Source organism: Photobacterium sp. GB-210 (genome assembly GCF_003026075.1).
In the GTDB taxonomy this organism is placed as follows: Bacteria; Pseudomonadota; Gammaproteobacteria; order Enterobacterales; family Vibrionaceae; genus Photobacterium.
This window is the reverse complement of record NZ_PYNU01000002.1, coordinates 692,058-749,728: the sequence shown is the minus strand read 5'-3', so window position 1 is coordinate 749,728 and position 57,671 is coordinate 692,058. Positions and strand designations below refer to the sequence as shown.

The following is a 57,671-nucleotide window of genomic DNA, read 5'->3' as shown; positions in this document are numbered from 1 at the left end:
TTAGAAATAATTGTCACCCCTTGCGGGTTATTAACATCATCAATATCATAAACATTTATAGGTTTGTTTGATTCTTTATCTAAAACTATCAGTTGCTTACCTGAGTTGTTTAATAAAATAATTGCGTTATCTGTAACTTCCATACCGGTTATTATAGGAACCGCTTTCGTTTTCATTGATATGATCTGTTCAGCGTTTAACATCATATCTTTACGGCTAAATCTTGATAACACAATAAAATCATTGACTTTATTAGGCAAAGACAAGGTTAGATATTCATTATCTAATAAAGATAATGCACTGCTACCTATATAGCTTTTATTAGCTCGAACTGTCTTTAAGTTCCCTCTACCCATTTCTTTCATGCGATATGAATCATCAACGGATAGCTTTACATAACTTTTATAAACAGACGTTACAATAACTTCTCCGTTTTTATCAAAAAAGATGCCAGAGATATTACTTACATCTTTATCAAATTTTGGGTCTACTTTATATTGGCTTAATATTTTTGATGCCGTCTTATCAAGTAAATAAATCCAGTTTTTATTTGTCGCAATAGCAATTACACTTCTTTTCTCATCGTAACTTATCGCTGTTACTCTACCAGTTATATCGGCTGGAAGATTAATGTTTTTAATCTTCTGTAATTGGTTAGCATGTTCAAATTTAGTGCTTTCATTAACTGGTAATGTATTAAAATCAGGTTGTTCAATGTAATTATTAGCTCTAAATGAAAAATGACTCCACGTAGGCCAATGTTTTGTCGTCCAAACCGTTTTACTTAAGTCGTAACTAAAATTTTTCGGGCTTGCTTGCCCAATATATGGCGGTGGACCGACTTGAGTGAATGCCTGAATTACGTTTAAAAATATAACAATAATAAAACTATATCCTGAGACTTTATGGAACGTCCCCCAGCGAATCCGTGTTGTATTTCTTAATGATTCTTCATTTGAAAACCTTATCAATAAAGACATAATTAGTAAGTTAGCTATAAATAAGAACACTCCCCATGTATATGCATGAGCACCCATTATTAAGCCACCAAACCCCTGCCCAATATCCTGTCCGAGATGTACAGAGCTATGCAATATACTTAACCATAACCCGTAAATACATATAATATAATAGGTACTAATATATTTTAATCTCAAGCCATATCGAGACATATATAAAGCACAAAGAGAAAGAAGTATAATTGCAATTCTTTCCTGCCAACATAATATACAAGGATTATCACCCAGAATATAACCAAGTATCACAGTTGCAATACCAATAGGGATCAGGGTTAATCCCAAAGATAAAGCCGATAACAGCAAGGATGTTTGAGAACTATTTAAACGTTTCAATTAGTAGTTCCCCATAGGTAGTACCATATTCCAACAAACGACAAGTGATAATAAAACACTAAGAATGACAGAAAAAAACAAAGAAACATCACTCAAATTTTTTCTTTTTGGATAAAAGACAACTAATAATGAAGATATTAAAATTATAACTAATATTAAAAATTCCAATTTCGCACCTTACTTATTTAATTAATAGATATCATCTATACCTGATGATTTAGAAACTATTTCTACCGACTAATTTTATGACCGATTTATTTATATATTCGAAAACTAATGTGATGATCAGTAGGCTTACTGAAACACATGGCTTTTGGTGTGAATAAAATGACGTATTAAGTCTCACCAATAAATTAGCTTTATTATGAGCACTCTTATATATAAATGTAGCCACTTACCAAGTGATCATTAGACGCTAAGAGCTAACTCTTCGTGTTGATACGTCTGTCTATTTAGAGAGTTCTTGTTTGTGTGCAACATGAGCGATAATCGCAATATTACGAATACTTTGAGTATCTAACATTTTTTATCCTCATATTGATGTGACGAATTGATCATACAGACTGTACAAAAATACCAATAACAACATTCAGACGATAAACATCACTAATAGGACAATTGAATAACGGCTAACGTAAAATATTCCATAGAACGCCCAAATTATTGAAGCATCCTTACAATTCACATTTCTGCATTGCAAGCTTTTGATGAAAGTTTTAGCTTGATAAAAAACGGTATTTCCATACTCCCCTGATGCGAATGCATATCTTATTTGCTCAACACTGAGCCACATCATCGGTCGCTATAGAAAGTTTAACCATCAAAACATACAGCGCTTTGCTTTTGTTTCGATAATTACATGTAGGCCACATTATGAATACAGACGATCACGCCAATAATGCTCCTTTTGGTACTTTGCTAGGTTATGCCCCAGGTGGTATTGCAATCTACTCTTCCGATTACAGTACTATTGATGAAAATGAATACACCGATGATTCCGCCATGCGTAGCTACGTTCATGGTGAATATATGGGTATGAAATGGCAATGTGTCGAGTTTGCACGACGTTTTCTTTATATCAATTACGGGTTGGTGTTTACCGATGTCGGTATGGCATATGAGATTTTTTCATTGCGTTTCTTACGCCAAGTCGTTAACGATAAAATCTTACCACTTTACGCGTTTGCCAATGGATCACGCCAAGCCCCTGTCGCTGGTTCATTGTTGATATGGCAAAAAGGTGGGGAGTTTCAAGAAACAGGTCACGTGGCTATTATTACTCAAATTATTGATAACAAAGTCATGATTGCAGAGCAGAATGTCACGTTTGCGCCACTGCCATTAGGTCAACAATGGACACGTGAATTAACCTTACACGTTAAAGATGGCTGCTACACCATTGAAGATACGTTTGAAGACTCTGAAATTTTAGGTTGGATGGCCTATAACATCGAAGCGCATGATTGTTTACCTCAACCCTCTCCTTCGCCTGAACTGTTGAATATTCAATGTGCCTATCGTGATAACCAAGCGCAATTCTCAACCCCTTGGTTAGATGAAACAGATCCGCTTGAATTAACCTATCAACAAGTCAATGGTAAACAGTTACTTAACGATGATATTTATCGTTATTTCACTATATCTGAAAGCGCAGAGCATGAATTAGCCAAAGCCACTAACGAATTACACTTAATGTACTTACACGCTACAGATAAAGTACTGCAAGACGACAGTTTGCTTGAACTGTTCGATATTCCGAAAATTTTATGGCCTCGTCTACGGTTATCATGGCAGAAACACCGCCATAGCATGCTAACTGGTCGCCTTGATTTCTGTATGACTGAAGATGGCTTAAAAGTGTATGAGTACAATGCCGACTCCGCTTCTTGCCACACGGAAGCATGTTTGGTCATTCAGAAATGGGCAGAGAAAGGTGGCGATATTACTGAAAATAGCCCTGCTGAAGATCTACTCAACGAGCTTGCCAGTGTATGGAAGTACAGCCAAGAATATGATTTTGTTCATATCATGCAAGATGATGATGCAGAGGAAGATTATCACGCATTATTCATGCAAAAAGCGTTAACCTTAGCCGGTATTGAAAGCAAAATACTCAAAGGGTTGGACGGCATATATTGGAACAGTATTGGACAATTAGTCGATGACGAGCAACGCTTGATTCAATGTGTATGGAAAACATGGGCATGGGAAACCGCAATGGATCAAGTCCGCGAAGTTAGCAGCACCGAATATGCCGCTGTACCTATTCACACTGGCTATCCTGATACAAAAGTGCGCTTAATCGACGTGTTACTTCGTCCTGAAGTTAAAGTATTTGAGCCACTGTGGACGGTAATACCAAGTAACAAAGCGATATTGCCTGTGCTTTGGTCTTTATTCCCCCATCATCATTATTTATTAGATACTGACTTCACCGTAACCGATGAACTGCGTCAAACTGGTTATGCCGTTAAGCCTATTGCAGGACGCTGTGGCAGCAATATTGATTTGATTAACCACAACGATTCAGTATTAGATACAACCGATGGGAAATTTAATAATCAGAAAAACATCTACCAGCAGTTATGGTGTTTACCTAAAGTCGCCAATAAATATATTCAGGTTTGTACTTTTACTGTCGATGGGAACTACGGCGGTGTATGTTTGCGTTCAGATGATTCATTGGTAATTAAAAAAGACAGTGATATCGAGCCTTTGATTGTATTGGAAGACAGTGCGTTCTTAAAATAGTAGCCTGCTTCTATATAATAAAAAAACGCACAGCTTACTTTACGTAAAACTGTGCGTTTTTATTTATATAAGTATTAAAGGATTAAAACTTATATTCAGCTGAAATTTTGTATGAACGACCTGGCTCATAAACTTGCGTCCATGGTGTACGGTAGTTTTCATCAAACGCATTGGCAACAGTAAAATCAACCGTTAGACCTTCCATGTTTGACGTTGGCTCCCATGAGGCATAGAAATCAACAAGTTCGTAAGACTTATAAGGGCCTTCGTTATCGTCTTTTGGACGTCGATCTTGAGTGCTGGCAAAGATAGCTCGTGTACCTACTTTGGTGTCAATTTCCCAAATACCGTAGTCAACTTGCGCCACCCATTTATCGGCAGGGATATTACTTAACCACTCACCTGTTTTTTCATCTTTACCACGTGTTTGGCCATACGATAGCAATGTATTTAATCTGTCATAACGGTACTGGGCAACAACTTCAAAACCTTTTAACTTAGCATTGTCGATGTTATCTGAAGTACTTGTACCACCACAACCAACACCAGAGCCACGGTTTGCCATCATACACGCTATCATTTCGCTACGGCTTGGTACTGTTACATCTAGATTGATAAAGTCTTTAACTTTATTTTGGAAAACGCTAGCTGTGATCAGTAATTCATCATCACCAATAAGGTTATCAAAATTAAATGTACCTTTTAACTCGATATTATGTGCCTGTTCTGGCTTCAAATTCGGGTTAGGTACAAATACATTGGTAATAGGCCCCATTGCAAAGTGAGTGCCGTCCATAAATAATTCAGACGTACTTGCCGCTCTGAATGCTTCGTCATATCTTAATGACCATGCCATCCAATCTGTCGCCTGCCAGTTAGCACCTACAGATGGAGACCAAGCATCTTGCTTATTATTTTCGAACCCTTCTGCTTTTGACTCAAACGTGTCGTAACGTAAGCCAGCATCTAGTTCAAGTGACTCTAATAAGGCGTAATTAACATGAGCAAAGCCACCTAAGGTTGTTGCTTTAGCACCATCAGGAGGTGTTGGACGACCTGAGGTTGTTACTGGACGTTTAGTATCTAACTTATCTTCATAGCCATCAGCACCAATAAAGACTTGAAAACGATCTAAATCAGATTTATTGGTAACAGAAAAACCTGTTGTGGTGATAGAGCTGATATCTTTTTCAGTATTTCCATTACCCAACTCTTTAATATCTGTGTCGTTACGATAAACTCTAAATGCACTATCAATGAAGTTACTTTCAGGGTTATAAGCGTACTTTAATGTAATGTTTTGATCCGTGGACGTACGATCAATCAGTTTATCTTCTGTACTTAATGGCTCAGTCGAGCCGACAACTGGTGGGTGCCCGTCATAATCAGAAATGCGGTAATCTAAACCAATGCTTTGGCTATCGGTAAAGTGCCAATTAAATTTCGCTAACCCCGTCTTATTAATCGCTTCAGTACCATAGAGCTTATAGCCATTGCCTTGCTCCATCACACCACTGTCTTGGTAACTACCGGCTAGTAACCAATCAACATTATCTTGTTTGTTAGCAATCGCACCAACGGTGGTAACAACATTTCCGTTACTCTGATAGCCCGTCTTAACTTTGCCACCAAAGCCTGTATCTTCGACTAAATCATCTGCTGTGATTGTATTTTGAATAACCACACCACCAATTGCACCTGAGCCATATAAAGAACTCACAGGGCCTTTTACTACCTCAATGTCACTGATCAAAGTTGGGTCTAAGAAAAAGGATGGTCGGTGATCAAATTGGGCATTTTGGCGGTTACCATCAATAACCTGTAGGACTTTATTCCCTTCTAAGCCACGAATATTAATAGATTGATTACTCGCAACATTACCACCAGCAACAGACACGTTTGGTATGAATTTTACCGCTTCAGCGACTGAATTAACCTGCATTTCATCAAGTTCTTCGCTGCTAACTTTTGCAACCGTCCTTGTTTTATCTTGGTTAGTTTCATCAACTCTCGAAGCCGAAACAACAATCTCATCAAATTGAGAAACATCGTTGCTGGCATAAACGGATGGAGAAAGGACCGCGACTAAAGAGCTGGCGATCAGAGTTAATTGCTTGTTCATATATCCCTACTTCACAATTTTTTATTTGTAACAAAATTCGCAAACATTATTACAAACAAAAACGATAATTACTATCATTTAGATTAAGAAATGATATTTATTTAATTATCATTACCATAAGGAATATTCATTGCGATATAGGCTACGTATTATTGATTACCTAAAATAAGAAAAAGTGGTCACGGTATAATTAACGTGTATTTTTCACACAAAAAGATAGCAATTCGCTCATCTATTTATTTGTTATTTAATAAGTATTATTTTTCACTTTAATACGCTTGCTTAACAGCAATATGATTGTTAGTATGCGCGCTCGTTTTACGACGCTAAGTAAGGTCGCATTACTTAGTGAATCATTTATATCAAAGAGTATTGATTATGAAATTTAATGCAGTAGTACGTACTGACCTAGGTAAAGGTGCGAGCCGCCGCCTACGTCTTCAAGAGCAATTCCCAGGTATCATTTACGGTGGTGAAGCAGCACCAGTTGCTATCGCTCTTAAGCACAGCGATGTTATCAACCAAATGGACAAGCCTGAGTTCTACGAAGGTTTCGTACTAGTAATCGACGGTCAAGAAGTTAAAGTTAAACCTCAAGACATTCAACGTCACCCGTTCAAGCCTAAAGTTGAACACATGGACTTCAAACGCATCTAATTGCGAGTTCATAAACGTTTTATTAAGCACTCTTCGGAGTGCTTTTTTTATATCTAAATAACTGTATCGATATATTTACTAAAACAACGACTGTTGCGGATCATCCTCTTGCTCAATATTCTTATCTAACTCTTGCTGCAATTTAGCTCGGTGACGCCTTAGTACTTGCTGTTTGCGGCGACGACATATATCAAGTACTAGATGTTTTTCATCATCGGTCATTTTAAGCCAATACAAACGCTCTTCCCTACTACGGAAGCATCCTTTGCAATACCCCTTATTATTCACTTCACATATGCGCTTACAGGGACTTGGAATATCAAAAAAGTCTTTCTGTTCCATGCCTATTAAATTTCATCATCATACCTTTAATGAGAATAATAGATTTTTATAACTCGTGCTGTTATTAAGTGAAAAACACTAACAAAATTTTGCTAATTCGTTAATTCTGTATTGATTTTATGAAAAAATAGTCAGTTATGTTAGTTGCTTTCATCACCTCAACTCTGATAAGGTTATTCGAGTTGTCATGGCTGATAACTAATTTTTACATTATATATCTAGTCATGTCCCCGAATAGATATATCAAAGGAGGGAACCATGGATTTTTTTGTACCATCGGCTAAAGACCTTGAACAAGCGGAATCTGTTTATTCCTCGATTGCTGCACATGTCTCAGCACCTATTCCGAGCGACAGTAAACGCGTAAGTAAGTTAGTTTGGTCACATGAAGGAACGGTATGTATTGGCGAAGTAGGTAAACTTCCGCCAGAAATATTCCGTGCACCTGAAGAAATTTTAGCTATTTTTGAATGTGGTGATGTGTACAAGATCTGTACTCAAAACCGTGGTGTGATCAATTTCGATCCTATTCTTGCCAATACTAAAGACGTATCTAAAGTTGAATTCTTTAAATAGTTTTTATTTATTAGCAACAAAAAAACGCGCTTATATAGCGCGTTTTTTTATATCATTTCCAAATATTAGTCGTTTTCTTCAACGCGATCATCCGATTCTTCAGCTAAGTTTAAAAACTTCAATCCTAGGCTAAGTAATAAAATAGAAACCGGTAAAATAAGTATCTTCCAATCAAGATTATTGAAATTGACCAATACCGCTTCTAAGAACTTAACAAAAAGAATGATCACAATGACTTCTGCTAATACATTTTTTAAATGCCCAATATTAGGTGTTTTTATCCAACCTAAAACATTTGTTTTATCTGCGTCTGGCGATTTTTTATTTGATATAAATAGTGTGAATACACCGTGTGCAAAAATAAACAATACAAAAGCGATTAAAAAAATATCGAGTGACTTGATTAAATAATACGTCGCTATATCTGCAGTATCTAAATGCACTAGGCTGTTATGCGGTACTGCATTAAAAAACACCACAGTAAACGCGGTATACGTTTTCATTGAGCCAACAATAAACAGCAACAATGAACCAAGAGTAGAGCAAATGATAGCTAACCAGCCTACATATCGAAAAGCATTAAATGTTTTTTTCATAATGGGATAATCTAAAAGTTTTTCACATTATAAAGAATAAACCATAAACTACCAGTAACAGTGAATGTGAAAAAAGAATAAACAACCATTATGATAATCGTTAAAACAACCCTAACTGCGGCGCAGTAATCTCATCAAAGTATTTACCTATAAACGGCAAGATACCATCAGCAACTGGCTTTAATTGCTTATCAATATAATGGTTATAGTCGATAGGGCTTTGACGATACTCGCTTGGCTCAGCACCTGATACTGTAAATACATATTCAATCGTCCCTTTATTTTGATATTGACGAGGACGACCTAATTTTAGGTTCATTTCATCAGCTAAACGGGCTGCACGCACCTGCGGTGGTATATTTTTCTGATAATCCGCTAAATTTCGTCTTAATCGCTTACGGTAAATAAGCAAATCATCAAACTCCCCTGCTAACGTTCGCTGCGTATAATCACGAACATAATCATCAACATCCTGATCATGGAAAACCATTTGATACAGTGACTGCTGAAAATGTTGAGCGAGTGGTGTCCAGTCAGTTCGAACCGTCTCTAACCCTTTAAATACGATCTCTTCTTTATCCCCTCGCCACACTAATCCGGCATACCGTTTTTTACTGCCTGTTTCTTGTCCCCGAATAGTGGGCATTAAAAACTTGTGGTAATGGGTTTCATATTCAATTTCAAGAGCCGATGTTAAGCCATATTTATCACGTAGATGTTCTGTCCACCACTGATTGATATAAGAGACTAAGTCATGACCAATCGCATTTGCATCATCTTGTGAATGGGCTTTTTTAAGTGATACAAAAGTTGAGTCGGTATCACCATAAATCACTTCATAGCCTTTAGCTTCAATTAACTCTCGAGTCAATTTCATGATTTCATGGCCACGCATGGTAATCGATGAAGCTAAACGGTGATCAAAGAAACGACAGCCTGACGATCCTAATACACCATAAAATGAGTTCATGATGATTTTAATTGCTTGGGAAAACGCTTTTTCGCCATCACGTTTGGCTTGATCACGTGCAGCCCATAAATCTTCAATCATCTTCGGCAAGAAATGCTTGGTCCGATGAAAGCGTCCGCCACGAAACCCATTAATAGCTTGGTGTTCCGCTTTACCTTCTTCTTGGTTTAACCCTTCGACTAGCCCCATAGGATCAATCCGAAAAGATCGGATAATCGAAGGATATAGTGATTTAAAATCGAGGACTAATACAGAATCATATAATCCGGGTTTAGAGTCCATAACATAACCACCCGGGCTTGCGATCCAATTATCACTGACAAGGTTTGGTGCGATATAGCCTGCTCTGTGTAATTGCGGCATATAAAGATTGGTAAAGGCGGCAACTGAGCCCCCTACACGATCCAATTCCACGCCCGTTAAACGGCACCGTTCAATAGCAAAATCGAGTAAATGAGTATGCTCAAAAATGCGAGTCACCAACTCACAATCTTGTAAGTTATATTTAGCAAGAGAGAGCTTATCATGGCGAAACATATGATTAATTTCCGCCATCCGATCGTGTACGTTATGAATCGCTTTACCTTCACCCAATAATTCTTGTGAAACCGACTCTAGCGACCATGAACGGAAGTTATAAGTCGCGGTTTTAAGCGTATCAATACCATCCATGACGACTCGTCCGGGAACAGTAATAAACCCTTGATTAGGATTTTGCGAAGATGGTCGATAATGCGGCGTTTGTCGTCCACGACCAATACGTAAATTAACTTTATTCCACTCAGCACGATGCAATAATAAACGAAAATCAAAGTCGATCACGTTCCATCCGATGATCACATCAGGATCAAAAGCCATAAACCACGACTCTAACGATTGCAATAACGCCTTTTCATTTTCAACCCACTCGATCAACAAGTCACTAGACTCGCTATAACCGTCAGGTGCTTGCCCTACCATGATCACTCGGCTATCAGCATCGCTGTGTAAACCAATAGAATACAATACGCCTTTTTCAGAACACTCAATATCTAACGACACGACACTCAGCGTTGGTACATAATCAATAGGTTTTACTTTAGTTTTTGTGACTTCAATGTAGCCAGAACGCTGACGTTGATCACCGGTAAAAACCAAGCCGCCACGAACAAAACGTTCCATTAAATAGCGATCTGCTAAACGAATATCCGATTCAAAAACATCAATTAGCTCCGCAGAAAGTGCTTTTACCGCAGAGAAGCCATCGCGAATAGTGTGGCAATAACAGGCAGAAACAACATGATGCTGAAACGTTTTAAGTGGCAGATCTTTCCACTCTGTTGTGATATTCGCACTCGTTAATACCTGTTGGGCTTGCACTTTTTGCTCTGTACGAACAAAGAAAACAGGCTTATCGCCTATAATAGACAAACGATATGGACCATTTTCTGTTTTAACCCAGAGAATGATTTCTGTTTGTCCATTAATGTCACGACTTTGGCGAGTTAAAACAAAACCCGTTGCTAACGACTGCAAATAAAACCTCTGCTGTTGATATGATCACCCGATCTTTTTTTCTATTTTTTCAAACTCCGCCACAATCCAATTCCCGACATGTTCAACTAAAAACAAAGCGGCACGTTTGGGTACTTGCGGACCATTGATAAGAATTTGAATACGTTCAATATCGACTGTTTTGTCAGGATAAAAATGAAGAAAGAAGTCAGCACATTGCTGCTCACTATAAGCTAAACTCGATGTGCGATGTGCCACCAGCATAAAACAGCTTCGTAGCATCTTCTTACCCACCTTTCGGCACAATGCGTTATATTCTGTCACACTTTTCGTTGCCATAATTTTACTACGACAATCCGCAAGTACCGTTTTTATATCACTATTAAACGCTTTTGCTATCTCCCAACTCGGTTCAAACAAACCAAATTGTGTTGCCAAACTATCGCCATAGAGGCATACGCTACAGTGCTTAAACCAAAAACCCCATTTAAAGATCGATGCCAGTGTCATCACTTCATCTCGCGTAACCACCGTCAGATCAACCTGAGTGATAACGTTATAACGATAGGCTATTTGTTGACATAGTGAATCTAATACGCGGTGTTCTGATGCCGATAATGATCTATTAACAACCAGTGTTATATTAAGATCTGAACGTTCTGTTATCGCGCAACGAGCGGCAACACTGCCATTAAGGTATATGCTGTGTATTTGCTCTGAAAACTCAGCCTGTAATTGTTTTACCAAAGCTAATAACACTGGCATATAAGGTGCTTGAAATGGGGTTAATTCATCAAGAACAGGTAGTGTTTTCATTACAAATACAACTCATAGACAGCTTCAATCCGTAAAAAACAGCAATAACAAATCGTAATAAAAATGTAGATTTATATGCTTTATTCTCTCTATATACTACCAAATTCAACCTATCGAAAGTAAATACTCAAAATCGTTGTTTTTCTGCTTAAATTTTCATTCAAACCATTATAGGCATCGCTTCTTAGCGAGGTTTTAGTATAATCACCACTCTTACACACAAAGAGACAGATCTTAATCTATGGAAACTCAAAACCTGATTTCTTACGATGACGTTATCGATGCGGCATACGATATTTTCTTAGAAATGGCACAAGATAACTTAGAGCCAGCAGACGTATTACTCTTCACTGCACAATTTGAAGATCGTGGTGCAGCTGAAATCGTTGAAACACGTGATGACTGGGCAGAGCACGCTGGTTTTGATGTGGATAAAGAGCTTTTTGCTGAGGTTATCATTGGTCTTGTTAATGAAGAAAACGATGAACTCGATGACGTATTTGCGCGTATGCTAATTAGCCGTGATCCTGAAAACAAAGGCTGCCATATTTTATGGAAACGCGATTAATCATCGTATTCCTAATAGAAAAAAGGCGATATCAACATCTTTTTAATGGATGTGATGTCGCCTTTTTTACTTTCACACACAATAATCGAGCTTAATTAACTTGCCAGTATTGTGATGTCATGTTTCTCACTGCGTCGGATCCACACCAAACTCAACACGACAAGAATTGCCATTACTGCAAGTACTGCACCTAAATTAAATTGGCTTTGTGCACTCATTGCTGATGCTGCTAATGTAGCTAAACCTGCGCCTAAATTCTGAAGACCACCAAGTACGGCTCCAGCTGTACCTGCATGTTGCGGAAACGGCTGAATTGCTAATGTGGTAGCAGCAGGAAATAAAACCCCAGCACCCATAAAATAAATAAACGCACCACCAATTAAACTCGTCACCGTTACCAGCCCCTCCATGCCTGGAATAATAATCGTAATAGCACCTGCAAGTAAGGCAAACATACCCAAGAATAAAACGCGGTTGGTACCCAATCGCTTCATCAATTTATTTGAGCCCCAAGAACCCAATAAATAACCCGGCAAAGGCAGAATGAATAACCAACTTACGGTACTTGGATCCAGTTTTAACACACTACCCAGTAATACCCCTGCTGATGCTTCAAACGTAGCGACACCTGCAAATGTGGCAATTAAACACACCACATAACCTTGGAAACGACGATTAGATAACACATAACGGTAACTTACCCATACTCGCTCCGCTCGGCGATTTTCAACGGGTAATGTTTCACCAAAAGAACGCATTAGGGCAAGTGTTACAAGTGAACCAAAACCTAAAAGGTAAATATAAATAGATTCCCAGCCTAGATGCTCTGATAAATAGCCACCTAATACAGGTGCGATCAATGGAGAAAATATCACCCCCATACTGACTAAACTATTTACTTTATGTAAGTCATCACCGTCATAACAATCGCGTGTAACTGTTCGGCTCATTGCACCACTGGTACCAGTACCCATACCTTGGATAAAACTAGCAAGGAGTAGTACTTCAAAACTTGGGGCTACTAACGCAATAACAGTACCGATCAAGAAAATGACCATACCGCTGATCATTACGGGACGTCGGCCAATACGATCAGATAACGGCCCATAAACAAACTGCGATAAACCATAAGGAATTAAATACGCGGCCATCACTGCTTGTAAAGAAGCAGCTCTAACACCAAAGAACGTCGCCATTTCTGGAATTGCTGGCACGTACATTGTTTGGGTCATTTGCCCTACAGCAATAAATATAATAAGCAAGAATAGGAACTTGCCCATATTCGAAGACGATTGCTTAACCACAACCATTACCCTCAGACAGAATAATATTTCGCAAAGAACCCGATAAAATAAAAACGAGCCCTTCAAACAGGATAAAACTCTAACCTAACAATAAATATTGAATTCAACATTCAATAAATATTCTTATATTAGAACCTATGACTAAATTTAAGACGAGATGTTAATCTTGATGCTGGATTATGACAAGAAGATATTGCTTGATTTAGCACGAATAAATTTTGAATTTGGATTACATTTTCTAATGTGTAAGTGTGGGGAATCTTGTTCAGAAAAATTGCACAGAAACAAAAAAGCCCTGCGAGCAATACAGGGCTTCTTTTTACAGATAATACAACTTAACTTTCGAAATATAAGCGATGATGACCATGACTTGCTTTGGTTTTAAGATAACTTTCATTACCATCTTTTACATGCGCTTTAGTACCAACAACTTCAACAATATTGATACCATTTTCGCTTAATTCACGAATCTTTTTAGGGTTATTAGTAACAAGTCGAATCTCAGTTAAACCCAGTGCTTTCAACATATATGCCGCTTCACTGAAATCACGTAAATCGTCACCAAAACCTAGATGATTGTTTGCTTCATATGTGTTCATACCTTCACTTTGAAGCTTATAAGCATCAATTTTATTGTACAAACCTATACCACGCCCTTCTTGACGAAGATAAAGAATAATACCGCCTAACTCCCCCATCTTTTCAATAGTTTCATCTAACTGTTCACCACAGTCACATCGAGATGAGTGGAAAACATCACCAGTTAAACATTCAGAATGCATACGCACCAAAGGTGCTGTCGTTTTATCTGCATCTTTAAAAATAACGGCAACGTGTTCTTTACCAGACTCAAGCCCGTTGAACGAAAGCAAATCTGCAGGAATATTGCTTTTTAAACCAACTTTAAAAGGCACTCTCGCCCTAACATTTACCATATTCTTCCTAAGCATTTTCTAATACTCGATCATAAGGAATGCTATTGCTTATGATGACTATCGACTTAATTTCAACTTGTGAATAATAGCGAAAATTACCACATGACAACAGTACTGCGCTTTAAACAAAGATAATACGTGATTAATCGTTTAAAAAGATCACCAACAGGTTAAATTTATCGTACTGTGCAGCAGGAACTCACGTGTACCATATATCAATATGTTATATTATAACACAAATAATACCTAAGCAATTTGCTCAACTATTTTATAGGTTATCGGCTAACGTCATTAATTTAGATAAAATAACTTCTCCAGCAACACCTAACCCATTATGTTCATATTCATTTGTTACCCACACTTTAGCCTGATTTAACCCTGCTAGTGTTTGGCAACTTAAATCATAATCAACATACATATCATCAACATAGACAGCAGCAGCAACGGGAACGGTATTGTTCGCTAATTGCTGAGCATCATATAAGCAAGACCAATCATCTTTCACTGCAAGTAATTCTGCCGCAATCTTTAGTGGTTGTAAGCAATGCAGTTGATCGAACATCCACGGATAGACCATCTCCCCTGTGAAGAAGAAATCCCCTCCCTTTGCGTAATTAAATTGCGGGTATTCACTCCGTACACGTTGCGCTGACCAGCTCGACGCTTCATGTTGGCAATATATAGATTCATGCAAAATAGCGTAGATAGGATTTGTCTGATAGCTTTGCTCTAATAACATTTGGTTTAAAAAGCTGTAGCTCAACTCAGGCTGACCACCAACCTCAACAAAAGCTTCATCAAGCATGTAGTACATCGCTAAATCACCACCACCTCGACCTAAATTAATCCCCCACAGTTGGAATTGTTCAACAGTAAATCGTTGACCATTAGGTAACCGAACATCATTGTCCAATAAGAAATTAGCAATATCGACACATTGCTGTTGTGCATTAGGAAAGCGAGAAAAGAAACCATTATTTTTACCGAGTACACGTTTATAAGTTGCACGGTAAACGTTATCAGCATGCCCTGTTATCGGTGGAATACCCCCCGTTAAATAAGCACGTGTTAATGACTCAGGGTAATAAGATAAATAATGCAATGCACAGAACCCACCAAAGCTTTGCCCCAAAATAGCCCATTGTTTAATATTTAATGCTTCACGAATAAATTCAGCATCTTTAACAATATTATTAGCGCGAAAATAACTTAAATAGTTTGTTTGCTGCTCTGGTGTTTTATCAGACAAAGTTTGATGAGAAACCGGAGTACTTTTCCCTGTACCTCGTTGATCAAGCAGTAATACGCGGTATTTTGTTAATGCCTGCTTAAGCCAACCTGAATTGCCCGTCGGGCGTGGCGATGGAAATCCAGGTCCTCCTTGTAAATAAACTAACCACGGTAAATCATCATTTTCGTGGCCTTGCTTCACCACTTCTCGAGCATAAACAGTAATTTTTTCTTGATGTGAATCTCTATAATTCAGCGGAACAGTAAACCAATGTGATTTAAATAGTAAACCATCACTTTTATATATTTTTTGCATTTACTGCAACTCCATTATTAGGTCAATTAATAATACAATATTTAACATAAGGTTATATAACCGTTAAAATATATAACCACAAGTGCTAATTTTCTAGTCATTTATTCAATAATTGTATTTATATTTGAAACAAACAGCTAAAGAATAATAGAATATACCTAGTTAGAATCTATGCTAATTTAAATATCATGAATAACAATTTATTACTTCGTTGGAAGCAACCTTTTATAATTCTTATTATAGGTTTAGGCTCTATCTTTTTAATGCAGTATTTTATAAAAGTTAGTTTATTCCAATATGGACTGTATAATCGTGTCAATTTAAAAAATAAAGCCAATGAGCCGGATACCATGGTATTTGACTCAGGCATAGACGCGTTAGTGCCTACATTGTACCTTTCTGATAATGAGGGGGTTGCTCTATCTACAGGTATAGAAAAGTTAATACCAAAGCTAACTTTTACATGTTCAAAACATGATATTAAAGAAATGCGATTAGCAAATGATTTGTCGAGTAACATTCATTATCTTGGACTGTTCACTCCTCACAGTAGTTGTTCAAATTACGGGATAAATTAACCTATAAGTGATAACTACAATAAAGAAAATGCAATCACGCTTGAAGACTATGTGGTTACTTCATATTTAGGCAGTCGCTTGAAAATAATTCGTAATTTGCCTAATGATACCCATTTAATCACAATTACCGACCCATTAAATCGTCAACTTTATTTTAATAACACAAATGATAATAATGTTGTTATTAATATTATTTATAAGGATAAAAAAATTCAAATCCAGTCGAAGATTAAAAAAAATATCTTTTATCATGAATTTAAAAAAAAGCTGACAAAAAACATTTATCTTGAAGTTTTTGTAACTAAAAAAGGATTAACGGATATTGTTCATTCAGAGCTTTTAATGGTTAATGTTTTTTTATGCATTCTACTTGTTATTACATGTATATTTTTAGGCCTTCGCCCTCAACAACGAACAGTTAAAATGGCTATTGAACGGGGTATTAAACGCAAAGAGTTTATCCCTTTTTACCAGCCTATTATTAATTCAATGACAGGCTCAATTATCGGTTGTGAGAGCTTAATTAGATGGTGTAAAGCAAATGGTGAAATTATTTCTCCTGCTAACTTTATTGATATTGCCGAACAGAATAAACAAATTTACGAGATAACAGATCTTTTAATATCACAAGTAGCCGAGGATCTTTCAAAACTAACTAACATCCATGACAACTTTTATATCAGTATTAATGTCATACCGCGTCAACTTCAAAATCAAACGTTTGCAACAAAATTACTCAACACATTATCTTCAGCGCAAGTGTCTAATCACCGTGTTGCGATAGAAGTAACCGAGAGAACTCAGTTCACAAACGTAACCTCAGCCAAAGAAGTGATGCAGCGATTAATTGACCATGGTATTTCCATTAAGCTCGATGATGCAGGAACGGGGTTCGGTGGCTTTAGCTACTTTCAAGAGTTACCCATCAGCACCTTAAAAATTGACAAAATGTTTATTGATACAATCGGTACTTGTGACGTTAAAGCCAATATATTAAACGCTATCATCAGCTTTGGAAAAGAAGCAAAATTGACCATGATTGCGGAAGGTGTGGAAACACAAGAACAAGTCAATTATTTAAGAGACCAAGGCGTATTTTTAATTCAAGGTTATTATTACGCAAAACCAATGCCCTTTTCTGATTTAGAGAAATATATTAATAACAATTTAAAAAAAGATAATCATTAGAGACTAATGAGAATATAATGATATTTATTCTCATTCAGTTTTTTCATATTTGAAATCTTTATTCTTTTTTTTAAATTACACGGCATTAGAATAAAAGCGTATATTTATCTTATCAGAGAAAGAGATATTTATATCTCTATATCGTATGCCATAAATAATAGGTTTTATGGCGGGAGATGATGTTCCTCCTTTAACCGCCTTTCAATAAAGGATAATGACGTCTAACAACATTCGACTTTAAATCGTCGAGGACCGTGTATTTGTTTAAATGGATATTTATAATTTTAATTAATTATATTAATTTTTGCATTCGTCGCGTTGTTATTTCATTTTTGTCCTCTTCTATTTTCTGCTCGATAAAGAATTATCAATTCAACACGGCTGAGCGTTATACAACTCTTTCCTACTCTGAGTTTTATAATTAGTAACGCGGTGTCTAGTGAGGCAGAGCAATGCAATACTCAACTGAAGTACAAAATATGTGTCCTATCTCTCGTGGTCCACATCACGAGTCTGCACCCATTCCTGTTGAAGGTCGCTGGGTACAACCTAAAGATGTTATTGCAATTTCTGGTGTTAGCCACGGTTGTGGTACTTGTGCACCACAACAAGGTGCTGCAAAACTAACTTTAAACGTGAAAAACGGTATCATTGAAGAAGCATTAATCGAAACTATCGGTTGCTCAGGTATGACTCACTCTGCAGCAATGGCTTCAGAAATCATCACTGGTAAAACTATCCTTGAAGCACTAAATACTGACCTAGTATGTGATGCTATCAACGTTGCAATGCGTGAAATCTTCCTTCAATACGTTTACGGGCGTACACAAACGGCTTTCTCTTTAGACGGTCTACCAATTGGTGCTGGTCTTGAAGACCTTGGTAAAGGTTTACGTAGCCAAGTAGGTACGCATTACGGTACTCGTGAAAAAGGCCCTCGTTACATGGAGATGGCTGAAGGTTACGTTACTAAAATCGCACTTGATGACAACGACGAAATCATCGGCTACCGCTTCGTTAATATCGGTAAGATGATGGAATCTATCGGTAAAGGTGTTCCAGCAGATCAAGCAATGGAACAAGCAACAGGTCAATATGGTCGTTTTGACGAAGCGGTTCGCACAATCGATCCTCGTCACGAATAATCAGCCAAGCTGTTATCCATATATTCAATTACACCTAATTTGCTAAATTTATTGAGGATTTTATCATGGCTGCATTATTTGAAAGCTTTGATCGTCGTATTAACCAAATCACACCCGTTCTAGAACAATATGGTTTTTCTTCACTTGAAGAAGCGCGTCAATACATCGAAGATAAAGGTGTTAACGCTTACGATATCGTAAAAGAAACCCAACCAATTGCGTTTGAAAACGCATCATGGGCATATGTTCTAGGCGCTGCAATCGCACTAAAAGAAGGCGCAAAAACAGCGGCTGAAGCGGCTGAGTTTTTAGGCCAAGGTCTACAAGCATTCTGTATCCCAGGCTCTGTTGCTGACCAACGTAAAGTGGGTTTAGGTCATGGTCGTCTAGGTGCGCGTCTTCTAAGCAATGAAACTCAGTGTTTTGCATTCCTAGCAGGTCACGAATCCTATGCTGCAGCTGAAGGTGCAATCAAAATCGCACTAAACGCAAACAAGGTACGTACTAACCCACTACGCGTTATTCTTAACGGTTTGGGTAAAGATGCAGCTTACCTTATTGCACGTATTAACGGCTTTAACTATGTACAAACTCAGTTCAACTACACAACTGGTGAACTTGAAATCGTTAATGAACGTCGCTTCTCTCAAACACAACGTGGCGAAATTAACTGTTACGGTGCTGATGATGTGCGTGAAGGTGTAGCGATTATGCACCGCGAGAATGTTGATATCTCTATTACAGGTAACTCGACTAACCCTACTCGCTTCCAACACCCAGTGGCTGGTACATACAAAAAAGAACGTCTAGAAGCAGGCCAAGATTACTTCTCAGTTGCATCAGGCGGCGGTACTGGTCGTACTCTTCACCCAGATAACGTAGCGGCAGGTCCTGCATCTTACGGCCTGACTGACACCATGGGTCGTATGCACTCTGACGCTCAATTTGCTGGTTCTTCATCTGTACCTGCTCACGTAGAAATGATGGGCTTAATTGGTATGGGTAATAATCCAATGGTTGGTGCAACAGTGGCTGTTGCAGTAGCAATTGAGCAAGCGCAAACCGCGTAAGCAGAAATTTAAAATCTTTATCTTCAAATAACGATAAAAGGCATGGTTTTAATTAACCATGCCTTTATTTTTTCAGCTAGTTGTTAATTTTGTTGAATATAAGAAAAAAATCTCTAAAATCCTCGGTACTCAATAAACTTGATAACACTTATACCTATAAAAAAGCAGGCTTATAGGTATAATCGGCTGTAATTAAGTTAAATCGTATTACGTCATTCAGTTAAATATTATTGCATGACTTAGTTAAGGAAACATCATGATCCAAGTAGTAGGTCACAAAAACCCTGATAGTGATAGCATTTGCTCAGCACTAGTTTGTACAGCGTTTCTTAAAGCACGTGGTCTTGAAGCGACAGCAATTCGTCAAGGCGAAATGAACCGTGAAACTCAACACATCCTTGAACTTGCTGGCGTTGCAGCTCCTGAGCTACGTACAAGTGTTGCTGGCGAGAAAGTATGGTTAGTTGACTACTCTGATCTTGCTCAAGCACCTGACGACCTAGCAGACGCTGAAGTTGTAGGTATTGTTGACCACCACCGTCTAGGTGATGTAATGACAATCAATCCAATGGAAGCATGGATCTGGCCTGTAGGTTGTACTTGTACTGTTCTATTTAACCTATTTAAGATTGAAGGCCACGAAATCACACGTGAACTTGCTGTTCTTATGATGTCTGCAATCCTATCTGACACTGTTGGCTTCGCATCGCCAACATGTACACAAAAAGATAAAGACGCAGTGCACGAGCTTGCTCAAATTGCTGATGTTCAAGATCTTGAAGCATTCATTAAAGCACTACTAATTGCAAAGACTGACATTGAAGGTCTTACTGCTGCGCAATTAGTTGATAAAGATCTTAAAGGCTACCCTTTCAACGACCGTGACGTTGTTGTTGGTCAAATTGAACTTGCAACACTAGAGCAAGTTGACAGCATGATTGAAGAGCTTCAGGCAGATCTACAACGTCGTTGTGACGAAGAAGGTTTAGCGATGGCTGCACTAATGCTAACAGACATTACAACAAGTACGACTCGCCTACTTTACACTGGTGATTGGAACAACATTTTAGACGCGCATGCAAAAGATGGCGTTCTAATGATGGAAAATACGCTAAGCCGTAAGAAACAAGGCTGGCCTTGGCTACAAACTGTACTGGCTTAATCATTAAGTTTTAGTACTAGCCACCAAATATGACGCGATAGGAGCTCTCTCTTATCGCGTTTTTTATTCCAACACATTCTATAGTTATCGATATAAACTATCGTTATTAGCTGTCATTTTTTTCTGAAGCCAATACAGCGACCTTCTTTATTTTTGTGCTTTTTTTAAACAATTTATAATTTACACGACTGATATTAGAGCAAATACTTTAATTTTAAGCTCATTTTATTTGTATAAAAAAACAACGTGAAGAATAAAACACAGCCAAACAAACGCTATTTATGTGACAATTGTCAAATTTACTTAGTATTCTTTTTAGGTATACATATACTTCTCTCTCTAAAAATAATGCCGCCATTTAGCACCCCAATGGAAGAGCAAGAAGCTAATAAAAAGAGAGACAGTTAATGTCCATTAAAAAACGTTATATTACATGTGTTATTGGTCTAGCCATTTCGAGTCAAAGCTATGCTGCTGGCTACCAAGTATCAGAACATTCAGCTGCGGGTTTAGGTCGTGCCTACGCAGGCGATGCTGCCTTTGCTGATTCTGCCGCCGTGTTAGCTCGCAACCCTGCCGCGATGACCTTATTTAAACACGCAGAAGTTTCTACCGTAGCAAGTGTTGTCATACCTTCTGTTGATATTTACGATCATAGCTTTGATCAAGGCGCAAAAAATATCGCCCCCGTTAGCTTTGTTCCTGCGGGCTATTATATTCAACCAATCAATAACAAAGTCGCGGTTGGTCTTGCACTTTTCAGTAATTACGGTGTAACAACAAAGTACCCTAACGATTTCAACGCAGGGTTATTGGCAGGCAAAACGTCCCTTGAAACATTCAACTTTAATCCAAATATTGCCTACCGTTTAAATCCACACTTCAGCATTGGCGGCGGTGTTAGCCTTGTTTATGCTAATGCCGAGTTTGATCGCCGTTTAGGTGTACTTTCATTGGCGGTTCCTAATAGTCAACCAAGTGACCATGCAATCAACTTAAAAGGCACAAGTTGGGGCTGGGGTTGGAATATTGGCGCACTTTATGAATTAGATCAGAATAACCGTTTTGGCCTAAGTTACCGCTCACAAGTTAATCTTAACTTTGATGGTGATTTTACCGATTATTTAGGCTCAATAACCGGTAAACCACATAACACTGTTTCTGCTAACCTTTCGTTACCGCTCCCTGCTATCGCAGAGTTTTCTGGTTTCCATCAACTAAATTCACAATGGGCGATCAGCTATAGCTTACAGTGGACACAATACAACAAGTTTAAAGAAATTCGTGCCACTAGCTCACAATGTAAGCCAGGCTTTAATGGTCAAGTTGGTACCTGTTTACTGAAAAAAGAAAATTACAAAGATACCTATCGTTGGGCTGTCGGTACGACTTACACAATGAATGATGAATGGACACTTCGTTACGGTTTTGCCCTTGACCAAAATGCAGGCCAAGCAACACTAAGTATTCCAGATACTGATCGTTACTGGTATTCAGCAGGTGCGACTTACCACTTCAACCCAGATCTTTCTGTCGATATGGGTCTTTCATACATTCACAGTAAGAAAGCCACCTTCGTTGAAGATAACAGTACGTTTACCTCTCGTGGTAAAGCGTATCTTGTCGCTGCACAGCTTAACTATCGCTTTTAATGCGTTGTAACTAATTAATTATTTGGAATAAATAAAATGAAATTTAATTCAATCGCATTAATCGTCGCGTCTGCATTAAGCATGGTTGGTTGTGGTGGCGGTAGTCAAACGACCGTTAAACCAACCATTGATCCTGATATTGCAGACAGCTTAAAAGCAGAAACAAAGATTGATTTTGATTTACTGTCAGCTAATAAAACCATTGTGATCCCTAGCTATCTAGGTATGGATGCACAAGATGGCACATTAGCGACACGTGAAGGCGCAACTGCACCTGAAATCGCAATGGGACAAACCGATGGTTGGAGTACAACTCAGCCTATTACGATTAATTTTAAAGGTAAGGCACTTGATCCTGCAACAGCAGCGAATAGCTTTTACTTAATTAAATCAGGCGATCCTACCAACCCTGACGATACCACACAGCCTACACAATTATCCCAGCAAAACGGGGACTTTATGGTGACGGTTTCTGGCAATAGCTTAATTGTAATGCTGCTTAAGCCTCTGGATCCATCAAGTAACTATATGTTTGCATTAACAAATGATCTTAAAGATGTAAATGGTAAAGCGGTAGGTATGAGCAACTCTTACGCTTTACTAAAAGCTGATAGCACGCCACCAGCCAAAGCATTAATTCCAGCTCAAAAGATCACCCATGCAACAGAGGAAGCATTCCATAATATCGTTAAAAAACGGGATATCATTTTCTCTTCATGGTTTACCACATTATCTGTTGGCGATGTATTGTATGCTGCAAAAATGGCGACTCTACAGACAATTTCAAAACAAATTGAAACAGATGAGCCTGTGATTGCTAGTGACGACATAGCAAACCAAGATAATCTCTATAAAATAACACGACCGCAACTTGGTGGAGCAGATGGAGCAACAACACCTGCTGGTAATGAGATTTATACTGGAACCGTTTTTCTTCCTTATTATTTATCTACAGACAGCCATAAAATATCCTCAGCCCCTAACGCACCAGAGAAATATTTAGTCAGCCCTTGGAAAAGTGATATGCCAAGCCTTGCGAAAATTAAATATATTCTGACTAACGGTAGTGAAGCTGATAAACGCGCGATTGCTTCTCAACTTTCAGATCTACATATCTCTGACATAGATCTTGCAAAAGTAGCAACAGATAAAGCGACACAAATTAAAGTACTAACAGCACTGAAAGGTCAAAAGTTAACGCTAGCTAATGGTAAGCAACTCGATCCAGAAAGATTGATCACTCGTTATAGTCCTGTTCCCCAACTACAATCAGTTGCGGCAGTACAATATAATTTAATCATGCCGAAGTTGGACAAAGAAAACCAAGAAAAATGTAAGCAGTCAGGTTACAGCGTGACGATTTTCCAACACGGTGTAACATCAAATAAAGAGCAATTTGTTTATTCGAATCCAAGCTTACCTGACAAAATTATTGGTAATCAATGTCGAGCTATTTTTGCTATTGATTTACCTCTTCATGGTACTCGAGGTGTCGGTGGTAAGAACGCTTCAGAAGATCCAAAGATGTTTCTAAACTTTATAGATCTTGCTGTAGCTAGAGATAATTTACGTCAAAGTGTTATTGATGTTGTTAACTTGCGTGCAATCATAGGCAAAGTAATAACAGACTCTGATCCTAGTGAATTAGGGGAACAACTGTCAGCATTATCTCTTAATAATGGTGTAAGTTTTGCTGGTCACTCTCTTGGCGCTATTACCGGTGTTGATGTCGCAGACATCGCGAACAGAACTGTATTTAATGACCAGTATAATAAAACGTTATTTAATATTGATACCGTTGCACTCGCAAACCCAGGTGCTGAAATACCATACTTACTACTAAACTCGCCAAGTTTTAGTGATCTCATTAAAGGTGGAATAGTTGACGCGACTAACTCATCATTCTCTAAACAATGTGGTAACACAAATCTTGCATTGTGTTTTAAGAGCTATATTGCACAGCTAAATACAAGTAAAGATTCAGGGAACTCACTGGCCCAAATAACACTCGATACTTTAAATGACAATTTTAATAAGTTTGCCTATGCCGCGCAAACCGTCATGGATCCAGCAGATCCAATAAATCACGCTTCATTTATTCCAAAAACAACCGCTGTTTTATTAGAAGAAATGAAAAATGATATGGTGATTCCAAATAAATCAACACAAGGCACGGATCCAATTTATTCACCATTTACAGGAACTACGCCACTTCTAAAACCACTACAATTGACTCAAACACTCAAGTCTGTAACAGGGTCACCTCTGAAAACAGCGGTGAGATTTGAGGGTGGATATCACAGTTCAGTGCTTACACCTCTGAATCCATCCGAGCTATCACAGCCCGCAACAGAACAAAGTATTGCTGCAACAAATGAAATGCAGAGTGTTATCGCCTCATTTATTAATAGTAAAGGAACATCGCTTACTATTAATAATGGCAGTGTTATTACTTCATTTTATGATTAATAGATAACAAAGAGACAATAGCCGAGTAAGCAATTCTTACTCGGTTTACTCATTTCGCATGTACTGCATTAAACTGCTTTTTTCATTTAAAATATTTGAAAAACAATCTACAAACTTACGTCCAATTATCTTTCCTTCTCGATAATCCATTTCTAAATCATCTTTACTACTCAATAGGGCTCGGCTCTTCAATGACTTTTCAGGCGCTATTTGGATAACTTGTAACCCATCGGGTGGATTCACTAAAAAATCATTCATATCTTGGTGAGTTTTGTAATATTGAAGTAACATTTCAATTACGTCGGAATTATTACTCTGCCTCGCTAATTTTAATAAACGTTCAATATTCATATGTGATAGCCAACTTTTATTACCAAAAATAGGCAGCTTCAATGCCTCTTTACTTTTACTATCCAAATATGAAAGTTCTTTCTGTATATCATCTTTATCTTTAATATCGATAGTGTCGTTACGGTATTGTTCTCGCCACTGTTCAAAACGGTGACTTAATTCATGATGAACCGTTTTAATTTTATCTACCGATTCATTAAGGCTAAGCTTATTTATATAATAGGGTAAGTAAGTTTCAACACTTTCACGCCAGTCATCAAAGATCCCCTTATCGGCATGATTGTCATGATCAAGAGGCTCAGTTCGAATCACAATAACCAGATCAGCCCCTCGACGCCATGCTTCTTTAGCCGGTATCGCAGCGCTCACACCACCATCAACCCATTCCAGCTCATTCATATTAACAGGTAAATTGTATAAAACAGGAATAGCACAACTCGCACGCAAAACTTCATACCAATCATCTTGGTACATCGGCATATAGATATCTTCAAGGGTATCTTTACGTGTTGCGCAGGCGAATGCCTGTCGATGTTGTAGGGTTCTTTTCGCGGTATGAAAGTCGAGGGCTAATTCGCCAGTGGGAGAAACGACTTGCAGCGCCCAATCAAGGTTCATTGGCTGTTGTTTGCTTAAGTACTTATATAAGCTAAAAAATTTATCTGTTGTCGTATAGTTTTGAATAAACTGATAGCCGAAACGTGGCTGACGGCTAATAAATGAAGATAAATTGAGAGCACCTGCAGATGTGCCTATATACAAAGCAAAAGGATCAAACTCGTGTGCTAAGAAACTGTCTAAAACACCAGCCGAAAAAATACCTCGCTGTCCCCCACCCTGAACAACTAATGCTATTTTCTTATTATGTGCATCAAAAAGCCGTGATGAAAAATGTGATATCGATTCTTCATCAAAAGCACTCAAACTAAACGGCAGATAATTCATTTCTCCCCCAAAGGTTAGAAAACACTCTGACGTAATATACGTATTTAATTTAAGAGTTGGAATCGCTTATAAAAAACAAGTTAAAGAAATTAAAGCTCTATCTTATCTTTTTAACTTGCCATTGTATTACGCTAATAAGGCTACTGCTGCGTAACTAAAGATTGTCGTTAGCGTCATTGTTGCTGTAACTACAGCAAGTTTCAAATTACTATCCATACTTCGCCCCTTAAAATCTTTCAAATGTAACATTTTATTAACCACAGTATAGTTATGTTACAGCTTTGTTATCAATTAAATTGTACAGAATTTAAGATAATTATCACATTAATATCAATACTGTATATTGCATTAAATTTTCCACTGTCATCACGGACTATCGTTTGATGACATAGTAGAAGTGAGCACATTATTTTCTTGGGTTGGAACGCCATTGAAATCATTACATTTTGCTTTCAACAAATGTTAGCAGGGGCATCAAATGAAACTTGCGACAGCACTGCTTATTATGGTTTTAGTGCTAACAGCGGAATTTGCAAAGTGATTAACGCCGCCTATCGATATCAAACAGTCATTAGATAGCTATAATGAAAAAGCAGAAATTAGTTGCAGTAACATGCAAATAGCCCTTTAAAATATTGCTCTTATTTTCACACCTTCCTATAAAATAAGAGCAATTATCAACGTAGTGCGGTGGCATTTCATCCCAATTTCCATTGAATAAATAAATCTATTATCAAATAAACAACAAAATACTGTATTTCGATTTAATAACATCCATCGCTATTATAAAATTAATCTATATTTAAACTTTATTTTTATTCCTTACGTTAACCATTATCACAGTAATGAATAATTGAAGAAAAGGATGCTTAAAATGAAACCGATTTATATTGGTTTAGTTACCGTAGTTGCCAGTTTTAATACCGTTGCAAAACCGGTGGATTGGACACCAGGTATCAGTGGTGATATCTCGCTCTTGGCTGCATACACTAAAACAAATTCACAGTTTGATTCTGATAATGCCACCACCTCAAATTTGAATTCATCAGGTGATGATCAAGGTCACACACGTATCGCCCCACTTGGTACACTTTCATATACTTTCAGCAATGCTAAACAGCAATTATTTTTTGGTACTGATCGTTCTGATGTCGCTTTAGGGCGTTTCCATACTGAACTTGGCTTTCGCCAACAACTTCAAGGAAACGGCACTGTTTCGTTAAGTTACATTCCTGGATTATTAGAATTAAAAACATGGCAAAACCCCTATTTAACAGGGGAGCCACGTGTAAAAACAGGAAGTAATGTAAAAGCGGTACGTGCGCAGTGGGACAACATTGCTGGCTCTATGTACTCATTAGATACTGCATATGGTCGTTATGAAGTAGATCAAGAAAAAAGTGGAGAAGGCTTAGCTATCGATCAAAATCTACTAGATAGAAACGCAAAACTCTTTTTTGTAGAAGGAAGCCACCTACTTCCACTGAGTCGAACACAAATGCTTCGTACCGCATTAAACTACAGTGGTATTGATGCTGACGGTAAAGCAATGTCTGCCGATATTTTTGGGGGTTCAGCCACTTTTATTCAACTCTTCCAGCGTTCAAGCCTAGCTTTTACTTTAAGTTATAAGAAAGCTTTGTTTGATGCAGAAAACCCTATTTTTGATAAGAAACAAGAAGAAGACCGTTTAGGTGCCTTCCTAGCTTATGAATACAAACAACCATTTGGTTGGAAGAATTGGGGCGTTGTTTCATTAGTGGGCTACAACACCACACAATCAAATATCAACTTCTATGATGCAGATACTATGCTTGTTAGCTTAGGTATGAACTACACCTTCTAACAACAATAAATGCCATCCCTTCTTCATTGTAAGCGATGAAAATTATGGCTCTGTTATGATACAGAGCCATAAATTTTACGAGACATAACACTACTTTTCTATTAGATTAACAGCACTTTACCAAAGTTAAAGAAACGTTACTGAGTATTATGGCTGTTAATAATCGCACTGCCGATGCATCACAAGAATCTCTGCATCGAATTTTTACAGTACCGGAAGCCCCAGATTCAACACTGGGTATGATAGAAAAAGAGCTATCAGAAAACTTAAATGAATTTCTGCGTACTCACATTGCTGCAACAGAAAAACCACTACTCGAAATAGAGAAAGACTTCTCCGATCCAGCAATCCCTGAAATACCGAGCTTTGTCTCCGAGCATACCCAATTTCTATTAAATAAGCTGGTTTCGCAATCAGTCCACACCTCAGCGCCAAGCTTTATCGGTCACATGACTTCTGCCCTGCCTTACTTCATGATGCCGCTCTCTAAAATCATGATCGCGCTGAATCAAAATCTCGTAAAAATCGAAACCTCTAAAGCTTTCACTCCTCTTGAGCGACAAGTTTTAGGGATGCTTCATAAGCTCATCTTCAATGAAAATGAAAGCTTCTATCAGCAATGGATGCATAGTGCCGACCATTCCTTAGGTGCTTTTTGTTCTGGTGGTACGATTGCTAATATCACAGCCTTATGGGTAGCAAGAAATACAGTCCTAAAACCTGACGGGGATTTTAAAGGCATCGCCCAAGAAGGATTATTTCGTGCTATGAAGCACTACGGTTATGATGATTTAGCGATCTTAGTGTCTGAACGTGGTCACTACTCGTTAAAGAAATCAGCAGATGTATTAGGCATTGGTCGAGATAGCCTCATTTCAATTAAAACTGATGATGATAACCGTATCAACATCGACCACCTACAGTCGACGTTAGCTGATCTGAAACAGCGTAACATTAAACCCTTCGCCATTATTGGTATTGCAGGCACAACAGAAACAGGCAATGTTGATCCTTTAGATCAATTAGCAGATATTGCCACTGAGCACGATTGTCATTTCCATGTTGATGCAGCTTGGGGTGGCGCGACATTAATGTCTAATAAGTATCGTCATTTATTGAAAGGGATTGAACGCGCCGACTCTATTACAATCGACGCTCATAAGCAGTTGTATATTCCTATGGGTGCGGGCATGGTGATCTTTAAAAACCCAGAGCTCATGACGGCAATTGAACATCATGCTGAATATATTTTGCGTAAAGGATCGAAAGATTTAGGTAGTCACACCTTAGAGGGGTCACGAAGCGGTATGGCTATGTTGCTATACGCTAGCATGAATATAATTAGCCGCCCTGGTTATGAATTATTGATTAATAATAGTATTGAAAAAGCACGTTATTTTGCAGATTTAATTAAACAACAAATAGATTTTGAGTTAGTCACTGAACCTGAACTGTGCTTGCTGACTTACCGTTATGTTCCGGAAGCGACGCAAGAAGCATTGTTAATCGCTACAGATGAAGAGCGCGAAACATTACTGGAATTACTTAATGACTTAACCAAGTTCATCCAAAAACGTCAGCGTGAATCCGGTAAATCATTTGTATCTCGTACCCGCATTACACCGGAAAAATGGCAGCATAAGATAACAACTGTGTTCCGTGTCGTATTAGCAAACCCACTCACAACAGAGATCATCTTACAAAACGTGCTAAGCGAACAACGTCAATTAGCAAAAGAAAGTACCATTAGTCTGCCAAAAATAGAAAACTTAACCGCAGAAATAATGAGAAAAAAGACCGCAAATCGATATAAATAAGCTGTTTATCTATATTATTTTTTTTATTATTTAGTGTTAACGCCCAGTTTTACTGGGCTTTTTGCATTTTATAACCATTAACAATCAAAAAATTCTATGTCTATCTTATGAATAATCTGCAAATCAACTATGAACAGCACATTATTGTAGTATGAATAGCTTCAATAATCGGTCAAATATCTACTTTCATCTATCGCATAGTGTTTCTTATTTCTAAGATAAGTATTCATTGCTCTATTTTGAGCACTGTTCAATAAATTGCCTTATTCACATTCTGTCATTATTTTTTTGTGTTGTTAACGATATGATCTCAATGTTGTTCTTTATTCTCATTACTAATGTTAATGAAAAGTTTAAATAAATGTATGCATTTGAGAATGGTTAACAATTACAGTTTTTGGTTAAAAAACAAGCAAAAAGACACCTCTTCATTGATTGATTTATATCAAGAAATTAGCTCATTTTTTTCTAGAAAAAAGGCCATATCACCGAATGATATGGCCTTTTTATTTCAAAATGTTTCACTGCAATATGCAATTTTTGATATCAGTTATATCTAGTATTGAAGGAAATTAATCCCCTGCAAACATATATCCTTCACCGTGAACGGTAACAAAAATCTGTGGGTTCTTTGGATCTAGCTCCATTTTAGAGCGCATACGACGAATTAAAACATCAATAGTTCTATCGTTTGGCGCTTCTACTCGATGGCTTAACATATTTAAAATACGTTCACGACTCAACACTACATTTGGGTGTGAAGAGAAGGCGACTAATAACTCATATTCCGCTTTAGTTAGCTTCACTGGAAGACCATTATGAGTCAGCGCTCGTTTGTTAATATCGAACTGCCATTCGCCAAAACGAATGATGTTATCTTCTTGCATTTCGACCAACGTTTCGTCACGTGCTTTTTCCACTAAGGTTATGCGCCACAACAAGTTTTTTACTCGAACAAGGAGTTCGCGAAGCTCAAAAGGCTTAGTGACATAGTCATCTGCACCCATCTCTAAACCCACAATTCGATCGATACTATCAGTACGTCCTGTGACCAAAATAATACCCACTTCAGAGCGACTACGAAGCTCACGTGTAAGCATCAAACCATCTTCGCCAGGAAGGTTAATATCAAGCATGACGAGGTCGATTTTTTCAGTCGCCATGATCTCTCGCATCTGTGCGCCACTATCCGCTTGGCTAACCTTATATCCTTCATTCTCAAAATACCCGACCAGCTTAGTACGGGTAACAATTTCATCTTCCACAACAAGTACGTGATGAGTCATGTTTGTCTCTTTTAGTTTTTTAGGTGTTCTTACGAAACGTTAGCACAAACCGTAGTTATTCACAATTTGTCATAAACATGAGTTTGCTATTCATTCGTACCGTTAACCTTATTCACATCGTGGACATAAGATTACCCCATAAAATTTATAACGTCACCGTAGCTTACGGTGGGCATTCATTCTTAAATGGAATCATTCAACATGAAAAAACTTTGGCAGATGTTGACAAAACCAAGTAGCAAGTATTCGATTCTTGCTCTTGTATTTGTTGGTATTGTTATCACCCTTGTTGGTATCTTTGCTGCACATAAAGGTTTTGAGCACGCATCAACCAATGAATTCTGTATCGGTTGTCATACCATGCAGCAAAACTTCGATGAGTATAAAGAATCTGTTCACTTTAAAAACGCTTCTGGTGTTCGTGCTGATTGTGTTGACTGTCACCAACCTAAAGATTTAGTTGGTATGGTTCAAACTAAGCTGATGGCATCAAAAGACGTATATAACCAATTTATTACTAAAAAGATTGATACGCCTGAAAAGTTTGAAGAGCACCGTTTAGAATTAGCTCAAATGGTATGGGATCGAATGAAAAAGCAAAATTCGAGTACCTGTAAGAGCTGTCACAATTACTCTGCAATGGATCACGCTAAACAATCACCTGAAGCTGCTGCTGCAATGACAGACGCTGCTGCAAAAGACATGAACTGTATCGAGTGTCACAAAGGTATTGCACACGAACTACCAAACATGGCTGGCGGCTTCCAGAAAGACTTCCAAGGCCTACAAGCAGAAGCAGCTGCACAAGGTGCAACCGCTGACAAGCTTTACTCTCTTGGTGAGAAAGATATGTTCGCCACTGACGATGCTAACGCTAAATCAGAAGGTAAATTACTACCAGCGTCTGAAGTAACGGTACTTGAACGTAAAGGCGACATGCTAAAAGTTGAAGTAAACGGCTGGCTAGAGAAAGCGGGTAAAGGTCGCGTTATGACAGAATACATGGGTAAGCGCGTATTTAAAGCGACTATCCGTGGTGACATTAAAGCTAACGAGAAAATTATTAAGGAAGAAACTGATCCAGCAACTGACATCGTATGGCAGAACGTAACAGTACAAGCATGGATTACTAAAGCTGACATGATCGATAGCATCCAGCCTATCTGGAACTATGCAGAAGAAATGTACGGCTCTACTTGTAACGCTTGTCACGCGGCGCCAGCACCAGGCCATTTTACTGCAAATGGCTGGATCGCAAGTCTGAAAGCCATGAGCTCTTACTACCGTCTGTCTAAGACAGAAGAACGTACGCTACTGAAATATCTTCAGAACCACGGTAGCGATACAGGCGGTGCAGGTGCGCACTAATCCTGCAGCCTAATAACAAATAAATGATAGGCGGGTGATATCACTATCCCCGCCCCATCGATAAAAATTAAAGTTTAAGGATTCTCCAACATATGGCGACTCAAACTCATAAAACTGGCATCTCACGCCGCCGCTTCCTATCTGGCCTTGCAATGGCAAGTGCTGCATCGGTTGTAGGTCCTAGCCTTCTTGCTCCTCGTAAAGCAATGGCTGCAGAAGAAGCAAAAGCAGCGTTTTCTGGCGAAGTGTTATCTGGCTCTCACTGGGGTGCATTCCGCGCTAAAGTTGTTGACGGTGTTTGGACTGAAACAACGCCATTTGAAAAAGACAAGAACCCAACAGATATGATCCAGGCGGTACGTGAAGTGGTTTATAACCCTGCACGTGTTAAATACCCAATGGTACGTATTGATTGGCTAAAGCAAGGCTACAAGTCAGATACAACACAGCGTGGTAATAACCGCTTTGTACGTGTGCCATGGTCTCAAGCGTTAGACTTCTTCTACCATGAGATGGAGCGTGTTCAGAACAACTTCGGTCCAAGTGCACTGTACTCTGGTCACACAGGCTGGCAATCAGTGGGTAAACTGCATAACGCAGGTACCATGATGAAGCGTGGTGTTGGCCTTCACGGTACCAGCCTAGGTAAGATGGGTGACTACTCAACAGGTGCTGCTCAGGTAATTCTTCCTTACGTTGCTGGCGCAATGGAAGTTTACGAGCAACAAACATCATGGCCACTAGTACTTGAGCACACTGACACTATCGTTATTTGGGCATCTGACCCAATTAAAAACCTGCAAGTGGGTTGGTTAGTACCAGACCACAGCCCATACCAGTACTATGATCAACTTGCAGAGAAAGTGAAGAATAAAGAAATCAAAGTGATCTACGTCGATCCTGTGGTTTCTAGCACTCAAAAAGTGGTTGGTGGTGAGCAGATCCGTGTTAACCCACAGACTGATGTTCCATTAATGCTTGCTATTGCACATACGCTATACACTGAAAACTTATACAACAAAGACTTCATTGCTGATTACACAACTGGCCTTGATAAGTTCATGCCTTACGTTCTTGGTAAGACTGACGGTGTTGTTAAGAACCCTGAGTGGGCTGAAAAGATCTGTGGTATCAAAGCTGATGATATCCGTGCTCTTGCGCGCACAATGGCAAGTGGCCGTACGCAAATCATCGGTGGCTGGTGTCTACAACGTATGCAGCACGGCGAACAGTACGCGTGGATGCTCGTTGTACTTGCAGCAATGCTAGGTCAAATCGGTTTACCTGGTGGTGGTTTCGGTTTCGGCTGGCACTACAATGATGCAGGTTCAATCACCTCTAATGGTCCACTAATGTCAGGCTTTAGTGGTGTTACAGGTGTTGCTCCAATTCATAACGGTTCATTTAACGGTTACTCTACTTTCATTCCAGTTGCTCGCTTTGTTGATTGTATCGACAACCCAGGCAAGACCATTAACTACAATGGTCAGAAGATTAAGTACCCTATTATGAAGATGGCGATCTTCAGTGGTAACAACCCATTTGGTCACCACCAAGATCGTAATAAGATGATCAAGGCTTGGACTAAGTTAGAAACTGTTGTATCGATTGAGCACCAGTGGACAGCAACTTGTCGTTTTGCAGATATCGTATTACCTGCAACAACAACTTACGAGCGTAACGATATCGAACAGTACGGTAACCACTCTAACGCAGGTATTATTGCCCTTCGTAAGATTGTTGAGCCAATGTACGAATCGAAAGATGACTTTGAGATTTTCCGTGAGCTATGTTCTCGCTTTAACCGCGAAGAAGCATTCACTGGCGGTAAGACGCAAATGGAAATCATTGAAGAGATCTACAACGGTGCGCGTCTGCAAGGCCGTGGTCTAGGCGTTCGTATGCCTAACTTCAAGAAGTTCTGGGAAGGTGAAGGTTTCATCGAGTTCCCTGCGGGTAAAGAGTGGGTTCGCCACGAATCATTCCGTAAAGAACCTGACCTTGAGCCACTAGGTACGTCTTCAGGTATGATCGAAATCTACTGTAAGACTATCGCAGATATGGGTTACAAAGACTGTCAAGGTCACCCAATGTGGTTTGAAAAGACTGAACGTAGCCACGGTGGTCCTCGCTCTGATCGCTTCCCGATCAACATGCAGAGTACGCACCCGAAAGATCGTCTACACTCACAGCTATGTTCGTCAACGGATTTCCGTGCGACTTACGCTGTTGCTGAGCGTGAGCCTATCTTCATGAACACTGAAGATGCTGCTGCTCGTGGTATCAAATCTGGCGATATCGTACGTGTATACAACGACCGTGGTCAGGTATTAGCAGGTGCTGTTGTAACAGATGATTACCTACCAGGTGTTTGTCGTCTACAAGAAGGCGCATGGTACAGCCCATTAGAGGGCGGTAAAGTAGGTACTATCTGTACTTACGGTGATCCAAACGTATTAACAGAAGACATCGGTACTTCTAGCCTAGCGCAAGCAACATCTGCAGCTGCTGCCCTAGTTCAGATCGAGAAGTACACAGGTGTTGTTCCTGCAGTAACAGGCTTTAACGGTCCTATCTATGAAGAAGGTATCGACCCACTGTTCCCTGCTATGGATAAGTAATTTTACTTAGCTAGTTGATTAAAATAAGGCGATGAACGAAAATTCATCGCCTTTATTTCACCTTTTTAAAATAGATTCCAATATAATGTCTTAAGTTATATTTGAATGTGTTTTATCTGTCTGGAGTGACAATGCAAGAATTTATTGCTTTCAACGAACAACGTGCAGAGATCTACTGGTGGATGTCATCACTTTTCGCTCGCGAACTCACTGATGCAGATCTACATGAATACCACGGTGGTGAAATGTACACATTCCTTTCAGGCTTAGGCATGACCGAGGAATTAAAAGCCCCTGTTGAAGCTTTTCGCGAAGTAATTAATCAATCAAACACACGTCCTGATGAACAACTTGAGCTAGCGGCAGATTTCTGTGGTTTATTCTTAAGTACACCAAAAACAGGCGCGCTACCTTACGCATCTATGTATGTAGGTACTTCTGGTTTACTTAACGATAAGCCAGCACAAGATATGAATGTACTAATGAATGATTACGCGATTGCACAGCGTAAAGAATTCAATGAGCCTGCCGATCACCTTGCGGTTGAATTGGATTTCATGGGTAACCTTATCATCATGGCAAACCAGCAAGAAACTGAAGAAAAGCGTGAAGAGCTAATGCAAGCACAGCTTTCTTTTATTAACACTATGCTGCTTAACTGGTTACCACTGTTTGTGAAAGAGTGTCAAAACCGAGATCAATTTGGCTTCTATGCTGCAGCGGCTAATTTATTATTGGCATTCTGTAAACTTGATGCGGCTTTCCTTGCCGGTGAATAATCAAGCAACATGTTAATAATTAAACCTCAGTATCGACTGAGGTTTTTTCTATCTGCATTTAAAATACACAAAAAAAACTAAATACTTCTAATTTTCTATTTTTTCCTCTCTCGGTTAAATATTATTTATTTTTTATCCGAAAATTAAGTTGCATATTCAAGCATATTATTCGCATTTGAAATCAATACCGCTTATTACGTTGATATTTTTAATCTTTAAATTTCAAAATCTTAAGCTCACCATTGACACCGCGAATTAATGAAAAGAATTCTCATTAAGAATATCAATGAGTTATTTATGCATCCCGCCATTTTTGATTTTTTATATTGTCATACAAAAATCAAAAATCTGATATAGATCAATCATCTCTCATCATTACAAGCATAAGATCTATACGCTATTCCCTTAGCGTATAAGTATTCATAATAAACAAGGTTGATAGATGGACTCGCATGCAGCCCTTTTCGAACTAGGCAAGAAGCGTCTTGCAGAGTTACGAGCAATGAAACCTCTTCGTGAGGAATCATTCAAAGATAAATTAGAACAAAATGGCATTACCCGTCGTGACTTCATGATTTGGAGTGCCACTATTACATCCCTACTGGCTTTACCTTTACCGTTTAGCACCATGGTTGCAGAAGCTGCAGAGCTTTCCGATCGCGTGCCTCTTATCTGGTTAAGTCTTGCAGAATGTACTGGCTGTTCTGAATCACTAACACGTACAACCACGCCAGATATTAGTACCCTTTTATTTGAACATGTTTCTCTTGAATACCAAGAAGTATTAATGGCAGCGGCTGGTCAACAAGCTGAAGAAAACCTCGAAAACGCAATGAAAGCGTACAAAGGCAAATACCTATTAGCAGCAGAAGGCGCAGTTCCTACTGCTAATAACGGTATTTATCTTACGCTTGGCAGCAAAGCTGAAACCGGTATGTCACTGATAAAGCGTGTGGCTAACGATGCAGCAGCCGTTATTTGTGTAGGTACTTGTTCTTCTTTCGGTGGTGTACAGGCAGCTCGTCCTAACCCAACGGGTGCGAAAAGCGTAGGTGCCGTGATTGATCGTCCAGTGATTAACGTTGCAGGTTGCCCACCAAACCCAGCCAACATCACGGGTACATTGATGTACTACATTATGTTTGGTCGTCTTCCTGCTCTTGATATGTTTAACCGTCCTAAGTGGGCATATGGCGCACGTGTGCATGATAACTGTGAGCGTCGTGGTCACTTTGATGCGGGTGAATTTGTCACTGAATTTGGTGATGACAACGCAAAGCAAGGGTACTGCTTATTTAAAATGGGTTGTAAAGGTCCATACACGTACAACAACTGCCCTACTGAACGTTTCAACGCGCACACAAGTTGGCCTGTTCTTGCCGGTCATGGCTGTATTGGATGTTCTGAACCAGATTTTTGGGATGAAATGGCGTATTTCGAAAAACCATTAAGCCGTCAACCTTTACATGGTTTAGATGCCACTGCCGATACCATTGGCGCTGTGACATTAGGCGTTACTGCTATAGGTATTGGTGCTCACGCAGTGAGTAGTATTTTTGCAAAGAAAGTCGAGGAATAATTCATGAGCAAGCGTGTCGTAATCGATCCCATTACTCGTATCGAAGGCCACTTACGCATCGAAGTTGAACTTGATGCTAACAATGTTATTGAAAAAGCTTATGCCTCTTCTACCCTGTTCCGTGGTTTAGAGATCATCATGAAAGGCCGTACACCTTATGATGTAGGCCTATTAATGCAGCGTATTTGTGGTGTATGTACATCATCACACTACCTATGTGGCACATTAGCGGTTGAAAATGCCATTAATGCCCAAGTTCCTATTAACGCGAAATACATTCGTAGCTTGATTTTAACGTCACTTGAAATGCACGACCACATTGTTCATTTCTACCTGCTACACGGCCTTGACTGGGTGGATGTGGTTTCTGCATTAAGTGCCGATCCTGCAAAAGCGGCACAAGAAGCAATGAAGTGGTCAAAAATACCAATGGCCGCGGGTGAAGGTGAACTACGCGCAGTACAAGAAAAAGTACAAGGCTTAGTAAACACAGGTAAGTTAGGCCCATTTGCTAACGCATACTGGGGCAACAAAACATATGCATTTACACCAGAGCAAAACCTAATTGGTTTATCTCACTACCTTAAAGCACTTGAAGTTCAACGTATTGGCGCTGAAATGATGGCAATTTGGGGTGGCAAAAACCCGCACCCACAATCTATTGTTGTTGGTGGTGTAACTTGTGTTCGTGACATGTTAGATCCTGCTCGCCTACAAGAGTTTAAACAAAAGTTTGTTCATGTCGCTGAATTTATTGAACGTGCCTACCAAGCGGACATTTTGATGGCGGCAGCGGCATTTGGCAAAGAGCCAAGTGTATTAGGCGGCTGTAACGTTAGCACTTTCATGTGTAGTGAATCTATTCAACTAAACGAAGAAGATCAGCTATTTACTGGCGGTGTTATTCGTAATAAAGATCTAACCAAAGCAGAAAATGTTGACCTTAGCCTGATTGCTGAAGACGTGACCCACTCATGGTACAACGCTGATAAACCACAGCACCCATTTGATGGTACAACGATTCCTGAGCACACTCCGTTTATTGAACGTGACACCTTAGAAGGTAAACGTCCAACGATTAACGAAGCCGGTAAATATTCTTGGGTTAAATCGCCACGCTATAACGGCGAGCCTGTTGAAGTAGGCCCACTAGCGACTATTGCTGTGAACTACGCAAAAGGTAATCCATACGTTGTACCAGTTGTTAACGAGTTCTTAAAAACAACAGGATTACCTGCTGGTGCGCTATTTACAACATTGGGTCGTACAGCAGCACGTATGCTTCATACCTTGATCATTGCACGTAATGGTTTAACTACCTTTGAATCTATGGTCGCCAACCTAAATTCAGATCAAACTACGTACATTGAACCAACCATTGATCCTAAAAAAGAATACAAAGGTGTAGGTGTGATTGAAGCGCCTCGTGGTTTATTAAGTCACTGGTTACGTATTAAAGACGGTTTAGTTGAAAACTATCAAGCGGTTGTTCCTACCACATGGAACGCAAGCCCAATTGATGGCAACGGCAAAATTGCACCTTATGAAGCTTCTTTAGTCGGCTTAAAGTTAGAAGATCCAACTAAGCCTCTTGAAGTTCTTCGTGTGATCCACTCATTTGACCCATGCATGGCGTGTTCAGTACACGTGATGGATTACAAAGGCCAATCTTTGAGTGAATTCCGTATTCCAGCACAAGCAGTGTAAGGAAGGAATTTATGTCAACAGATACAGTGTTGTACAAACGATCCTATGTTTTCTCTTTTATTATACGTCTATGTCACTGGCTCCGTGCTTTTGCCATATTTGGTTTGGTGATCACAGGCTTTTATATTGCTTGGCCATTTTTGGTTGCGCCAGATAACACCAACGTATTAGAGCAAGGCTGGGTACGTTTTGTCCATGAAGTACTGGGGTTTGTCCTTATCGCTGTCACGTTAATTCGTGCTTATTTGTTCTTCTTTAGCCGCAGTAATGTCGAAAGACGTTCAGTAAAAGATGCTGTAAGTCCGAATAGCTGGGTAAAACAAATCAAAGCCTATTTTTGGGTTGGACAACCACCCCATCATGGTGCTTATGGCCCGTTACAGTTAGTGGTTTATGCGGGTATTTCTATCGCCGCTATTTTCATGTGTGTAACAGGTTTAACCTTGTATGCCAACGTGTATCACCTCGGTATGGGAGGCCTATTCTGGCAGCCAGCTGAGTGGGTAACCTATGCGATGGGCGGATTAGCTAACGTTCGTGAATGGCACCACATTGTAACTTGGGCGTTCATCGTGTTTGTCTTAATTCACGTTTACATGGTGATTTGGACAGGTATTCGATTCCGCAATGGCTCCGCTGACGCCATTATGTCGGGTTTTGATTACCACCCAGTGCACATTAAAGATAAGAACAAGGGTAACGACCCTGTTCAGCATCAAACTCACCAAACAAACACTGACCATAAAGGCCACTAGCACTAATGAAGATATTGCTACTTGGTATTGGCAATGTCTTGTACGCCGACGAAGGAGTCGGCGTACATTTCGTCAATTACCTCACCGAAAACTACCGCTTTTCACACCCAGAACATCAGATTGATCTCGTGGATGGCGGTACCCTTGCGCATAGTTTGATCCCAACCTTAACCCAATACGATCACCTTATTGTGATTGATACTGTTAATGCTGCTGGTGTAGATGCAGGCGAAGTCTACTTTTTCGATTTTGATAAAGCACCACCTGAGATCGACTGGCAAGGCAGTGCCCATGAAGTAGAAATGCTGCAAACATTGATCATGATGGAATTGGTCGGCGATCGCCCTAAAACATTCGTATTAGGTGTTACCCCTACTGTACTCGAGCCGATGCATTTAGGACTAACACCTAAAATTTATGCTGCTATTCCTACCATGGAATCAGCCATTCTGAATCATTTAACGGATCTGGGCATTAGCTGCGAACGTGTGAACAATATTGAGATTAATAGCTTGATCCCAACCGCTTATAAACGAGGAGTAGAGGCATGAAATTAATTCAATTTTCTTTTAAATGCTCACGCCAAGTGCCGTTTTATGCGCAATTATGTAATGACTATTTAGCCAATGAGCCTTATGAAATTACCGTTGGTTTTGTTAAAAATCGTTATCTAATTGAAGCGGTCGGTGAACAAGCACAACTTGAAGCATTAGCTGAAAAAATTGCCAATGATTTCCTGCTTTCCATTTGGTTAGTTGAATCTAAAGTGGAAGAAATCATCCATCGTGAAGGCAGTGTTGTTCCTCTGGTTAATACTCAACACCACTTACCTTTTTGCCAACATTGCGAACCATTGTTAGGCGATAACCAATCGCCACAATTTGGTGAGCTAGCATTACCTTGTGCATGTTGTCATGGTGAGCAGCGATTACATCAAGCAATTAGCATCAACCAAGTAAAAGTTTGGGCTAATGATATTCTTACCAATGGCAATGTGTTATTTACCTTAACCACAGAGCAAGGTAAACATCAGGTATTCCAACTCAGTACAACACCGGTTTTAACTTCATCGCAGGAACGCCCACAAATTCTGATCTGTAATCCTAATAATGTACCTTCGCATTTCTTTACTCCATCAGAACACGTACTCGCGTTATCAAGCCTTGAGAAACCGCGCGTGACTGTACAACCCAGAACACAGCATCGACAGTTACAAGCCCCCTTGTATGATTTGTGTTTTAGCTATAATCGCGTACTCACAGTACTTACTGAAATTTTACGTCAACAAGGCGTTGATTTCGTATTTATTGATACCAACCATTGGCAACCCTTAATTACATGGATTGAAAAAGGTTGGAGCCAAGTCGATAGCGATCCTGAACTTGATCTTCCTGTGTCAATCAAAGCACTTGAACCTTTACACGATCAAGCCTGTATCAATGGCTTAAATGCCTATTGGCATAAACGTCGTATTCATTTCGATTATAAGCCGAATCATCCAAACGATGTCCCCTCTCATGCGCTGCCTATTTGTGCGCTGCATGGCGGTAATATTGAATCAGGAAATGGACGAAATACCGCGGTTATTTATTTTGGTCGATACGCCGCAGGTGAAATAGTTTGCCAAGATAAATTTACCCGTACAGATAGCTTTTTAGTTTTACCTAGCTTGCCACAAACAGGTCATGAAATTATTCGCCTAATGGCAGCTGGAGAACAAGCAGCGATTCTTGCCAAATTTAAAGAATCACTCCCTTATAGCTATCAAGCCCTAAGCCAAATTAACCTTGCTGATAGTCATAATCAGCTATCAGGTTTATTTGCTGTTGCTGCCACCATTCTTGGCTTATCAACATCGAGTACTAATAGTATTCAATACTTAAACGATGCACTGATCGCTAAAGCATTACAAAATAGTGGTCAAAAAGGTCATCGTGTTGATTATTCATTAGATATGGTGAATGGCAAACGCACGATTGAATGGGCAAAAACACTGGGCAGCCTAATGAGTTTTTGCTTAGTTGTTGATGATTCAGAGCTTGATAAACTTGCTTTTGGTATCATGGATTCACTGGCTGACTATATTGCTAACTGGCTAGAGCGTATAGATGAAACCACGGGGTTAAATGCTGTTGTTTTAGCTGGCAGTGATTTTGCCAATGAAGTGTTGACTGAACGCCTATCACTCCGTGTGGGTAAAAACTTTGCAATTACTGTTAACCGTCAATTAGAACTCGATGGTAGCAACCTAAGTGCTGGCGCGTTATACCTAAAAATGCGTCGACGTTAATTCAATTAAAGCTCTATTTAGCTTTCGATAAATAGAGCTTTAATGGTCAATTCACATAACAACGTTCTCATTAATACATGAGTTATTAATTCGTGCTTATTCTTGCTATATGAGAACATAACATTGCAAATAATTATCATTAACGTTTGATAGCCAATTTTTTGACGCCCTGTAAAGAAAAATGAATATATGCAATAGATATAACATAATATGTTAGGCATATAGGCACTAAGATCTCAATCTGAATATCGTGTTATTCAAATTATCTTCAGAATGTTCTAGATTAACTTCATACCTAGCCGGTAATTAGGCCCCTTGCCTAAAAATAATCTGAATTCATTGATTATTAAGCCTCATTCTCAAATGAGGCTTTTTTTATTCCCTTTCAAACTACACGGTTGTCTTTCATAAAAAATCTTATTCTGCTGCAAACGTGTAACACATAAACAAGCTGTGGGGATCCGGTAAATAATCAGCAAACGGTTCACAATATTCAAAACCAAACTTTTCATATAAACGACAGGCTGACTCAAAAAAATTATGTGAACCTGTCTCTAAGCTAATGGTCTTAAACCCCCTGTTATTGGCTTCAATTAAAACATGTTCTAAGAGCCTTGCTCCCACTCCTTGGTTTCGCGCATCAATCTTCGTCCGCATTGATTTCAGCTCAGCACTTTCAGCATTTAGACGTTTAATTGCAACACAACCAAGCAACATATCTTGCTTCCAACAGGTATAAAACGTCACATCCTCAGCCTGAAGTGCATCTAAATCTAACGCATGAACACTATCAGCAGGCGATGTTGCATACATATCTTCTAAATGCTCCATCAACAACTGAATGACTTGTGGGTGTGTTAAGTCACCAATTTTAATATCCATTTAAAATTCCTTTTACCATAATCTGAGCTGCTAACTACATACCTTGAAAACACGAGTTATAACATGATCGTACTAGGTAAACATTGACTTACCTATTATTTATAAAATGGCACCATAACGAAGTGTAAAATCCTTCCTCAATTTCTCACTCGATTTCTTTTCTAAGAATGTAAGCACTCTCTAGATTTGTAACTATTCTCAATAAAGTATGTATCAAAACTGAAACAATCGGCATTCTAAATAAATTGCACTAGAGATAAAACGCTTCAACATTTTTTTCACCTTTCAGCGTTTATAACTTACGGTGAATAACGACGTGGAGAAAGAAGGAAATCATTCCGCTATTTACATCGGTTTGGTTTGTAACCCTTCGAAATAAACAATGAATATGATTAAGCAAAAACTTTTTGGTGGCATGTCTTATGCCACCTTTACTTTCCTACTCGCGCTGTATTTTACAGCCATAGTTAACTTACCTGTATATAAAGCACTGATCGGAATATTTAGTCAGCTTGAAACCGTTAAACTTGGTTTTGTAATCACGATCCCGCTTTTCTTTCTTGCCTGCTTAAACTTTCTTTTTTCATTATTTAGCTGGCCAAAGATAAGCAAGCCGTTCTTTATTATCTTGCTGATTTTATCAAGTATGGTGAGTTATGCTGGGTTCAATTATGGCGTCATGTTTGACTACGGCATGATTGCCAACATCATAGAAACAGACAGCAGTGAAGCCAGCTCTTATCTCAGCTTATACTCTGCGATGTGGACACTTCTAATGGGTGTCATACCCGCACTGCTCATCTATAAACTGCCAATCAAGCCAATAACAAGCCCTATTACATTTATTACAGCCAAGCTTGTATCAATGCTAATTTCATTAGTGGTAGTTGGATTAATTGCAGCCGTTTATTATCAGGATTATGCTTCGGTTGGACGTAATAATAGCTATCTGAAAAAAGTGATTATTCCCACTCAGTTTGTCTACAGCACTATTAAATACGTAAAACACACCTATTTCACCACTCCACAACCTTATAAGCACATAGGTTTGGATGCTAAACAAAGTGACGCAGCCTTAGCGCAGGCAAAAACAAAACCCACACTGATGATCATGGTAGTTGGTGAAACAGCTCGTGCGCAGAATTACGAACTAAATGGCTATCACCGTAACACCAACCGTTATACTCGTGAGCTTAATATGATCTCGTTTCAAGACGTAACAGCATGTGGTACAGCAACAGCAGTCTCGGTGCCTTGCATGTTTGCCAATTTGAACCGAGACAACTTCGAACGCTCGCAAGCGGATAACCAAGATAACCTCCTTGATATTCTGCAACGCGCTAACGTTTCTCAGCTATGGAAAGAAAACGATGGAGGTGATAAATCTGTCGCGAAGAATATTACTAAGATCGAGATAGATCGTTCCCGTAAAGATGAGATGTGTAATGGCTCAACTTGTTACGACATGGCGCTACTTGAAAATATCGAACAAGATATCGAAGATCTAAGTGGTAATCGCATGATCACGCTTCATTTAATTGGTAGTCATGGCCCCACGTACTATCAACGTTACCCATCAAATAAAGCGATATTCCAGCCTGATTGCCCACGAGCTGATATTGAAAACTGCAGCCAAGAGCAAATCATCAACAGCTACGATAATACGATTTTATATACTGACTATGTGATCAGCCAAATGATCGAGAAACTACAACAACTGAATGAGCAATATAATACTGCGCTGGTTTATATCTCAGATCATGGCGAGTCTCTCGGTGAAAACGGCACTTATTTGCACGGTATTCCTTATCGGTTTGCCCCCGAATACCAAACCAAAGTACCGTTAATAGTATGGATGTCGCCAAGTTTTCAACAAACGAAAAATATTGACTATACCTGTTTAAAACAAGCAGCTAGCAAAACGGGCACCTACTCTCACGATAATATCTTTCATTCCATGCTGGGCGTGATGGATGTCAGTACCGAAGAGTATCAAGCAGAATTAGATATTTTCAGTCAATGCCGTGATAAATTTGCAACTGAAGTTGCGAAATATAACAATTAACTATCATCAATCTAACGAATAAAAGAAAAGAGAATAACTAACCTAACAACCTATTCTCTTTTCTCGTTACTTAGCGTGCTGATCAACCATCGAACTTAAATATAATGAAATTATTACTCATTGAAGATCACCAAGATATAGCCAATATCATCTTCGACTTTTTTGAAATTAAAAGTTATACGCTTGATTACGCTAACAATGGCATCCAAGGATACAAACTGGCAAAGCAACATCATTATGATTTGATCATACTTGATGTCATGCTGCCACGTATGGACGGCTACATGGTATGTCAACAATTACGTAAAGATGGCATCGATACTCCTATACTCATGCTTACAGCCCGAGATACTCGTGAAGATACATTAGAAGGTTTTGCAACGGGTGCTGATGATTACTTAATTAAGCCTTTTGATTTAGAGATCCTTGAAGCAAGGATTACCGCTTTAACCCGTCGCCGTAAAGGAAACACAGCGGCACAAATACTGCAATTTGGTGATTTGTTCCTTGATCTCAAAACTCACATTGCCACCCGTGAAAACAGACAGATACCACTTAACCCTACTCTATTTACTATTTTGAAATTAATGCTGTTACGAGCACCAGATACCCTCACAAAACAAGAATTAATTAATACCTTATGGGGCGATGATGAACCTGAAAACAATGTACTACGTAGCCACATCTATCAATTAAGAACTCAAATAGACAAAGGCTTTAATCATAGCTATATCAAAACTATCCCTAAAGTGGGCTACCAGCTCATCAAACAGATTAAAGAAGATAAGCAACAATGAAAAAACTACGCTCTGCACGCGAAATAACGTTTTTCTATTTTGCTGTTGTCGCTATAGCCATGATCACCATCCACTTCGCTTTAGTTGAGTCAACAGTGGATGAGCTCGAATTATTAAATGCACAAAATGCCCTAGAACACAAAACTGAAGATATTATAAATAAGCTACAAAACTCACCTTCAGAATTACAGTACATAACTCGCACCAGCCAAAGTTATGTGGGTTTAGCCAATGTTCCTAAACACTTTGATATTGATAAAGATCTCCCCTATAACGAGGCGATCGAAGTATACCAACCTAATGGATACTCAACAGACTATTTTGTAATGAAAAGTTTAATGACCAATAGTAACGGTCATCATGCTGATCTCTACACTTTTTACTTTGATGAAATCTATGAGCTTAGTGAAGATCAGATCTTTAAAGAGAATATCGAGCAAGCCGTAATTTCAGTCATACTTTTAATTATCACCTTGACGATTATGCTGCTAATTTCACGCCGCCTAAACCATCCTTTATCGGTTCTCACCCATCAGTTGCAACGTCGTTCAGCCAATGATTTAAGCCCAATAGTCATCCCCAAAGGTGTTAAAACACAAGAGTTAACCATGCTTGTTGATAGTTTAAACCAATACCAAGATCGTATTAAGCAATCCATCGAACGGGAGAGAGCATTTAATCGATATGCAAGTCATGAACTTCGCACACCACTCATGGTGATAAAGGGGTCAACCTCTTTATTAGCGCATTCTTTGGCCCCTGAGTTTATTGAAAAGCAACGGGATCGTTTATCTAGAGCCTGTGATGAAATGAATGACTTCGTTACAACGTTACTTTCTCTTACTCGTGAGGAAAATCTAGATGAGCTACAAAGCCGTGAGTTAACCAAAGACGAATTAGAAGAAATAGTACAAAGTCACTTACATTTGTTAAAGAATAAGCCCGTCGAATACCGTATTGAATTAAGCCACTCTATTGACATTAAAATTCCTAAAACCAGTTTAAAAATCCTAGTAGGAAATTTACTCAAAAACGCATTTTCTTGCACCGAGAAAGGTTCAGTCGTGATTAGTGTTACCCCATTACGTATATCGATTATTGATACTGGAATCGGATTAGAGAAAAAGCCAAGAGGTGTGGAAGGATATGGCTTAGGATTACTCATATCCCGTGATATATGCCATAAATACGGTTATGAATTCGAGCTTCTGAACAACCCATACGGTGGTTGTACCGCTCAAATAAGCATTCAGCCTACTCAGTAGTTTCACAGTATCAACAATAAAAAAGGCAGCCACTGTATTCGACAGCGCTGCCTTTATCTTATTCATAGGATTGTTGCTTTATTCCAACTCAAGTTGCATCAGTAACAAATCTTCGCCATCAATAACCTGTGTGCGATTACTCTGGCAATGGCTGCAAATAATACTGCGCTCGTTATGCGTGGTTTCTTGCCCACACTCGAAACACGATAATACTAAGGGTTGGATCTGCATTTCAAATATTGCGTCATGACAAACCCCTTCTAACTTAAAGGTTTGAAAGGCTGTTTCTAATAACGCTGGTTCAACACCGCTTAAAATACCGACTTTTATAGCAACACGAGTCACTTTGGTCGCGTCATTATCTTCGGCATGTTGTTCGCATTGTTCAATTAAAGCGCCAACAATGGAATATTCATGCATTAACAAATCCTCGGAAGTAACTCACCTTGTGGTAAATCAAGGTAACGACGGCTACCCCATCCGCTAGTTAGGATTACACGACCTGCATAATCATCACTGACTTCACCAATAATGGCAGCATCACCACACGCAGCAAATGCGCTTAATACTTCTAATGCTTTTTCTGCTTGTTCTTGTGGTAGTGCGATAATAAATGTTCCTTCGTTTGCAAGATCAAACGGTTCAAAACCGTATAACTCACAAAGCCCACGTACTTCTTCACTAACAGGCACATCATCTTCAACCACATTGATACCAATGTCAGACGCTTGAGCCCATTCGTTAAGTACTGCAGATAAACCACCACGTGTAGCATCACGCATTGCATGAATATCAAGATCTGCGGCAATTAACGCCTCAACCGCTGGCCATAAGGTATTACAATCACTAATAAGTTCAGATTCTAGCGTTAGCCCTTCACGTGCCATTAAAATAGCGGCGCCATGACGACCAATATCACGAGAAACAATGATTGCATCACCTTGTTTTAGATTACGTACCGAAATGCCCGATTTAGTAATAGTGCCAACACCGGTGGTATTGATGAACAAACCATCCGCACACCCTTTAGGCACAACTTTAGTATCGCCGCACACGATTTTAGCGCCAGAAATACTGAGCTCATTTGCCATGCTATCAACAATGGTCTTTAGATTAGCAACATCAAAGCCTTCTTCGATGATCACACTGCAACTCAAATACTGAGGTTTTGCGCCCATCATCGCAAGGTCGTTCACCGTACCTGCAATGGCTAATTTACCGATATTGCCACCAGCAAAAAACAATGGCGAAACCGTAAAGGAATCGGTAGTAAAAGCCGTGTTACCTTCCAGTGTTAAAACCGCAGCATCTTCTTCATTACGAAGGATATCGTTATCAAACGCTTTAAAGAATAAGCCTTTGATCAGCTTATTCATTTCCTGACCACCGCCACCATGACTTAATTGAATCGACTTGGTTGTAGATAAGGTTGTTAAATCAATATCAGTCATTATTAAACGCCTCGGTAACGGAAATAAGCATTACATGCACCTTCAGAGCTCACCATACAGCTACCTAATGGTGTTTGCGGTGTACAACCACGTCCAAAGACTTTGCAATCTTGAGGTTTCGCTAAGCCGCGAAGAATATCACCACATTGACATGCTTTATGATCATCAATCGGTGTCATGGGTAAGCAATCCGCAAAACGTATTTCAGCATCACGGTGTTGATAAGCAGCATTTAATTTCAACGCAGAATTAGCAATAGGTCCTAAACCACGCCAGCGAAAACTATCGCGCACATCAAAACAACGTTTTACGGCTTGTTGAGCAACCGTATTACCCTCTTCTGTTACTGCACGCGTATATTGCACGTCGAGTTCAGGTTCACCCGCGATTTTTTGTTTAGTGATACGTAGAATAGATTCCATCACATCAACAGGTTCAAAACCTGCAACGACTACGGGAGTATTGTATTTCTCAACCAACGGACGATAAATCTTCGCCCCTTCAATCACACTCACATGTGACGGGCCAATAAACGCATTCACTTTTACCGCTGGATCAGCCATTACCGCATCAACAGCAGGCGGCACTAAAACATGGTTAATGTGAAAGTAGAGATTATTGATTTGGCGTTGCTCTGCAAGCTCAACTAAAACGGCGGTCATAGGCGTTGAGGTTTCAAAACCAATGGCAAAGAAAACCACCTCTTTATCCGGGTTTTCTGTCGCAATGGTTAAGCAATCAAGCGGATCGTAAATAGGTCGAATATCACAACCCTTAGCACGATATTGCGCCAAACTACCTTTTGAACCCGGAACGCGGATCATATCGCCAAGGGTAACTAAAATAACATTGGGTTGGCATGCCAGTGCAGCGGCATGATCAATACGTTCTTTGGGCATAACGCAAACAGGACAACCAGGGCCATGAATAAAATCAATATTCTCAGGTAGTAACTGCTTTAAACCATACTTCATGATGGTATGTGTATGGCCGCCACACACTTCCATCACTTTTAAAAGCTCAGGTAATTGTGGCGCTATGGCTTTTATCTGCTCGGCTAAACTCAGTACAGTATCAGCATCACGAAAGCCTTGATATAACTGTTTTAAGTCAAAACTCATAATGCTAATGGCCCTGCTTCAGCCAACAGTAAACGGTACATTTCTAAACTTTCTTGGGCATCTTTATCATCAATTTTGCTCATCACAAAACCAATATGGATTAATACATAATCCCCTAACGCCAAGGGCTCAGTTAATAAATGACAGCTTACTGTTCGCTTAACTCCCATGGTATCAACCGTGACACTATTTTCTTCAGGATGTAACTCAACCACCTGTGAAGGAATAGATAAACACATGATAATTATCCTTCAATCAGATTGTTGTTAATCCATGATACAAGTGGTTGGAAGCTTTCAGGATCTTTGGTTGATAATGAAATAACTTCAACATTAGGATTAAGTTTTTGTAGTTGCGCTTTTGCTTCTTCAATACTGAAATCAAAATACGGCAATAAATCACACTTAGTAATAAGAACGACATCAGCGCGGCGGAACATCACTGGGTATTTTTCAATTTTATCATCGCCTTCTGGTACTGAGACCAATACGATATTTTTATGCGTGCCCACATCGTAACTCGCAGGGCAAACAAGATTACCGACGTTTTCAACGAAACAAATATCAAGATCATCTAATTCAATATGATGAAGCGCGGAATGCACCATGAACGCATCAAGATGGCAGGCCGAACCCGTTTGAATTTGGTAGGCATTAATCCCTTGCGCTTTTAATCGATCAGCATCGCGTGATGTTTCTAAGTCACCTTCAACAACGGCATATTTCAGCGGCGTATACTGATGTAGATGTTCTAATAAGGTCGTTTTACCGCTACCAGGGCTACTCATTAAATTAAATGCAGTCACATTCTTAGCATTAAAATGCGCACGATTGTGTGCCGCTTCTACATCATTTTTATCCAGTATTTTGTGAATTACCGATAAGGTTTTTTTATCATTAAGCTGAGGGTTTGCTTGTAATTGGTGATGATGGTGATGATCACCACCAGCGAGTGAACAACCGCAATCTTGACACATAGGAGCTCCAACCGACATCAGTTTACCGACTCAACGAGATAAAGAGGTAAACCTTAACAGACTAAAAGGTATAAAGTGGTCATTTAATATGCAATAACCAAAAATTTAGCCTCAATTATCTATGCTACAAAAGAATATTGCAATTGTATGACGATTTATTTGCGTAGAACTATGATTTACGATATTAGTAATAAAAGTTAATACGCAGGCAATGCGAACAATTGTCAGACTATATTCAGGCTTACTGACTATCATCTGACAATACAAATTGAAACGCATCGTATATTAGCGATATCAACATAATTAAAGAGAAAGTCATATGCATACTAAAGCATCAAGCTTAAAATCAAAGCTACTAAAAGCAGCTGTTCCTCTAGCACTTGCATGCGTATTTACCGCAGCTCCTGCTATGGCTAAAGAGGCTACCGTTGTTCCAGCTGCTGCTCCTCAGATTACAGCTCAACAGCAAAATATCGCTAACCGTATTGGTGTGATTCAACAAGAGCTTGCGGGTATCCGTCATCAGACTCTTCAATCTCACCCTGAATTGGTGAAAGAGCTAAAAGCTTACGAAACAGCTTTTAATAACAAAGTAAAAGAAAAAGGTTACAACCCAGAGAAGCTAATCAAACGCGCTCAAGAAATTCAACTTGAAGCACGTAAAGACGATTTATCTAATGCGAAGCGTACTGAGCTTATCAAAGAGTTTACTAACATTCGTATGGAATTAGCGAAACAGCAGCAATCTATCCTGTCTGATCCTGCAATTAGCAAGCAAGACAAACAAGTACAAAAAGATGTACTTACAGCTATGAAAAAGCAAGATCCTAAAGCAGAGAAACTGCTTACTGAACTAGATAGCTTAGTGAAACAATTCAAAAAAAGTTAATTCCTTTTATTAACTTTTAGAAAAAAGGATAGCACTATCGCTATCCTTTTTTATAAACAAAATTTGCTATCAGCACTACTCGGCGTCAATCACCTCAAAAAAAAGAGCAGCCATATTAGCTACTCTTTCTTCTTAACTTAATGTTTCATTAAATGGCTAAGCTTATAAACACATTGGCTTATTTTCGCTTAGCATTCTCATGCCTTTAATAATTTTAAATAGCCAATAAAGTACAGCAACGATAGCAATGGCAGCGCCAACAAATGGTAGAACATTTAACACACTATTCATTACATCGTGAAGCATTGAACCTTGCACCCAATAATCAGCACCGGCAACCATACCCGTTGTTGTTGCCGCTGTTACACCCAATACCACAAAAAATGTAAAGAATAAAAAGAAGCTACGGATAATGGAGTAATAGTGGCTATATGTAAGCTCGTCAGTACCTTTGTTTAATTGGTACCCTGCATAAATGATTGCCACAATACCAGAGGTAAGCAGTGTAAACGGAGTAAGAAAGCTTGCTATATACGCAAACCAAACGCCTTTTTTATTATCCTGTGTCATAACGTTAATCCATATCTGCAATAAAGGTAATGATTTAGCTCTAATTATCACAGGTATTTCAGCGACTTCAAGTTTCGCTGCAAATTAGAATGATCAGGATCAAAACAGGCTGTTTACACTTCGCTAAAGTCTGCTATAACACCCTAAACAAACAAATGCCTGTACATTTCAGCACAGGCATTTATAAGAGAATAGTTTGAAATACTATAGCTTTTCTTCGGCTGACTCGATCTCACTCCCGTCTTTAACACGACGGTGACCTTCTTGTAGATGAACAAAATCTACTAAATCATCGCCACTGACTTGGAATGCCTGGCCAAACCCTTTAACAAATAAACCTTGAGTCGGTGCTAAGCGGAACAATGAAAAATCTTCTAACCCACTTAAGCCTTCTACAATTTCACCAAAACGCGTTTGCAGTGCAGCAATTCCTTGATGCCAACGATCTGATTTTCGTTCAATCACACTCACATCAGCTTCAAACGTTAGACGCTTGCGGGCGTAAAGCACTTTAGATGCAGATTCGTCTTCAATCATCATTAAAGAGACTTGCGGGTTTTCAAGTAGATTTCTGGCATGTTTAGCAATTTGGCTAATTAATACGTAATAACCATCATCAAGCAAAGCGAACGGTGCATAGCTCACATTGGGTTTACCGTTCGCATCTACCGTTGCTAATTGTAGCGTTTGGCATGCTTCGCGGAATTCTTTAATCTCAGGACCAAGGCGATTTTGCAAACGTTCCTGTTTTACTTCACTCATGATATTTCTTCCTCAATTTGACTAGCTTTTCTTTGGCCTAGTTCTTCGACTAGATTTATTTAATTTGTTTTAACAACTTAAATTTCTCAATTTGCTCTGGGAACAAGTTACGATGTTTATCTCTACCTAAATAGACTTTAAATACACACTCGCCTGTTACGGCAAAAAAACCGATGAAGTAACTTTCCTTCCCCATAAAAGGTTTACTGACGAGCGCAACGTCCGAAACATGATCTAAACGTAAGTGACCATGTAACTCGCCCTCTTTACCCATTAGATTATAATATCCACGCGCTTCTTTGCCTTTTGGGAACGCCGCTTTTACTTCAAAGATAGAGCCCATTGAATGCACAATCGTAGTAACAGGTCCCCATTCAGGTAACGACTCTACGATTGTTTTCGCTAAGTGGCCGGGCAATAAACACACCATTTCATCAGGGTAAGACATGACAACCTCACCTTCTGTTACGGCTAATTGCTCTGCGATTGAAACAGCATGAAGTTTTGGGTTATCAGTTAATAAATCAGCGACTTTCAATTTCAATTCTTCACGAGTGTATTGCTCAAACACCTTGGTTTTCCTTCTCTTTAGATATTTTTCTATACAACCAGCTTCCATAGAAAAAAAACTATTTATTGCGTCCATAAATTCTATGCATTTTTACTTTAGCCTTTGTTACTTAAACGTTCTCAATTGAGCAAGTCTAAGTCTTACATCATCGGCTAACTGTGCTCATGATATTAACGATCAAATAATATTGCAAATGATAATTGATATTATTCGTATTTCATGGATAATGATGTTTATACTGGTTATAAACATTAGTGTTACATCTGAAAAACAACTCTAATCTATTGAATAAACGGAATTATATTAAGAAATACACCATGCAAAAAACCGCAATTAAACATTTAGTTCACATTCCTTCATCTGTTCAATAAGGCGTACATTGTGAATATAAAACGTTATCTCATTGCTGGCTGTGCCTCTATTCTCTTCCACAGTCTTATTGTGTCAGCAATGCCAGAGAAGAAGATCATTACAGTCCCTCTTGAAAAGTCGACGAGTGTGGCTGTCAACTTAGTATCACTACCTAATATAAAACCAGAAACCATCGTTGCACCTGCTACGGCTCAGCCTTCAGCAATCGTGACTCCTCAACCGGTTGTTAAAAACACACCTGCACCAAAAACAACAATGAAAAAGTTGGTCAAAAAATCACAACCTGAAAAGAAAAAGAAAACAGTTAAAGCTCCGGTTCAACCCACGAAGAAAGCCCCAAAAAAAATAGAAAAGAAGCCAGTAGTAACGAAAAATATTCAGAAAAAAGTTGAGAAAAAAACAGCGACTAAAAACGTAACAAATGCCCAACGAAAAACTGAGAAATTTGAACTTAAACCAACAAATTCTAGCCAGCCTGTGTCATCACAACTAGCATTAAATAAGACAACTAAAGCTAAAAAAACAACCGTTGGAGCACATTCACCTCAATTGGTCTCAAAACCCACGTTTGCCACGAAACCTTCCGCTGTGAAGTATCCACAATTAGCAAAACGTCGTGGTATTGAAGGCACAGTCTTAGTTGAAGTACTGATTGCAAAAGATGGTCATCAAGTTAAACAAAAACTGGTTAAATCATCTGGTGCCAATGTGCTTGATGATGCGGCACTTAAAGCGATTAAAAAGTGGCGCTTCTCACCCCATATTGTTGACGGCATTGCTATTGCACACCGTGTTCAAATTCCCGTTCGTTTCAAATTGGATTAAATCATGCCTTTTATTGATAACCTCAACCAGCAACTTGGCCTAATGGCGTGGCCTCTTATTATTTGTTCTGTGCTCACTGTTATGATTTTAACTGAGCGTCTTATTCAAGTTTTGTTATGTACCGGTGTAGGCAAAACAAAAGTTACAGCACTCCTTGCTCAACAAAACCGTCACGACGAACACGCACTAGATAATTTAACCGAGGAGCTAAAACAGCAACGCCCTTTGCTTTATAAAGGAATTGCGATGTTAATTGCGCATCGCCATTTCACTAAACCATTACGTGAAGATGCTGCCGCTATTTGGTTAATACAAAAACGCACTGAATTACGTTCAGGTTTACGCTTATTAAGTCTGATTGGTGTTATTAGTCCGTTACTTGGTTTACTCGGTACAGTGCTTGGCTTAATTGATATGTTTACCGGTATTTCCCATTCAACAGGCTCTGTGACTCCCAGCGATCTTGCTGACGGTCTTGGTCTTGCTATGCGAACAACAGCTGCTGGTTTGATCATCGCACTTCCTGCCATTACTGGTGCACAACTACTTGGGCTATGGGCTGATAATGTTACGGCTAAACTAGAACACAGTTTAAACCGTTGTAATCTTTGGCTTGAAGGAATGAATGTTGACGCTGAAAACGGGAAAACATCAGCCTGTGATACCTGCGAACAAAACCCTGCCGTTAATGGGACTGCATCATGATCAAAGCCAACAGTAGCGTTTTCCAAACTGAGGAAATGAATCCAGACCTGACTCCATTACTGGATATTATTTTTATTGTCATGGTGTTTTTACTGTTAACAGCCACAGTGAAAATTAAAGCCCTCGATGTCGATTTACCACAAACAGCAACCAAAACATTACAGACAACCCAAGCCGATCCTATTGCTATTAATTTAGTATCAGAAGCACCTTATTGGGCACTGCAAGGTAAAAAAATCAATCAATGGGATGACTTCAAAACAGCCTTGTTACAAGAAGTGAAAACTAACCCAACGAAACCTGTTGTGATTGGTGCAGATAAAGCAGCCTCTGTTGAACAAATGCTCAAATTACTCGCCTTCTTGCAAGAAAATAATATCAAAGCGACTCAGCTACTTATGGAAGAATCAAACAATGCATAAACTCTCTCTATTAAAAACCTCTTTATTGACGCTGGTGTTAGGACTTAGTAGCTACGCGCAAGCAAGTACGGACTCAGCAACTGAGAAAAATAAAATCATCAGTGCTGGTGCTTCAGTTACTCAAATCATTAACGCCTTAGATGCTAATGATCAAGTCGTCGCCGTTGATCTAACAAGTAAAGGATTAGTGGATAAATCAACCCCTAAAGTGGGTTATCACCGCCAGCTTTCAGCTGAGAACTTAATGTCTTTATCCCCGACTCACCTTGTTGGTTCTAATGAAATGGGGCCACAAAGTACACTTAACCTACTTGAGCAATCAGGTGTTGAAGTTGATATTGTTAACTCAGGGGAAACCGTCAAAGATTTGCTTACACGTATTGATCAGATTGCTAAACTCACTAATCATCAAGATCGTGCTGAAAAGCTAAAACAAAAGCTTAATGTTCAGCTAGATAAAATTAATACTGCAACAGCCAATATTAAGACTCCTAAAAAAGTCTTGTTCTTAATGATCCATGATGGTCGCCCAATTAACATTGCAGGAAGTAATACTACTGCAGATAGCATCATTACACTTGCTGGTGCTAAAAACCCTGCTGCAACATCAATCAGTAACTACAAGCCTATTTCTGGTGAAGCGCTGGTTACCATGCAACCAGATATTATTTTGTTGAGCACACGTACAGCTAGCAAGATCAAAAACATGCAAGATCTTATTGCCCAAATGCCATTAATTGCCGCAACACCGGCTGCAACAAATAATGCATTACTCACAATAAAAAGTACTGCGCTCATTGGTGGTTTAGGACTCGAGAGTGTTAATGAAGCTTTAAAGCTTAATCAGGCTATTTATCCTTAAATTACGCCTCTATCTTCCCTATTTATTCGTGCGTAAGGTTGTTGTTACATGTATGCAAAACGCTTCTCAGCCCATCATATTTATATAATAAGTATCGCCTTACTTATTTTTACAGGGCTTTCTTCTATTGTTATAGGTCCTATGGCGATCAGTTATAAACAAAGTTTGTTAGCACTATTACCCGGTGATCATGAACTTGCTAAACATGTCAGCCTAGTGATCCATCAAATTCGTTTACCACGTACACTTCTCTGTTTTGCTATCGGTGCAATTTTAGCTGTATGTGGCGCTGTACTACAGGGACTGTTTCGCAACCCGCTTGCAGATCCTGGGATCATCGGAATCACTGGCGGTGCAGGCTTAGGTGCTGCATTGGCCATTGTCTTATTTGCCCCTCTCACCGCATCATTCCCTCAGCTTTTAAACTTCGCTATTGTGCCTATTTTTGCCTTTATTGGCGGCGCAATCAGCACCGTTTTAGTTTATCGCTTAGGCACAG

General features: G+C 39.1%; 50 protein-coding genes and 1 riboswitch (2 of these 51 cut by a window edge). Of the genes, 29 read left to right on the top strand and 21 right to left on the bottom strand.

What is annotated here, in order from left to right:
- Nucleotides 1–1,352 carry the 5' portion of a disulfide bond formation protein B gene (locus tag C9J38_RS06955; RefSeq protein ID WP_199195410.1) on the bottom strand. Its footprint begins 67 nt before the window's first position, so the window shows 1,352 of its 1,419 coding nt (coding positions 1–1,352); its start codon is at nucleotides 1,350–1,352; the stop codon falls past the left edge of the window.
- An 873-nt stretch (nucleotides 1,353–2,225) separates the two neighbouring features.
- Between C9J38_RS06955 and gss the strand changes: the two genes are divergently transcribed.
- Entirely contained in the window at nucleotides 2,226–4,103 is a 1,878-nt protein-coding gene (gene gss / locus C9J38_RS06950; RefSeq protein WP_107206442.1) for a bifunctional glutathionylspermidine amidase/synthase, read from the top strand.
- A gap of 82 nt (nucleotides 4,104–4,185) precedes the next feature.
- On the opposite strand, the gene C9J38_RS06945 is transcribed toward gss, so the two are convergent.
- Complete coding sequence (locus C9J38_RS06945; RefSeq protein ID WP_107206441.1) at nucleotides 4,186–6,225, bottom strand: TonB-dependent hemoglobin/transferrin/lactoferrin family receptor; 2,040 nt, start codon at nucleotides 6,223–6,225, stop codon at nucleotides 4,186–4,188.
- A gap of 378 nt (nucleotides 6,226–6,603) precedes the next feature.
- Here C9J38_RS06945 and rplY point away from each other — a divergent pair, with 378 nt between their 5' ends.
- Nucleotides 6,604–6,882: a 50S ribosomal protein L25 gene (gene rplY / locus C9J38_RS06940; protein WP_045150345.1), complete on the top strand. Its 279-nt coding sequence runs from the start codon at nucleotides 6,604–6,606 to the stop codon at nucleotides 6,880–6,882.
- 78 nt (nucleotides 6,883–6,960) lie between these two features.
- Here the strand turns inward: rplY and C9J38_RS06935 are convergent, their stop codons facing one another.
- Entirely contained in the window at nucleotides 6,961–7,224 is a 264-nt protein-coding gene (locus C9J38_RS06935; protein ID WP_080902005.1) for a DUF1289 domain-containing protein, read from the bottom strand.
- A 258-nt stretch (nucleotides 7,225–7,482) separates the two neighbouring features.
- Here C9J38_RS06935 and C9J38_RS06930 point away from each other — a divergent pair, with 258 nt between their 5' ends.
- Nucleotides 7,483–7,800: a hypothetical protein gene (locus C9J38_RS06930; RefSeq protein WP_107206440.1), complete on the top strand. Its 318-nt coding sequence runs from the start codon at nucleotides 7,483–7,485 to the stop codon at nucleotides 7,798–7,800.
- A gap of 65 nt (nucleotides 7,801–7,865) precedes the next feature.
- Here C9J38_RS06930 and C9J38_RS06925 read toward each other — a convergent pair whose 3' ends face one another.
- The 3 genes from C9J38_RS06925 to C9J38_RS06915 all read right to left on the bottom strand — a co-directional run bounded on the left by C9J38_RS06925 (nucleotide 7,866) and on the right by C9J38_RS06915 (nucleotide 11,676).
- A complete protein-coding gene (locus C9J38_RS06925) occupies nucleotides 7,866–8,396 on the bottom strand; it encodes a YqhA family protein (RefSeq protein WP_107206439.1) in 531 nt (176 codons plus the stop codon).
- A 100-nt stretch (nucleotides 8,397–8,496) separates the two neighbouring features.
- Nucleotides 8,497–10,881 (bottom strand): DNA polymerase II, encoded by a 2,385-nt coding sequence (locus tag C9J38_RS06920; RefSeq protein ID WP_107206438.1) that lies wholly within the window; start codon nucleotides 10,879–10,881, stop codon nucleotides 8,497–8,499.
- A gap of 24 nt (nucleotides 10,882–10,905) precedes the next feature.
- Nucleotides 10,906–11,676, bottom strand: coding sequence for a hypothetical protein (locus C9J38_RS06915; RefSeq protein ID WP_107206437.1), 771 nt, complete (start codon nucleotides 11,674–11,676; stop codon nucleotides 10,906–10,908).
- Between the two features lie 241 nt (nucleotides 11,677–11,917).
- Here C9J38_RS06915 and C9J38_RS06910 point away from each other — a divergent pair, with 241 nt between their 5' ends.
- Nucleotides 11,918–12,244 (top strand): HI1450 family dsDNA-mimic protein, encoded by a 327-nt coding sequence (locus tag C9J38_RS06910; protein ID WP_005368211.1) that lies wholly within the window; start codon nucleotides 11,918–11,920, stop codon nucleotides 12,242–12,244.
- A gap of 95 nt (nucleotides 12,245–12,339) precedes the next feature.
- Here C9J38_RS06910 and emrD read toward each other — a convergent pair whose 3' ends face one another.
- The 3 genes from emrD to C9J38_RS06895 all read right to left on the bottom strand — a co-directional run bounded on the left by emrD (nucleotide 12,340) and on the right by C9J38_RS06895 (nucleotide 16,029).
- The gene (gene emrD, locus C9J38_RS06905) at nucleotides 12,340–13,554 is read right to left on the bottom strand and encodes a multidrug efflux MFS transporter EmrD (protein WP_107206436.1); all 1,215 of its coding nucleotides are present in this window, start codon (nucleotides 13,552–13,554) and stop codon (nucleotides 12,340–12,342) included.
- A gap of 329 nt (nucleotides 13,555–13,883) precedes the next feature.
- Nucleotides 13,884–14,483, bottom strand: a complete 600-nt coding sequence (gene ribA / locus C9J38_RS06900; RefSeq protein WP_199188082.1) for a GTP cyclohydrolase II — start codon at nucleotides 14,481–14,483, stop codon at nucleotides 13,884–13,886.
- Between the two features lie 268 nt (nucleotides 14,484–14,751).
- Nucleotides 14,752–16,029, bottom strand: coding sequence for an alpha/beta fold hydrolase (locus C9J38_RS06895; protein WP_107206434.1), 1,278 nt, complete (start codon nucleotides 16,027–16,029; stop codon nucleotides 14,752–14,754).
- A 656-nt stretch (nucleotides 16,030–16,685) separates the two neighbouring features.
- On the opposite strand from C9J38_RS06895, the gene C9J38_RS06890 reads away from it, so the two are divergent.
- The 6 genes from C9J38_RS06890 to C9J38_RS06865 all read left to right on the top strand — a co-directional run bounded on the left by C9J38_RS06890 (nucleotide 16,686) and on the right by C9J38_RS06865 (nucleotide 25,293).
- A complete protein-coding gene (locus C9J38_RS06890) occupies nucleotides 16,686–17,795 on the top strand; it encodes an EAL domain-containing protein (RefSeq protein WP_233218475.1) in 1,110 nt (369 codons plus the stop codon).
- A 163-nt stretch (nucleotides 17,796–17,958) separates the two neighbouring features.
- Nucleotides 17,959–18,026: riboswitch (Fluoride riboswitch) on the top strand.
- Between the two features lie 221 nt (nucleotides 18,027–18,247).
- On the top strand, nucleotides 18,248–18,940 hold the full coding sequence (locus C9J38_RS06885) for an iron-sulfur cluster assembly scaffold protein (RefSeq protein ID WP_005368217.1): 693 nt from the start codon (nucleotides 18,248–18,250) through the stop codon (nucleotides 18,938–18,940).
- Between the two features lie 65 nt (nucleotides 18,941–19,005).
- Nucleotides 19,006–20,010, top strand: a complete 1,005-nt coding sequence (locus C9J38_RS06880; RefSeq protein WP_107206433.1) for a GGGtGRT protein — start codon at nucleotides 19,006–19,008, stop codon at nucleotides 20,008–20,010.
- Between the two features lie 256 nt (nucleotides 20,011–20,266).
- The gene (locus tag C9J38_RS06875) at nucleotides 20,267–21,172 is read left to right on the top strand and encodes a manganese-dependent inorganic pyrophosphatase (protein ID WP_107206432.1); all 906 of its coding nucleotides are present in this window, start codon (nucleotides 20,267–20,269) and stop codon (nucleotides 21,170–21,172) included.
- 407 nt (nucleotides 21,173–21,579) lie between these two features.
- Nucleotides 21,580–22,824 carry an outer membrane protein transport protein gene (locus tag C9J38_RS06870; protein ID WP_107206431.1) on the top strand — a complete coding sequence of 415 codons (1,245 nt, stop codon included), beginning with the start codon at nucleotides 21,580–21,582 and terminating at the stop codon, nucleotides 22,822–22,824.
- Nucleotides 22,825–22,860: 36 nt separating this feature from the next.
- Nucleotides 22,861–25,293: a VolA/Pla-1 family phospholipase gene (locus C9J38_RS06865; RefSeq protein WP_107206430.1), complete on the top strand. Its 2,433-nt coding sequence runs from the start codon at nucleotides 22,861–22,863 to the stop codon at nucleotides 25,291–25,293.
- Between the two features lie 45 nt (nucleotides 25,294–25,338).
- On the opposite strand, the gene C9J38_RS06860 is transcribed toward C9J38_RS06865, so the two are convergent.
- Together C9J38_RS06860 and C9J38_RS06855 are read right to left on the bottom strand one after the other, a co-directional pair.
- Nucleotides 25,339–26,589, bottom strand: coding sequence for a patatin family protein (locus C9J38_RS06860; protein WP_107206429.1), 1,251 nt, complete (start codon nucleotides 26,587–26,589; stop codon nucleotides 25,339–25,341).
- A 126-nt stretch (nucleotides 26,590–26,715) separates the two neighbouring features.
- Nucleotides 26,716–26,805: a YnhF family membrane protein gene (locus tag C9J38_RS06855; RefSeq protein ID WP_107206428.1), complete on the bottom strand. Its 90-nt coding sequence runs from the start codon at nucleotides 26,803–26,805 to the stop codon at nucleotides 26,716–26,718.
- 658 nt (nucleotides 26,806–27,463) lie between these two features.
- Here C9J38_RS06855 and C9J38_RS06850 point away from each other — a divergent pair.
- Together C9J38_RS06850 and panP are read left to right on the top strand one after the other, a co-directional pair.
- On the top strand, nucleotides 27,464–28,435 hold the full coding sequence (locus C9J38_RS06850; protein ID WP_107206427.1) for a DUF2860 domain-containing protein: 972 nt from the start codon (nucleotides 27,464–27,466) through the stop codon (nucleotides 28,433–28,435).
- Nucleotides 28,436–28,584: 149 nt separating this feature from the next.
- The gene (gene panP, locus C9J38_RS06845; RefSeq protein WP_107206426.1) at nucleotides 28,585–30,252 is read left to right on the top strand and encodes a pyridoxal-dependent aspartate 1-decarboxylase PanP; all 1,668 of its coding nucleotides are present in this window, start codon (nucleotides 28,585–28,587) and stop codon (nucleotides 30,250–30,252) included.
- 572 nt (nucleotides 30,253–30,824) lie between these two features.
- On the opposite strand, the gene torR is transcribed toward panP, so the two are convergent.
- Nucleotides 30,825–31,538 carry a two-component system response regulator TorR gene (gene torR, locus C9J38_RS06835; RefSeq protein ID WP_107206424.1) on the bottom strand — a complete coding sequence of 238 codons (714 nt, stop codon included), beginning with the start codon at nucleotides 31,536–31,538 and terminating at the stop codon, nucleotides 30,825–30,827.
- A gap of 201 nt (nucleotides 31,539–31,739) precedes the next feature.
- Between torR and torC the strand changes: the two genes are divergently transcribed.
- From torC to C9J38_RS06795, 8 genes are all read left to right on the top strand, one after another.
- The gene (gene torC, locus C9J38_RS06830) at nucleotides 31,740–32,906 is read left to right on the top strand and encodes a pentaheme c-type cytochrome TorC (RefSeq protein ID WP_107206423.1); all 1,167 of its coding nucleotides are present in this window, start codon (nucleotides 31,740–31,742) and stop codon (nucleotides 32,904–32,906) included.
- A 92-nt stretch (nucleotides 32,907–32,998) separates the two neighbouring features.
- Complete coding sequence (torA, locus tag C9J38_RS06825; protein ID WP_107206422.1) at nucleotides 32,999–35,527, top strand: trimethylamine-N-oxide reductase TorA; 2,529 nt, start codon at nucleotides 32,999–33,001, stop codon at nucleotides 35,525–35,527.
- 131 nt (nucleotides 35,528–35,658) lie between these two features.
- Entirely contained in the window at nucleotides 35,659–36,306 is a 648-nt protein-coding gene (torD, locus tag C9J38_RS06820; protein WP_107206421.1) for a molecular chaperone TorD, read from the top strand.
- A 442-nt stretch (nucleotides 36,307–36,748) separates the two neighbouring features.
- A complete protein-coding gene (locus C9J38_RS06815) occupies nucleotides 36,749–37,885 on the top strand; it encodes a hydrogenase small subunit (RefSeq protein ID WP_107206420.1) in 1,137 nt (378 codons plus the stop codon).
- Between the two features lie 3 nt (nucleotides 37,886–37,888).
- Nucleotides 37,889–39,592: a nickel-dependent hydrogenase large subunit gene (locus C9J38_RS06810; RefSeq protein WP_107206419.1), complete on the top strand. Its 1,704-nt coding sequence runs from the start codon at nucleotides 37,889–37,891 to the stop codon at nucleotides 39,590–39,592.
- Between the two features lie 11 nt (nucleotides 39,593–39,603).
- Nucleotides 39,604–40,347 carry a Ni/Fe-hydrogenase, b-type cytochrome subunit gene (cybH, locus tag C9J38_RS06805; protein ID WP_107206418.1) on the top strand — a complete coding sequence of 248 codons (744 nt, stop codon included), beginning with the start codon at nucleotides 39,604–39,606 and terminating at the stop codon, nucleotides 40,345–40,347.
- Between the two features lie 5 nt (nucleotides 40,348–40,352).
- Nucleotides 40,353–40,898, top strand: a complete 546-nt coding sequence (locus C9J38_RS06800) for a HyaD/HybD family hydrogenase maturation endopeptidase (protein ID WP_107206417.1) — start codon at nucleotides 40,353–40,355, stop codon at nucleotides 40,896–40,898.
- A complete protein-coding gene (locus C9J38_RS06795) occupies nucleotides 40,895–42,637 on the top strand; it encodes a hypothetical protein (protein WP_107206416.1) in 1,743 nt (580 codons plus the stop codon). Before C9J38_RS06800 ends, C9J38_RS06795 begins: the two co-directional genes overlap by 4 nt.
- Nucleotides 42,638–43,054: 417 nt before the next feature.
- Here the strand turns inward: C9J38_RS06795 and C9J38_RS06790 are convergent, their stop codons facing one another.
- Nucleotides 43,055–43,519, bottom strand: a complete 465-nt coding sequence (locus C9J38_RS06790) for a GNAT family N-acetyltransferase (protein WP_107206415.1) — start codon at nucleotides 43,517–43,519, stop codon at nucleotides 43,055–43,057.
- 382 nt (nucleotides 43,520–43,901) lie between these two features.
- On the opposite strand from C9J38_RS06790, the gene C9J38_RS06785 reads away from it, so the two are divergent.
- The 3 genes from C9J38_RS06785 to C9J38_RS06775 all read left to right on the top strand — a co-directional run bounded on the left by C9J38_RS06785 (nucleotide 43,902) and on the right by C9J38_RS06775 (nucleotide 47,646).
- Nucleotides 43,902–45,584, top strand: coding sequence for a phosphoethanolamine transferase (locus C9J38_RS06785; protein ID WP_107206414.1), 1,683 nt, complete (start codon nucleotides 43,902–43,904; stop codon nucleotides 45,582–45,584).
- Between the two features lie 104 nt (nucleotides 45,585–45,688).
- Nucleotides 45,689–46,381, top strand: a complete 693-nt coding sequence (locus C9J38_RS06780; protein ID WP_107206413.1) for a response regulator transcription factor — start codon at nucleotides 45,689–45,691, stop codon at nucleotides 46,379–46,381.
- Nucleotides 46,378–47,646: a HAMP domain-containing sensor histidine kinase gene (locus C9J38_RS06775; protein WP_107206412.1), complete on the top strand. Its 1,269-nt coding sequence runs from the start codon at nucleotides 46,378–46,380 to the stop codon at nucleotides 47,644–47,646. The genes C9J38_RS06780 and C9J38_RS06775 overlap by 4 nt, the downstream gene beginning before the upstream one ends.
- A gap of 78 nt (nucleotides 47,647–47,724) precedes the next feature.
- On the opposite strand, the gene C9J38_RS06770 is transcribed toward C9J38_RS06775, so the two are convergent.
- Genes C9J38_RS06770 through hypB form a run of 5 tightly spaced genes read right to left on the bottom strand, consistent with a single transcriptional unit; the run spans nucleotide 47,725 to nucleotide 51,194 of the window.
- Nucleotides 47,725–48,066 carry a hydrogenase maturation nickel metallochaperone HypA gene (locus tag C9J38_RS06770; RefSeq protein WP_107206411.1) on the bottom strand — a complete coding sequence of 114 codons (342 nt, stop codon included), beginning with the start codon at nucleotides 48,064–48,066 and terminating at the stop codon, nucleotides 47,725–47,727.
- A complete protein-coding gene (hypE, locus tag C9J38_RS06765; RefSeq protein ID WP_107206410.1) occupies nucleotides 48,066–49,097 on the bottom strand; it encodes a hydrogenase expression/formation protein HypE in 1,032 nt (343 codons plus the stop codon). The genes C9J38_RS06770 and hypE overlap by 1 nt, the downstream gene beginning before the upstream one ends.
- A gap of 2 nt (nucleotides 49,098–49,099) precedes the next feature.
- On the bottom strand, nucleotides 49,100–50,218 hold the full coding sequence (gene hypD, locus C9J38_RS06760) for a hydrogenase formation protein HypD (protein WP_107206409.1): 1,119 nt from the start codon (nucleotides 50,216–50,218) through the stop codon (nucleotides 49,100–49,102).
- On the bottom strand, nucleotides 50,215–50,457 hold the full coding sequence (locus C9J38_RS06755; RefSeq protein WP_005368247.1) for a HypC/HybG/HupF family hydrogenase formation chaperone: 243 nt from the start codon (nucleotides 50,455–50,457) through the stop codon (nucleotides 50,215–50,217). The genes hypD and C9J38_RS06755 overlap by 4 nt, the downstream gene beginning before the upstream one ends.
- A 5-nt stretch (nucleotides 50,458–50,462) precedes the next feature.
- On the bottom strand, nucleotides 50,463–51,194 hold the full coding sequence (gene hypB / locus C9J38_RS06750) for a hydrogenase nickel incorporation protein HypB (RefSeq protein ID WP_005368248.1): 732 nt from the start codon (nucleotides 51,192–51,194) through the stop codon (nucleotides 50,463–50,465).
- 319 nt (nucleotides 51,195–51,513) lie between these two features.
- Between hypB and C9J38_RS06745 the strand changes: the two genes are divergently transcribed.
- Nucleotides 51,514–52,083 (top strand): hypothetical protein, encoded by a 570-nt coding sequence (locus C9J38_RS06745; protein ID WP_107206408.1) that lies wholly within the window; start codon nucleotides 51,514–51,516, stop codon nucleotides 52,081–52,083.
- A 162-nt stretch (nucleotides 52,084–52,245) separates the two neighbouring features.
- Here the strand turns inward: C9J38_RS06745 and C9J38_RS06740 are convergent, their stop codons facing one another.
- The 3 genes from C9J38_RS06740 to hutX form a co-directional block, all read right to left on the bottom strand.
- Nucleotides 52,246–52,653 carry a hypothetical protein gene (locus C9J38_RS06740; protein WP_107206407.1) on the bottom strand — a complete coding sequence of 136 codons (408 nt, stop codon included), beginning with the start codon at nucleotides 52,651–52,653 and terminating at the stop codon, nucleotides 52,246–52,248.
- A 204-nt stretch (nucleotides 52,654–52,857) separates the two neighbouring features.
- On the bottom strand, nucleotides 52,858–53,415 hold the full coding sequence (gene hutZ / locus C9J38_RS06735) for a heme utilization protein HutZ (RefSeq protein ID WP_045130810.1): 558 nt from the start codon (nucleotides 53,413–53,415) through the stop codon (nucleotides 52,858–52,860).
- Between the two features lie 55 nt (nucleotides 53,416–53,470).
- Nucleotides 53,471–53,986 (bottom strand): heme utilization cystosolic carrier protein HutX, encoded by a 516-nt coding sequence (gene hutX / locus C9J38_RS06730; protein ID WP_107206406.1) that lies wholly within the window; start codon nucleotides 53,984–53,986, stop codon nucleotides 53,471–53,473.
- Between the two features lie 381 nt (nucleotides 53,987–54,367).
- Between hutX and C9J38_RS06725 the strand changes: the two genes are divergently transcribed.
- The 5 genes in view from C9J38_RS06725 to C9J38_RS06705 are tightly spaced (at most 48 nt apart) and all read left to right on the top strand, a layout consistent with a single transcriptional unit that may run on beyond the window.
- Nucleotides 54,368–55,183: an energy transducer TonB gene (locus tag C9J38_RS06725; protein ID WP_107206405.1), complete on the top strand. Its 816-nt coding sequence runs from the start codon at nucleotides 54,368–54,370 to the stop codon at nucleotides 55,181–55,183.
- A gap of 3 nt (nucleotides 55,184–55,186) precedes the next feature.
- Nucleotides 55,187–55,888, top strand: a complete 702-nt coding sequence (locus tag C9J38_RS06720) for a MotA/TolQ/ExbB proton channel family protein (protein ID WP_005368267.1) — start codon at nucleotides 55,187–55,189, stop codon at nucleotides 55,886–55,888.
- Entirely contained in the window at nucleotides 55,885–56,310 is a 426-nt protein-coding gene (locus tag C9J38_RS06715) for a biopolymer transporter ExbD (protein ID WP_107206404.1), read from the top strand. The genes C9J38_RS06720 and C9J38_RS06715 overlap by 4 nt, the downstream gene beginning before the upstream one ends.
- On the top strand, nucleotides 56,303–57,172 hold the full coding sequence (locus C9J38_RS06710) for a hemin ABC transporter substrate-binding protein (RefSeq protein WP_107206403.1): 870 nt from the start codon (nucleotides 56,303–56,305) through the stop codon (nucleotides 57,170–57,172). The genes C9J38_RS06715 and C9J38_RS06710 overlap by 8 nt, the downstream gene beginning before the upstream one ends.
- Nucleotides 57,173–57,220: 48 nt before the next feature.
- Nucleotides 57,221–57,671: the 5' portion of an iron ABC transporter permease gene (locus C9J38_RS06705; protein WP_107206402.1), read on the top strand. The gene runs 587 nt beyond the window's last position; only the first 451 of its 1,038 coding nucleotides appear in the window; it begins with the start codon at nucleotides 57,221–57,223; its stop codon lies off the right edge, out of view.

Excerpts from the sequence above, each read along its gene's own strand:
- hypB (WP_005368248.1), bottom strand. The coding sequence starts at position 51,194 with ATGTGTCAAGATTGCGGTTGTTCACTCGCTGGTGGTGATCATCACCAT.
- C9J38_RS06895 (WP_107206434.1), bottom strand. The coding sequence starts at position 16,029 with ATGCAAAAAATATATAAAAGTGATGGTTTACTATTTAAATCACATTGG.
- C9J38_RS06780 (WP_107206413.1), top strand. The coding sequence starts at position 45,689 with ATGAAATTATTACTCATTGAAGATCACCAAGATATAGCCAATATCATC.
- C9J38_RS06860 (WP_107206429.1), bottom strand. The coding sequence starts at position 26,589 with ATGAATTATCTGCCGTTTAGTTTGAGTGCTTTTGATGAAGAATCGATA.
- torA (WP_107206422.1), top strand. The coding sequence starts at position 32,999 with ATGGCGACTCAAACTCATAAAACTGGCATCTCACGCCGCCGCTTCCTA.
- C9J38_RS06945 (WP_107206441.1), bottom strand. The coding sequence starts at position 6,225 with ATGAACAAGCAATTAACTCTGATCGCCAGCTCTTTAGTCGCGGTCCTT.
- C9J38_RS06915 (WP_107206437.1), bottom strand. The coding sequence starts at position 11,676 with ATGAAAACACTACCTGTTCTTGATGAATTAACCCCATTTCAAGCACCT.
- C9J38_RS06925 (WP_107206439.1), bottom strand. The coding sequence starts at position 8,396 with ATGAAAAAAACATTTAATGCTTTTCGATATGTAGGCTGGTTAGCTATC.
- torR (WP_107206424.1), bottom strand. The coding sequence starts at position 31,538 with ATGACTCATCACGTACTTGTTGTGGAAGATGAAATTGTTACCCGTACT.
- C9J38_RS06800 (WP_107206417.1), top strand. The coding sequence starts at position 40,353 with ATGAAGATATTGCTACTTGGTATTGGCAATGTCTTGTACGCCGACGAA.
- C9J38_RS06755 (WP_005368247.1), bottom strand. The coding sequence starts at position 50,457 with ATGTGTTTATCTATTCCTTCACAGGTGGTTGAGTTACATCCTGAAGAA.
- C9J38_RS06850 (WP_107206427.1), top strand. The coding sequence starts at position 27,464 with ATGAAACCGATTTATATTGGTTTAGTTACCGTAGTTGCCAGTTTTAAT.
- gss (WP_107206442.1), top strand. The coding sequence starts at position 2,226 with ATGAATACAGACGATCACGCCAATAATGCTCCTTTTGGTACTTTGCTA.
- C9J38_RS06740 (WP_107206407.1), bottom strand. The coding sequence starts at position 52,653 with ATGACACAGGATAATAAAAAAGGCGTTTGGTTTGCGTATATAGCAAGC.
- C9J38_RS06785 (WP_107206414.1), top strand. The coding sequence starts at position 43,902 with ATGAATATGATTAAGCAAAAACTTTTTGGTGGCATGTCTTATGCCACC.
- C9J38_RS06745 (WP_107206408.1), top strand. The coding sequence starts at position 51,514 with ATGCATACTAAAGCATCAAGCTTAAAATCAAAGCTACTAAAAGCAGCT.
- emrD (WP_107206436.1), bottom strand. The coding sequence starts at position 13,554 with ATGGTTGTGGTTAAGCAATCGTCTTCGAATATGGGCAAGTTCCTATTC.
- hypD (WP_107206409.1), bottom strand. The coding sequence starts at position 50,218 with ATGAGTTTTGACTTAAAACAGTTATATCAAGGCTTTCGTGATGCTGAT.
- C9J38_RS06855 (WP_107206428.1), bottom strand. The coding sequence starts at position 26,805 with ATGGATAGTAATTTGAAACTTGCTGTAGTTACAGCAACAATGACGCTA.
- hypE (WP_107206410.1), bottom strand. The coding sequence starts at position 49,097 with ATGACTGATATTGATTTAACAACCTTATCTACAACCAAGTCGATTCAA.
- hutZ (WP_045130810.1), bottom strand. The coding sequence starts at position 53,415 with ATGAGTGAAGTAAAACAGGAACGTTTGCAAAATCGCCTTGGTCCTGAG.
- C9J38_RS06870 (WP_107206431.1), top strand. The coding sequence starts at position 21,580 with ATGTCCATTAAAAAACGTTATATTACATGTGTTATTGGTCTAGCCATT.
- C9J38_RS06885 (WP_005368217.1), top strand. The coding sequence starts at position 18,248 with ATGCAATACTCAACTGAAGTACAAAATATGTGTCCTATCTCTCGTGGT.
- C9J38_RS06930 (WP_107206440.1), top strand. The coding sequence starts at position 7,483 with ATGGATTTTTTTGTACCATCGGCTAAAGACCTTGAACAAGCGGAATCT.
- C9J38_RS06775 (WP_107206412.1), top strand. The coding sequence starts at position 46,378 with ATGAAAAAACTACGCTCTGCACGCGAAATAACGTTTTTCTATTTTGCT.
- C9J38_RS06810 (WP_107206419.1), top strand. The coding sequence starts at position 37,889 with ATGAGCAAGCGTGTCGTAATCGATCCCATTACTCGTATCGAAGGCCAC.
- C9J38_RS06770 (WP_107206411.1), bottom strand. The coding sequence starts at position 48,066 with ATGCATGAATATTCCATTGTTGGCGCTTTAATTGAACAATGCGAACAA.
- C9J38_RS06720 (WP_005368267.1), top strand. The coding sequence starts at position 55,187 with ATGCCTTTTATTGATAACCTCAACCAGCAACTTGGCCTAATGGCGTGG.
- C9J38_RS06795 (WP_107206416.1), top strand. The coding sequence starts at position 40,895 with ATGAAATTAATTCAATTTTCTTTTAAATGCTCACGCCAAGTGCCGTTT.
- C9J38_RS06865 (WP_107206430.1), top strand. The coding sequence starts at position 22,861 with ATGAAATTTAATTCAATCGCATTAATCGTCGCGTCTGCATTAAGCATG.
- C9J38_RS06875 (WP_107206432.1), top strand. The coding sequence starts at position 20,267 with ATGATCCAAGTAGTAGGTCACAAAAACCCTGATAGTGATAGCATTTGC.
- C9J38_RS06935 (WP_080902005.1), bottom strand. The coding sequence starts at position 7,224 with ATGGAACAGAAAGACTTTTTTGATATTCCAAGTCCCTGTAAGCGCATA.
- cybH (WP_107206418.1), top strand. The coding sequence starts at position 39,604 with ATGTCAACAGATACAGTGTTGTACAAACGATCCTATGTTTTCTCTTTT.
- torD (WP_107206421.1), top strand. The coding sequence starts at position 35,659 with ATGCAAGAATTTATTGCTTTCAACGAACAACGTGCAGAGATCTACTGG.
- panP (WP_107206426.1), top strand. The coding sequence starts at position 28,585 with ATGGCTGTTAATAATCGCACTGCCGATGCATCACAAGAATCTCTGCAT.
- C9J38_RS06710 (WP_107206403.1), top strand. The coding sequence starts at position 56,303 with ATGCATAAACTCTCTCTATTAAAAACCTCTTTATTGACGCTGGTGTTA.
- C9J38_RS06815 (WP_107206420.1), top strand. The coding sequence starts at position 36,749 with ATGGACTCGCATGCAGCCCTTTTCGAACTAGGCAAGAAGCGTCTTGCA.
- torC (WP_107206423.1), top strand. The coding sequence starts at position 31,740 with ATGAAAAAACTTTGGCAGATGTTGACAAAACCAAGTAGCAAGTATTCG.
- C9J38_RS06910 (WP_005368211.1), top strand. The coding sequence starts at position 11,918 with ATGGAAACTCAAAACCTGATTTCTTACGATGACGTTATCGATGCGGCA.
- C9J38_RS06715 (WP_107206404.1), top strand. The coding sequence starts at position 55,885 with ATGATCAAAGCCAACAGTAGCGTTTTCCAAACTGAGGAAATGAATCCA.
- C9J38_RS06790 (WP_107206415.1), bottom strand. The coding sequence starts at position 43,519 with ATGGATATTAAAATTGGTGACTTAACACACCCACAAGTCATTCAGTTG.
- C9J38_RS06880 (WP_107206433.1), top strand. The coding sequence starts at position 19,006 with ATGGCTGCATTATTTGAAAGCTTTGATCGTCGTATTAACCAAATCACA.
- ribA (WP_199188082.1), bottom strand. The coding sequence starts at position 14,483 with ATGGTAAATGTTAGGGCGAGAGTGCCTTTTAAAGTTGGTTTAAAAAGC.
- rplY (WP_045150345.1), top strand. The coding sequence starts at position 6,604 with ATGAAATTTAATGCAGTAGTACGTACTGACCTAGGTAAAGGTGCGAGC.